Annotated in this window: 52 protein-coding genes, 2 tRNA genes and 1 riboswitch (1 of these 55 cut by a window edge); of the genes, 34 read left to right on the forward strand and 20 right to left on the reverse strand. The window is 62.5% G+C overall.

Annotation, left to right across the window (positions count from 1 at the left end):
- Window positions 1–61: 61 nt before the first annotated feature.
- Window positions 62–1876, reverse strand: a complete 1815-nt coding sequence (gene recQ, locus V6767_RS16790) for a DNA helicase RecQ (RefSeq protein ID WP_448474571.1) — start codon at window positions 1874–1876, stop codon at window positions 62–64.
- 133 nt (window positions 1877–2009) lie between these two features.
- On the opposite strand from recQ, the gene V6767_RS16795 reads away from it, so the two are divergent.
- The 3 genes from V6767_RS16795 to V6767_RS16805 all read left to right on the forward strand — a co-directional run bounded on the left by V6767_RS16795 (window position 2010) and on the right by V6767_RS16805 (window position 4909).
- Window positions 2010–2807, forward strand: coding sequence for an RNA methyltransferase (locus V6767_RS16795; RefSeq protein WP_448474517.1), 798 nt, complete (start codon window positions 2010–2012; stop codon window positions 2805–2807).
- A complete protein-coding gene (gene murI, locus V6767_RS16800; RefSeq protein ID WP_448474518.1) occupies window positions 2788–3606 on the forward strand; it encodes a glutamate racemase in 819 nt (272 codons plus the stop codon). The genes V6767_RS16795 and murI overlap by 20 nt, the downstream gene beginning before the upstream one ends.
- Window positions 3607–4345: 739 nt before the next feature.
- A complete protein-coding gene (locus V6767_RS16805; RefSeq protein ID WP_448474519.1) occupies window positions 4346–4909 on the forward strand; it encodes a TetR/AcrR family transcriptional regulator in 564 nt (187 codons plus the stop codon).
- A gap of 4 nt (window positions 4910–4913) precedes the next feature.
- On the opposite strand, the gene V6767_RS16810 is transcribed toward V6767_RS16805, so the two are convergent.
- A complete protein-coding gene (locus tag V6767_RS16810; RefSeq protein WP_448474520.1) occupies window positions 4914–6227 on the reverse strand; it encodes an Nramp family divalent metal transporter in 1314 nt (437 codons plus the stop codon).
- Window positions 6228–6422: 195 nt separating this feature from the next.
- Here V6767_RS16810 and mntR point away from each other — a divergent pair, with 195 nt between their 5' ends.
- Entirely contained in the window at window positions 6423–6875 is a 453-nt protein-coding gene (gene mntR, locus V6767_RS16815) for a manganese-binding transcriptional regulator MntR (protein WP_448474521.1), read from the forward strand.
- 15 nt (window positions 6876–6890) lie between these two features.
- Here the strand turns inward: mntR and V6767_RS16820 are convergent, their stop codons facing one another.
- Window positions 6891–7097: a DUF1127 domain-containing protein gene (locus V6767_RS16820; protein ID WP_448474522.1), complete on the reverse strand. Its 207-nt coding sequence runs from the start codon at window positions 7095–7097 to the stop codon at window positions 6891–6893.
- A gap of 113 nt (window positions 7098–7210) precedes the next feature.
- Between V6767_RS16820 and V6767_RS16825 the strand changes: the two genes are divergently transcribed.
- Together V6767_RS16825 and V6767_RS16830 are read left to right on the forward strand one after the other, a co-directional pair.
- On the forward strand, window positions 7211–7927 hold the full coding sequence (locus V6767_RS16825; RefSeq protein ID WP_448474523.1) for an ArsR/SmtB family transcription factor: 717 nt from the start codon (window positions 7211–7213) through the stop codon (window positions 7925–7927).
- Window positions 7928–8059: 132 nt separating this feature from the next.
- Window positions 8060–9574 (forward strand): helicase HerA domain-containing protein, encoded by a 1515-nt coding sequence (locus V6767_RS16830; RefSeq protein ID WP_448474524.1) that lies wholly within the window; start codon window positions 8060–8062, stop codon window positions 9572–9574.
- Between the two features lie 230 nt (window positions 9575–9804).
- Here the strand turns inward: V6767_RS16830 and recG are convergent, their stop codons facing one another.
- Complete coding sequence (recG, locus tag V6767_RS16835; RefSeq protein WP_448474525.1) at window positions 9805–11904, reverse strand: ATP-dependent DNA helicase RecG; 2100 nt, start codon at window positions 11902–11904, stop codon at window positions 9805–9807.
- A 92-nt stretch (window positions 11905–11996) separates the two neighbouring features.
- Between recG and V6767_RS16840 the strand changes: the two genes are divergently transcribed.
- Window positions 11997–12299: an FAD assembly factor SdhE gene (locus V6767_RS16840; RefSeq protein WP_448474526.1), complete on the forward strand. Its 303-nt coding sequence runs from the start codon at window positions 11997–11999 to the stop codon at window positions 12297–12299.
- A 13-nt stretch (window positions 12300–12312) separates the two neighbouring features.
- Window positions 12313–15804 (forward strand): transcription-repair coupling factor, encoded by a 3492-nt coding sequence (mfd, locus tag V6767_RS16845; protein WP_448474527.1) that lies wholly within the window; start codon window positions 12313–12315, stop codon window positions 15802–15804.
- On the opposite strand, the gene V6767_RS16850 is transcribed toward mfd, so the two are convergent.
- The 4 genes from V6767_RS16850 to uvrB form a co-directional block, all read right to left on the reverse strand.
- Window positions 15770–16642 carry a class I SAM-dependent methyltransferase gene (locus V6767_RS16850; RefSeq protein WP_448474528.1) on the reverse strand — a complete coding sequence of 291 codons (873 nt, stop codon included), beginning with the start codon at window positions 16640–16642 and terminating at the stop codon, window positions 15770–15772. The genes mfd and V6767_RS16850 overlap by 35 nt on opposite strands.
- Window positions 16643–16670: 28 nt before the next feature.
- Window positions 16671–17315 (reverse strand): DsbA family oxidoreductase, encoded by a 645-nt coding sequence (locus V6767_RS16855; protein WP_448474529.1) that lies wholly within the window; start codon window positions 17313–17315, stop codon window positions 16671–16673.
- A 67-nt stretch (window positions 17316–17382) separates the two neighbouring features.
- Complete coding sequence (locus tag V6767_RS16860) at window positions 17383–18045, reverse strand: 2OG-Fe(II) oxygenase (protein ID WP_448474530.1); 663 nt, start codon at window positions 18043–18045, stop codon at window positions 17383–17385.
- A 78-nt stretch (window positions 18046–18123) separates the two neighbouring features.
- Window positions 18124–20880 (reverse strand): excinuclease ABC subunit UvrB, encoded by a 2757-nt coding sequence (gene uvrB / locus V6767_RS16865; protein ID WP_448474531.1) that lies wholly within the window; start codon window positions 20878–20880, stop codon window positions 18124–18126.
- Window positions 20881–21055: 175 nt separating this feature from the next.
- Between uvrB and V6767_RS16870 the strand changes: the two genes are divergently transcribed.
- On the forward strand, window positions 21056–21409 hold the full coding sequence (locus V6767_RS16870; protein WP_448465585.1) for a DMT family protein: 354 nt from the start codon (window positions 21056–21058) through the stop codon (window positions 21407–21409).
- 3 nt (window positions 21410–21412) lie between these two features.
- On the opposite strand, the gene V6767_RS16875 is transcribed toward V6767_RS16870, so the two are convergent.
- The gene (locus tag V6767_RS16875) at window positions 21413–21802 is read right to left on the reverse strand and encodes an acyl-CoA thioesterase (RefSeq protein ID WP_448474532.1); all 390 of its coding nucleotides are present in this window, start codon (window positions 21800–21802) and stop codon (window positions 21413–21415) included.
- A gap of 271 nt (window positions 21803–22073) precedes the next feature.
- Here V6767_RS16875 and V6767_RS16880 point away from each other — a divergent pair, with 271 nt between their 5' ends.
- The 3 genes from V6767_RS16880 (at window position 22074) to clpA (ending at window position 26091) form a co-directional block, all read left to right on the forward strand.
- Window positions 22074–23033, forward strand: a complete 960-nt coding sequence (locus V6767_RS16880; protein ID WP_448474533.1) for an extensin-like domain-containing protein — start codon at window positions 22074–22076, stop codon at window positions 23031–23033.
- A gap of 315 nt (window positions 23034–23348) precedes the next feature.
- Entirely contained in the window at window positions 23349–23702 is a 354-nt protein-coding gene (clpS, locus tag V6767_RS16885) for an ATP-dependent Clp protease adapter ClpS (protein WP_018063049.1), read from the forward strand.
- Between the two features lie 10 nt (window positions 23703–23712).
- Entirely contained in the window at window positions 23713–26091 is a 2379-nt protein-coding gene (gene clpA, locus V6767_RS16890) for an ATP-dependent Clp protease ATP-binding subunit ClpA (protein WP_448474534.1), read from the forward strand.
- A gap of 212 nt (window positions 26092–26303) precedes the next feature.
- Here the strand turns inward: clpA and V6767_RS16895 are convergent, their stop codons facing one another.
- Window positions 26304–27773, reverse strand: a complete 1470-nt coding sequence (locus tag V6767_RS16895; protein WP_448474535.1) for a diguanylate cyclase domain-containing protein — start codon at window positions 27771–27773, stop codon at window positions 26304–26306.
- Between the two features lie 503 nt (window positions 27774–28276).
- Here V6767_RS16895 and V6767_RS16900 point away from each other — a divergent pair.
- The gene (locus V6767_RS16900; protein ID WP_018067707.1) at window positions 28277–28582 is read left to right on the forward strand and encodes an ETC complex I subunit; all 306 of its coding nucleotides are present in this window, start codon (window positions 28277–28279) and stop codon (window positions 28580–28582) included.
- Window positions 28583–28669: 87 nt separating this feature from the next.
- Window positions 28670–28746: transfer RNA gene (locus tag V6767_RS16905), tRNA-Arg, on the forward strand.
- Window positions 28747–28919: 173 nt separating this feature from the next.
- Here V6767_RS16905 and V6767_RS16910 read toward each other — a convergent pair.
- Window positions 28920–29009: transfer RNA gene (locus V6767_RS16910), tRNA-Ser, on the reverse strand.
- Between the two features lie 290 nt (window positions 29010–29299).
- Between V6767_RS16910 and V6767_RS16915 the strand changes: the two genes are divergently transcribed.
- The 12 genes from V6767_RS16915 (at window position 29300) to V6767_RS16970 (ending at window position 41455) form a co-directional block, all read left to right on the forward strand.
- Window positions 29300–30163: a septal ring lytic transglycosylase RlpA family protein gene (locus tag V6767_RS16915; RefSeq protein ID WP_448474536.1), complete on the forward strand. Its 864-nt coding sequence runs from the start codon at window positions 29300–29302 to the stop codon at window positions 30161–30163.
- Between the two features lie 74 nt (window positions 30164–30237).
- Window positions 30238–30897: a dTMP kinase gene (gene tmk / locus V6767_RS16920; protein ID WP_448474537.1), complete on the forward strand. Its 660-nt coding sequence runs from the start codon at window positions 30238–30240 to the stop codon at window positions 30895–30897.
- Complete coding sequence (locus V6767_RS16925) at window positions 30890–31918, forward strand: DNA polymerase III subunit delta' (RefSeq protein ID WP_448474538.1); 1029 nt, start codon at window positions 30890–30892, stop codon at window positions 31916–31918. The genes tmk and V6767_RS16925 overlap by 8 nt, the downstream gene beginning before the upstream one ends.
- A 125-nt stretch (window positions 31919–32043) precedes the next feature.
- The gene (gene metG, locus V6767_RS16930; RefSeq protein ID WP_448474539.1) at window positions 32044–33591 is read left to right on the forward strand and encodes a methionine--tRNA ligase; all 1548 of its coding nucleotides are present in this window, start codon (window positions 32044–32046) and stop codon (window positions 33589–33591) included.
- A 9-nt stretch (window positions 33592–33600) separates the two neighbouring features.
- A complete protein-coding gene (locus V6767_RS16935) occupies window positions 33601–34380 on the forward strand; it encodes a TatD family hydrolase (protein WP_448474540.1) in 780 nt (259 codons plus the stop codon).
- A gap of 3 nt (window positions 34381–34383) precedes the next feature.
- Window positions 34384–35199, forward strand: coding sequence for an MBL fold metallo-hydrolase (locus V6767_RS16940; protein WP_448474541.1), 816 nt, complete (start codon window positions 34384–34386; stop codon window positions 35197–35199).
- A 314-nt stretch (window positions 35200–35513) separates the two neighbouring features.
- Complete coding sequence (locus V6767_RS16945) at window positions 35514–36608, forward strand: ABC transporter ATP-binding protein (protein WP_448474542.1); 1095 nt, start codon at window positions 35514–35516, stop codon at window positions 36606–36608.
- An 80-nt stretch (window positions 36609–36688) separates the two neighbouring features.
- Window positions 36689–37789 (forward strand): extracellular solute-binding protein, encoded by a 1101-nt coding sequence (locus tag V6767_RS16950; RefSeq protein ID WP_448474543.1) that lies wholly within the window; start codon window positions 36689–36691, stop codon window positions 37787–37789.
- Between the two features lie 153 nt (window positions 37790–37942).
- On the forward strand, window positions 37943–39199 hold the full coding sequence (locus V6767_RS16955; RefSeq protein ID WP_448474544.1) for an ABC transporter permease: 1257 nt from the start codon (window positions 37943–37945) through the stop codon (window positions 39197–39199).
- A 10-nt stretch (window positions 39200–39209) separates the two neighbouring features.
- Entirely contained in the window at window positions 39210–40061 is an 852-nt protein-coding gene (locus V6767_RS16960) for an ABC transporter permease (RefSeq protein ID WP_230721938.1), read from the forward strand.
- A 63-nt stretch (window positions 40062–40124) separates the two neighbouring features.
- Window positions 40125–40922, forward strand: coding sequence for a DUF1295 domain-containing protein (locus V6767_RS16965; RefSeq protein WP_448474545.1), 798 nt, complete (start codon window positions 40125–40127; stop codon window positions 40920–40922).
- A complete protein-coding gene (locus V6767_RS16970) occupies window positions 40919–41455 on the forward strand; it encodes a hypothetical protein (RefSeq protein WP_448474546.1) in 537 nt (178 codons plus the stop codon). The genes V6767_RS16965 and V6767_RS16970 overlap by 4 nt, the downstream gene beginning before the upstream one ends.
- Here V6767_RS16970 and V6767_RS16975 read toward each other — a convergent pair.
- The 3 genes from V6767_RS16975 to V6767_RS16985 are packed head-to-tail and all read right to left on the reverse strand — an operon-like array spanning window position 41439 to window position 44795.
- Window positions 41439–42653: a class I SAM-dependent methyltransferase gene (locus V6767_RS16975; RefSeq protein WP_448474547.1), complete on the reverse strand. Its 1215-nt coding sequence runs from the start codon at window positions 42651–42653 to the stop codon at window positions 41439–41441. The two genes, V6767_RS16970 and V6767_RS16975, sit on opposite strands and share 17 nt — an antisense overlap.
- Window positions 42637–43440: a DUF1365 domain-containing protein gene (locus V6767_RS16980; protein ID WP_448474548.1), complete on the reverse strand. Its 804-nt coding sequence runs from the start codon at window positions 43438–43440 to the stop codon at window positions 42637–42639. Before V6767_RS16980 ends, V6767_RS16975 begins: the two co-directional genes overlap by 17 nt.
- Window positions 43437–44795, reverse strand: a complete 1359-nt coding sequence (locus V6767_RS16985; RefSeq protein WP_448474549.1) for an NAD(P)/FAD-dependent oxidoreductase — start codon at window positions 44793–44795, stop codon at window positions 43437–43439. The genes V6767_RS16980 and V6767_RS16985 overlap by 4 nt, the downstream gene beginning before the upstream one ends.
- Before the next feature lie 298 nt (window positions 44796–45093).
- On the opposite strand from V6767_RS16985, the gene V6767_RS16990 reads away from it, so the two are divergent.
- The 7 genes from V6767_RS16990 to V6767_RS17020 all read left to right on the forward strand — a co-directional run bounded on the left by V6767_RS16990 (window position 45094) and on the right by V6767_RS17020 (window position 50042).
- The gene (locus V6767_RS16990; protein ID WP_448474572.1) at window positions 45094–45588 is read left to right on the forward strand and encodes a sigma-70 family RNA polymerase sigma factor; all 495 of its coding nucleotides are present in this window, start codon (window positions 45094–45096) and stop codon (window positions 45586–45588) included.
- Complete coding sequence (locus tag V6767_RS16995) at window positions 45585–46259, forward strand: ChrR family anti-sigma-E factor (protein WP_448474550.1); 675 nt, start codon at window positions 45585–45587, stop codon at window positions 46257–46259. The genes V6767_RS16990 and V6767_RS16995 overlap by 4 nt, the downstream gene beginning before the upstream one ends.
- A 9-nt stretch (window positions 46260–46268) precedes the next feature.
- The gene (locus V6767_RS17000; RefSeq protein ID WP_448474551.1) at window positions 46269–46682 is read left to right on the forward strand and encodes a DUF2177 family protein; all 414 of its coding nucleotides are present in this window, start codon (window positions 46269–46271) and stop codon (window positions 46680–46682) included.
- Between the two features lie 45 nt (window positions 46683–46727).
- Window positions 46728–47318 (forward strand): IMPACT family protein, encoded by a 591-nt coding sequence (locus V6767_RS17005; RefSeq protein WP_448474552.1) that lies wholly within the window; start codon window positions 46728–46730, stop codon window positions 47316–47318.
- An 86-nt stretch (window positions 47319–47404) separates the two neighbouring features.
- Window positions 47405–47743 carry a hypothetical protein gene (locus V6767_RS17010; RefSeq protein WP_448474553.1) on the forward strand — a complete coding sequence of 113 codons (339 nt, stop codon included), beginning with the start codon at window positions 47405–47407 and terminating at the stop codon, window positions 47741–47743.
- 153 nt (window positions 47744–47896) lie between these two features.
- Window positions 47897–48988: an AbrB family transcriptional regulator gene (locus tag V6767_RS17015; RefSeq protein ID WP_448474554.1), complete on the forward strand. Its 1092-nt coding sequence runs from the start codon at window positions 47897–47899 to the stop codon at window positions 48986–48988.
- Between the two features lie 76 nt (window positions 48989–49064).
- On the forward strand, window positions 49065–50042 hold the full coding sequence (locus tag V6767_RS17020; protein WP_448474555.1) for a linear amide C-N hydrolase: 978 nt from the start codon (window positions 49065–49067) through the stop codon (window positions 50040–50042).
- A gap of 612 nt (window positions 50043–50654) precedes the next feature.
- On the opposite strand, the gene V6767_RS17025 is transcribed toward V6767_RS17020, so the two are convergent.
- From V6767_RS17025 to gcvT, 4 genes are all read right to left on the reverse strand, one after another.
- Window positions 50655–51110, reverse strand: a complete 456-nt coding sequence (locus V6767_RS17025; protein WP_448474556.1) for a hypothetical protein — start codon at window positions 51108–51110, stop codon at window positions 50655–50657.
- Between the two features lie 241 nt (window positions 51111–51351).
- Entirely contained in the window at window positions 51352–54216 is a 2865-nt protein-coding gene (gcvP, locus tag V6767_RS17030) for an aminomethyl-transferring glycine dehydrogenase (protein ID WP_448474557.1), read from the reverse strand.
- The gene (gene gcvH / locus V6767_RS17035) at window positions 54216–54581 is read right to left on the reverse strand and encodes a glycine cleavage system protein GcvH (protein ID WP_448474558.1); all 366 of its coding nucleotides are present in this window, start codon (window positions 54579–54581) and stop codon (window positions 54216–54218) included. The genes gcvP and gcvH overlap by 1 nt, the downstream gene beginning before the upstream one ends.
- A 17-nt stretch (window positions 54582–54598) precedes the next feature.
- Complete coding sequence (gene gcvT, locus V6767_RS17040) at window positions 54599–55741, reverse strand: glycine cleavage system aminomethyltransferase GcvT (RefSeq protein WP_448474559.1); 1143 nt, start codon at window positions 55739–55741, stop codon at window positions 54599–54601.
- A 160-nt stretch (window positions 55742–55901) separates the two neighbouring features.
- Window positions 55902–55988, reverse strand: a riboswitch (glycine riboswitch).
- 295 nt (window positions 55989–56283) lie between these two features.
- Here gcvT and V6767_RS17045 point away from each other — a divergent pair.
- Window positions 56284–56730: a type II toxin-antitoxin system RatA family toxin gene (locus V6767_RS17045; RefSeq protein WP_230721924.1), complete on the forward strand. Its 447-nt coding sequence runs from the start codon at window positions 56284–56286 to the stop codon at window positions 56728–56730.
- Here the strand turns inward: V6767_RS17045 and V6767_RS17050 are convergent.
- Window positions 56721–57215, reverse strand: a complete 495-nt coding sequence (locus V6767_RS17050) for a CinA family protein (protein WP_448474560.1) — start codon at window positions 57213–57215, stop codon at window positions 56721–56723. The two genes, V6767_RS17045 and V6767_RS17050, sit on opposite strands and share 10 nt — an antisense overlap.
- Window positions 57212–57277 carry the 3' portion of a bifunctional 2-C-methyl-D-erythritol 4-phosphate cytidylyltransferase/2-C-methyl-D-erythritol 2,4-cyclodiphosphate synthase gene (locus V6767_RS17055; protein ID WP_448474561.1) on the reverse strand. Its footprint extends 1146 nt past the window's final position, so the window shows 66 of its 1212 coding nt (coding positions 1147–1212); its start codon lies beyond the right edge, outside the window — the gene reads right to left on this strand; its stop codon occupies window positions 57212–57214. Before V6767_RS17055 ends, V6767_RS17050 begins: the two co-directional genes overlap by 4 nt.

Raw genomic sequence — 57277 nt, forward strand, 5'->3', positions numbered from 1 at the left:
TGGAACTACTTCAAATCAACAGCATGCGTTGCAGACTAATCGCCCGATGCTCTAGCGCGCTTCAGCCATGCGCGCGGATGACCGCTAGAAAGTCCTCGCCGTAACGCTGCAGCTTGCTCTGCCCGACGCCCGAGACCGAAAGCATGGCCTCCGGCGTGTCCGGCCGTTCGGCGGCGAGCGCGATCAGCGTGGTGTCGGGGAAGATGACATAGGGCGGGACGCCGCCTTCCTTGGCAAGCGCGGTGCGGGTTTCGCGCAGCGCCTCGAACAGCGCGCGATCCTGCTCGGGAACGGCGGCTCGTTTGTCGGCACTGCGTCTGGCCGAGCCGGGGGAGCCGCCGCGCGTGGGGCGGTCCTTGCGAAACCGCACGGCCCTTTCCTTGCGAAACACCGCGCGCGCCTCCGGCATCAGCTTCAGCGCGCCATAGGCCTCGTGGTCGACCGTGATCAGGCCGGCCGCCAGCAATTGCCGGTAGACCGACTGCCAGGTCTTGACCGGCAGATCGCTGCCGGCGCCGAAGACTGGCATCTGCGCATGACCGAAGCGTTCGGTGCGCTCGGTCTCCTTGCCGGTCAGCACATCGATCAGGTGCCCGGCGCCGAAGCGTTCGCCGGTACGGTAGATCGCGGCCATCGCCTTGATCGCGGCTTCCGTGCCGTCCCAGGTCTCGACCGGCTTCAGGCAGGTGTCGCAATTGCCGCAGCCGCCGGGATGGGCTTCGCCGAAATGGGCGAGAATCGCCTGCCTGCGGCAGCCCGAGGTTTCGCAGATGCCGAGCAGGGCGTTGAGCTTGGCGCGTTCGACCCGCTTGATCTCGTCGACCGCGTTGCCGCCATCGATCATCCGTCCGCGCTGCACCACATCGGCCATGCCGTAGACCATCCAGGCCTCCGACGGCAGCCCGTCGCGGCCCGCGCGGCCGGTCTCCTGATAATAGGCCTCGACCGAGCCTGGCAGGTCGAGATGGGCGACATAACGGACATTCGGCTTGTCGATGCCCATGCCGAAGGCGACGGTGGCGACAAGGCAAAGCTCCTCTTCCTTCAGGAAGGCATCCTGATTGGCGTCGCGTAACGCGCGATCCATGCCCGCGTGATAGGGGAGCGCGCGGATGCCCTGGCCGTTCAGCCATTCGGCGGTCTCCTCCACCTTGGCGCGCGACAGGCAATAGACAATGCCGCTATCGCCCTTGTGGCGGGTAAGAAAATCCAGCAATTGCCGGCGCGGCTGGTCGCGCTCGATGATTTCGTAGGTGATGTTCGGGCGGTCGAAGGAAGTGGTGAAGACTTCCGCTTCCTGAAGCGCCAGCCGCTCGATGATATCGTCGCGGGTATGCGGATCGGCGGTCGCCGTCAGCGCCATGCGCGGTACACCGGGAAAGACGTCCTTCAGCGCATCGAGCGCGCGGTATTCCGGGCGGAAATCATGGCCCCATTGCGAGACGCAATGCGCCTCGTCAATGGCGATCAGCGCGATCTTCACATGCGCCATCATCTCGCGGAAACCGGCCGTCGCCATTCGCTCGGGCGTCACGTAGAGAAGGTCGAGCTCGGCATTGTCGAGCCCGCGGCGGATCGCGCCATATTCCTCGCGCGAAAGCGTCGAGTTCAGCGCCGCGGCTCTGACGCCAAGCTGTTTCAGCGCCTCCACCTGGTCGCGCATCAGCGCAATCAGCGGCGAGACAACCAGCGCCACGCCCGGCCGGCAGAGCGCCGGCACCTGATAGCAAAGCGATTTGCCGGCGCCCGTTGGAAACAGCACCACCGCATCGCCGCCGTCGACCACCTGTTCGACGACGGCCTGCTGCTTGCCGCGAAAGGCGGAATAGCCATAGACGGATTTGAGGACGGAGAGCGGATCGGCGACGTTTGACATGTTGGAGCAATAGCGCGGCGAACGGCGCACGCCAAGACCGGGGCGGGAGAGGCTTGGGTGTTTGCCGCGTTTTTCTTGCATTCGGCGGCGGCGGGAGCGATAAGCCGGAGCAAGAGAGTAAGGCAGATAGCATATGGCAGGCACGAACAGCGAGCGTCCGCTTCTGGCGGAAGGCCCCGTGATCATTCTGGTCAATCCGCAACTCGGCGAGAATATCGGCATGGTGGCCCGCGCCATGGCGAATTTCGGCCTTGCCGAACTGCGCCTCGTCGAACCCCGCGACGGCTGGCCGAGCGACAGCGCGCGCTCTGCCGCCTCCAAGGCTGATCATGTGATCGATGGCGTAGAGGTGTTCGACCGGCTGGAGGACGCGATCGCCGACCTCAACTTCGTCTATGCCACCACCGCCCGCAGCCGCGACGGCTTCAAGCCGGTGCGCGGGCCGACGGTCGCCGCCGAAACGCTGCGCGCGCGCCACATGGCAGGGGAGCGCTCGGGCATTCTGTTCGGGCGTGAGCGCTGGGGGCTGAAGAACGAGGAGGTGGCGCTCGCCGACGAGATCGTGACCTTCCCGGTCAACCCCGCCTTCGCCTCGCTCAACATTGCCCAGGCCGTGCTGCTGATGTCGTACGAGTGGATGAAATCCGGCATGGAAGATGAAAACGCCACGCCGTTTCAGGCGCTCGAGCAGACGCCGGCCACCAAGGAAAATCTGTTCGGTCTGTTCGCCCATCTCGAGGAAGCGCTCGATGCGCGGGGATATTTCCGACCCGCCGACAAAAAGCCAAAAATGATCGACAATCTGCGCGCAGTCTTTACCCGCAGGGCGATGAGCGCGCAGGAAATTCATGTGGTGCGCGGGGTGATTTCCGCGCTCGATCGCTATACCCGCAAGAACCCGCGCGGCCAGGATGGCGGCGATGAGCGATGACGGCCCAGTTCTGATCTTCGATTCCGGCATTGGCGGGCTCACCGTGCTGCGCGAGGCGCGGATGCTGATGCCGGAGCGCCGCTTCGTCTATATCGCCGATAATGCCGCCTTTCCCTATGGCGATTGGGAGGAGGAGGCGCTGCTCGAGCATCTGCTGCGGCTCTTCGGGCAATTGCTGGAGGAAATCCGCCCGGCCTGCGTCATCATCGCCTGCAACACGGCCTTCACGCTTGCCGGTGCGGCACTGCGCGAGCGCTTCCCCGAAACCGATTTCGTGGGCACCGTGCCCGCCATCAAACCGGCTGCCGAACGCACCGCCTCCGGCCTGATCTCCGTGCTCGCAACGCCCGTGACGGTGAAGCGCGATTACACCAAGGGGCTGATCGAAAACTTCGCCACGCACTGCCACGCCCGCCTCGTCGGCTCGCGTTATCTGGCGGCCCTTGCCGAGGACTATATCTGCGGCATCACCGTTGCGGATTCGGCGCTCTGGGCCGAGATTGCACCCTGTTTCGTGGAGGAGGAGGGGAGGCGCACCGATATCGTGGTGCTGGCCTGCACCCATTATCCCTTCCTCGCCAACCGCTTCCGCAAGCTCGCCCCCTGGCCGGTGGACTGGCTGAACCCCGCCGAGGCGATCGCCATGCAGGCAAAGCGGGTGCTGGGGCCATCGACAGCCGCCGCCGATGGCGGCCCCAACCATGATTTCGTGATCTTCACCGGGGCGAACCTGCGCCCGGAAACCGTGCGGCTGATGCAGGGCTTCGGCCTCAAGATCGCCGCGCGCCGGGCGGGGTGAACGACGGCAACTCGGGTCAGTACGGTTCCTGTGTTGCGCGGTTTCCTGTCTGGAGCGGTGTTTTGCTGACTCGACACCCTAGGATGGGTCATGCTCGTGCTCGACACGAGCATCCAGCCCGCACGGAAAACGGTCTTTCGACCATCGCTCCCTCTCTTCAACTGTTTCAAGGCCCGGGTCTGACCCACGCGTCCGATCGTTTTTGCTGCGTTATCTGAGCGCTTCACCGCATGCTGCCGCAAGTAAGCCACCACAGCCGCCGAACCTGACGCACGCTGCCTGGATCCTCGGGTCGAGCCCGCGGATGCCGCCGGATAGGGCAGGGCTATCGCATAGGGCTTTTTCGCATAGCCCCCGAATCTTCTCGCCCCGGCGGGGAGAGATGTCGCGACAGCGACAGTGAGGGGGGGAGTCTTTCCTCTCGAACGCCCTCACGAATGGATACGCTGCTTTACCCTCACTGCCCCTTTCGGGGCAGCTCTCCCGCCAGCGGGAGAGAGTATTGGGAGCAAGCTGCCAAGCCATTGCGATAGCCCGCCGCGTAGGGGGAGAGGGCGGCCGAATCCGTTTGCTTCAATGGATGAGTGAGTTGACCAACTTATATAAGTTAGTTAAGCAACTCACTAATTGAGCCATCGCCGATTGGAACACATTCGGCTTGGCAGGCAGGGCGAGCGCCCATATGAGCCTGCGCGGAATCACTGCCGCAGGATGAGGCCGAAATGAACAGGGAAGACTTATGAGCAGGAAGGATATGGGAAAACGCGCGCGGCTGGTGGAGGCGGCGGTGAACCTTGCCTACCGGCAGGGATATACCCGCACGACGATCGCCGACATCGCGAAGGAATCCGGCGTGCCGCTCGGCAATGTCTACTATTACTTCAAAACGAAGGATGACATCGCGACCGCGATCCTCGACCACCACAAGGGTCAGTTCGCAAGCCTCATGGCGGAACTGGCGGAATTACCCTCGCCCAAGGCCCGGCTCGTCGCCTTCGTCAACAAGACCGTCGGCAATGCCGGGGAGATCGCCTTGAGAGGCTGCCCCGCGGGTTCGTTGAGCGCCGAACTCCTGAAGGCCGGCGACAAGGCGGCGGTGGAGGCTTTTCCGCTGCTCGCCGCGCCAATGGAATGGATGACCGAGCAGTTCGCCGAAATGGGCCATGGCGATGACGCCGAGGCGCTGGCGCTGCAATTGCAGTCATCGCTCCAGGGCGCGTCGCTGCTGGCGCAGAATGCCCGCAACCCCGAGCTTCTGGCGCGCGAAGGGGCAAGGCTGAAGATGTGGATCAACGGGCTTTAAGGCCTCAACCGGCCGCCAGCCCCGGGATCGGCACGCCGAAGGTCTGGGCGAGCAGCACGAAGTTGAGGCTGAGCACGGCGATCGCGGCGAGGATGGCGAGCGCGCCGATCAGCCGGCCATTGGCATACTCGCCCATGATCTTGCGGTTGCGGGTGAAGATAACCAGCGAAATCATCGGCACCGGCAGCGCGATAGACAGGATGATCTGGCTGACGACCAGCGCCTGGGTGGCGTTGACGCCGAGCGCGACGACCACGAAGGCCGGCAGCATGGTGATCAGCCGTCGCAGCCAGATCGGGATCCGGAAGCCGACGAAACCCTGCATGATCATCTGCCCCGCCATGGTGCCAACGACCGAGCTGGAGATGCCCGATGCGATCAGCGAGATCAGGAAAACGGCCGCCGCAGCGCCGCCGAGCAGGGGCGTCAGCATATGGTAGGCGGACTCGATTTCGGCGACCTCGCTGTGGCCCTTGTGAAACGCCCCCGCGGCCATCATCACCATCGCCATGTTGACCACGCCCGCCACCGCGAGCGCCGCCACCACTTCGATATTGGAGAACCGCAGCACACGGCGGCGCTCGGTCTCGTTCTTGACCGCGACCCGGTGCTGCGTGAGGCCAGAATGGAGATAGACGGCATGCGGCATGACGGTGGCGCCGATAATGCCGACCGCGATCGCGAGCGCCGTGGCATCTGGAATGTCCGGGCGGACAAGGCCCGTTGCCGCCTCGCCCCAGGCCACGGGCGCGATGAAGAGCTCGATGATGTAGCAAAGCCCGATCACGCCGATCATGGCACCGATGATCAGTTCCATCGGGCGAAACCCCCGGCGCTCAAAAAGCAGAATGCCGTATGTGACCACCGCAGTGACGCCCATGCCCGCCATCAGCGGCATGTTGAACAGTAGCGCGAGGCCGATCGCGCCGCCGAGAAATTCGGCAAGGTCGGTCGCCATCGCCGCAATCTCGCTGACGATCCAGAGCAGGATCACGACCGGTTTGGAAAATTCGTCGCGGCAGACTTCCGCCAGGTTGCGGCCGGTCACGATGCCGAGCTTGGCCGACAGCGCCTGAAACAGCATGGCGACCAGATTGGCGAACAGCACCACCCAGAGCAGCGTGTAGCCATAGCCGGCACCCGCCTGGATATTGGTCGCGTAATTGCCCGGATCGACATAGGCGATCGCGGCGATCACCGCCGGACCGACAAACAGCAATGCCGATTTCGGCCGCACCCGCCCGGAGGCGAGGGCCTGTTCGATGGCCGTATTGGTCTTGTCCGTGAGCGAGCGGCGCTTGGTTGTCAGGTCAGTCATGGGGCGAGGCATGTTGGACAGTTTGGAATTATTAAAAATATAGCCTAGGCTACATTTTTGTCAATCGTCGTTATCATGGCGCGATCAAGGCCGTTCGCCAAGGGCGATTTGCCTTGTCACCCGCCACCGGATACAAGAACAGGACGATAATTTACCCTCGGCTACAGATTGATCCTGCAATTCAGGGAGTGACCGGTGAGCGACGATCAAAAACCATCCGATTGCGACGCCGCCGACCGGTTTTCAAAGGCGCGGTCCGAGCGCGCGAGCGCGCTTCTGGAGGATTACACCGAGCTGATCGGTGACCTGATGGCCGAACACGGCGAGGCGCGGATCGCCGATATCGCCCGCTCCATGGGCGTCGCCCATCCGACGGCGACCAAGGCAGTCGCGCGGTTGAAGCGCGAGGGGCTCGCAACCTCGCGGCCCTATCGCGGCGTATTCCTGACGCCGGCGGGCGAAGCGATGGCGGAAAAAGCGCGGCAGCGCCACCGGATCGTGCACGATCTGCTGCTGGCCATCGGCGTGCCGGCCGAAGCGGCCGAACTCGACGCCGAGGGCATAGAACACCACGTCTCCGAAGAGACGTTGAAGGCTTTCGCGGCCTTCCTGGCCGGAAAACACGAGCGCGAGCCGCCGAAAGACTGAGGGCGTCGCGGCTGTTCAGTCCCAGAACGGCCGGCCGGCTTCCCTGCGGGCCTCCGACGGCGTGACGCCGATATCTCTCAGGTGGTCGTCCGATAGTTCGAGCAGATCCATCCGCTGACGCCGCCGCTGCGGCCAGCGGACGAACAGAGTGTGGAGCACAAGCCCGGCGGCGCGCCGAATGGCGCTGAAGCGGGCAGGGCTCCGGGCCGAGGAGTCGGTCATGGGGGTATCCTCTCATTTTCGAGGAGATTTATGCCGCCGTCTCGCCCTTTGTTTCGGTCTTGACCGAAGCGATCGGCGATGACGGTGTGTTTCCCCGGTGCTAGATTGGGCCCATGACAAACACGGTTTCCGCAAACACGCTCGCCTCCGTCGCCGCCCTGATCGGCGATGTCGCGCGGGCGAACATTCTTTCCGCGCTGCTTGGCGGCAAGGCGCTGACCGCCGGCGAGCTTGCCGGCGTCGCCGGCATCACGCCGCAGACCGCGAGCGGCCATCTGGCCCGTCTTGTGGATGGCGCGCTGGTGGCGGTCGAAAAACAGGGCCGGCACCGCTATTTCCGCTTGGCCTCCGCCGATGTCGCCGAGACGCTGGAGCATCTGAGCCTGCTTTCGGCGGCCGGGCCCGCCCGCTATCGCCCCACCGGCCCGAAGGACGAGGCGATGCGGGTGGCGCGCACCTGCTACGACCACATGGCCGGCGCCATCGCGGTCGGCATCACCGATTCGCTTGCGCGCGCGGGCTATCTGGAATTCGACGGAGCCGCGGGGCTGGTGACCGACAAGGGCCGGGCGTTTTTCTGCGATTTCGGCATATCGCTGGAAGAGGCCGGCAAAAGCCGTCGGGCGCTCTGCCGCACCTGCCTCGACTGGAGCGAGCGCCGCCACCATATCGGCGGCTGGCTGGGGGCGGCCATGCTTTCGCGCTGCCGCGAGCGCCACTGGCTGCGGCCGGCGAAAGAGGGCCGGGCGCTGACCCTGACGCGGGAAGGGCAGGCCGGCTTTGCCGCCACCTTCGCGATCGATCCGGCGGTGCTGCGCATCATCGCATGAGGCGGAAAGCTGTGGGTAACGCCCGCCGCCGCACGACCGCGCCGGCGCCGACCTGCTATAGCAGGCTATGCGACCCCGCTCATCTGCGACGCGTCCGCGACAAATCCATCCGAAACGAAGGTGAAGGCGAAAGTGCAAGTCGACATCGATATGGGAACGACATCGACCGGTGACGTGGCCAGTCTCGATATCGAGGAATTGCTGGCGACCCGGCTTCTGGTGCAGGGCAATTCCGGTTCCGGCAAGTCGCATCTGCTGCGCCGGCTGCTGGAACAGTCGGCAAAATGGGTGCAGCAGGTGGTGATTGACCCGGAGGGCGATTTCGTCACGCTTTCGGATGCTTTCGGCCATGTAGTGGTCGACGGCGAGCGCTCCGAGGGCGAGCTGATCGGGATTGCCAACCGCATCCGCCAGCATCGCGTTTCCTGCGTGCTGACGCTGGAAGGCCTCGAGATCGAGGACCAGATGCGCACCGCCGCCATCTTTCTCAACGCGCTGTTCGATGCCGATCGCGACCACTGGTATCCGGTGCTGACGGTGGTCGACGAGGCGCAGATGTTTGCGCCGTCCGGCGGCGGCGAGGTGGCCGAGGAGGTGCGCCGGCAATCGCTCGGCGCCATGACCAACCTGATGTGCCGGGGCAGAAAGCGCGGGCTTGCGGGCGTGATCGCCACCCAGAGACTTGCCAAACTGGCGAAGAACGTCGCCGCCGAGGCCTCCAACTTTCTTATGGGGCGGACCTTTCTCGATATCGACATGGCGCGCGCGGCCGATCTGCTCGGCATGGACCGCCGCCAGGCTGAACAGTTCCGCGATCTGAAGCGCGGCAATTTCGTGGCGCTTGGTCCGGCGCTGTCGCGCCGCCCGCTCAAGGTGATCATCGGGCCGGTGGAAACCTCGGCGCGGTCCTCCAGCCCCAAGCTGATGCCGCTGCCGGACAAGCCGGAGGATGTCGACGACCTGATCTTCACGCCCGATCCGGAAGACCTCGCCCGTCAGGCAGCCGCCCCGCGCCGGGTGACGCCACGTCCGCGACCGACCGTCGATATTATCGACCAGCTTTCCCAGTCTTCTGATGCTGCGCCGGAGCCGCGCGGCCCACGCGCGAGCGCGATGAGCGACGAGGAGCGGGAAGACTGGATTACCATGACCCTGGCCGAAATCGCGGATGGCAAGGAATCGGCTTTCCGTTCGGATTCAGAGCTTTATCAGGATTTTTTGATGCGCGGTCGCATGAAGCGGATTTCCGGCGCGCCGCTCTCCATGTCCGATTTCCGGCGCAGGCTCGCGATCGCCCGCTCCGGCGTCGATGAGGCGATGGCCGAGAGCGAGGGCTGGCAGATGGCGCTGTCGCTGACGCCGCATGTCACCGATGATCTTCAGGGCGTGTTCCTGATGCTGGCCAAGGCAGCACTCTCCGGCGAACCTTGCCCATCCGACGCCACGATTGCGCGCGCCTATGGCACCCACTCCGCCCGCCGCGCCCGCCGCTTTCTCGACTGGTTCGAGGAACAGGGCCTGATCGTGCTCCACACCGAGCCCGGCGGCAAACGCGTCGTCGCGTTTCCCGATCTGGATGCCAAGACCGAAGGCGGCGACCCCGACGCGCCGGCGGATGCGGGCGAGCGGCGGGATGCGGCGGAGTAGGGTGTCCGGTCCCGTTCGTCCGGCGCTGTTCAACGCTCCCCGAGAAGCCGTTATGGCGGTCGCGGTGAACCGCCCTCTCATGGGTCATGCTCGTGCTTTACCCGAGCATCCAGGCAACGCGGAGAACGCCGCCTGGACCCTCGGATCAAGTCCGAGGGTGACGCCTGATAGGGTAGAGTACCGTCGGAGAGGGGGCTATGGCGTCTCAGGTAAACAAACCGTCGGCCGCGCTACCCCGCATTCAGATAGCGGATCGCTTCATCGCGGCGGAACAGGTAGAGCAGGGTTCTGAGGGCCGTCCCGCGTTCGCTCTTGAGTTCCGGGTCCTTGCTGACGATATAGCCGGCATCCTTGCGGGCGATGGCGAGGATGTCGCCATGGGCTTCGAGGCTGGCGAAGCGAAAACCGGGTATACCGGACTGGCGCGTGCCGAGAAGCTCGCCCTCGCCGCGCAGCTTCAAATCCTCCTCGGCAATGCGGAAGCCGTCATTGCTCTCGCGCAGCACCGAAAGCCGGGCGTGGCCCATTTCCGAAAGCGGTCCCTTGTAAAGCAGGATGCAGGAGGAGGCCTCGTCGCCGCGACCGACGCGCCCGCGCAACTGGTGAAGCTGGGCCAGGCCGAAGCGCTCGGCATGCTCGATCACGATGATCGAGGCATCCGGCACATCGACGCCCACTTCCACGACTGTGGTGGCGACCAGAAGGCGGGTTTCACCGGTTCTGAAGGCCTCCATCGCAGCGTCCTTGTCGGCGGATGACATACGGCCATGAATCAGGCCGACCTTTTCCGGCCCGAGCGCTTTTGCCAGCGTTTCATAGCGTTCCTCGGCCGACATCAGCTCGACGGCCTCCGATTCCTCGACCAGCGGGCAGATCCAATAGGATTTTTTTCCTTGGGCCAGGGCATCGCGCAGCCGGCCGACGACATCGCCGATCCGTTCCAGCGGAATCGTGACGGTCTGGATCGGTTTTCGCCCGGCCGGTTTTTCGGTGAGGTTGGAAACATCCATGTCGCCGAAGGCGGCGAGCACCAGCGTGCGGGGGATCGGCGTTGCCGACATCACCAGAAGATGCGGCGCCATGCCCTTGGCCGTCAGCCGCAGGCGCTGATGGACGCCGAAACGGTGCTGCTCGTCGACAATGGCGAGCCGGAGATCGTGATAGGTGACATTGTCCTGAAACAATGCATGGGTGCCGATCACGATCCTTGCCTCGCCGCTGGCGATCTGAGCCTCGATCTCCTTGCGCTCGCGCGCCCTGGTCTTGCCGGTCAGCAGGCTGACGGTCACGCCGGCCTTTTCGGCAAGCGCTGCGATGCCCTCATAATGCTGGCGCGCCAGGATTTCGGTCGGGGCCATCAGCACCGCCTGACCGCCATCCTCGACCACGGCCAGCATCGCGAGCAGGCCGACAATGGTCTTGCCGGAGCCGACATCGCCCTGCAGCATGCGCAGCATCCGGGTCTCCTTCGACATGTCGTCGAGGATCGCCGTCACCGCCTGTTCCTGTCCGGCGGTCAGCGCGAAGGGCAGGGCGGCGCGCACCTTGTCCGAAAGCGCGCCGGTTGCCCGCACCGGCCGGCCCTTGGCCTTTCGCATGCGGCTTCTGACCAACGACAGCGAAAGCTGGCCGGCCAGAAACTCGTCATAGGCAAGCCTGCGCCGCGCCGGGGCCTGCGGCTCGATATCGGTTTCGTCGCGCGGGGCGTGGAGGGCGGCGAGCGCCTCGCCGGTCGTCGGAAAGCCCTCCCGCGCGACGATTGCGGGATCGATCCATTCGGGAAAGACCGGAACGCGCGCGAGCGCTGCCTCGATCGAGCGGCGCAGAATTTTCGCCGAAAGTCCCGCCGTTAACGGATAGACCGGTTCCACCGCCGGCAGCGTATCGGCTTTCTCGACCGGCACGATATAGTCGGGATGCACCATGGTCGGGCGACCGTTGAACCATTCGGCACGGCCGCTCACCACCACCGTCTCGCCAACCGGCAACTGCTTTTCCAGCCAGTCGGCCCTGGCGTGAAAGAAGGTCAGCGTCAGTTCGCCGGTCTCGTCATGAAGGTAGACGCGATAGGGCGTGTTGGAACGCGAGGGAGCCGGCTGGTGGCGGTCGACGCGGCCTTCCACCGTCACGATCGCGCCTTCGGGCAGGTGCGCGATTCCCGGCTTCAGCCGCCTGTCGATCACGGAGGTCGGCGCATGGAACACCAGATCGATGACGCGGGCCTCGTCCTTGCTGCCCGTCAGCTTCACCAGCAGCTTGGCAAGTTTGGGCCCGATCCCCGCAAGCGAGGAGGCCGGAGCGAACAGGGGATCGAGCAAAGCAGGTCGCATATTTTTGAAATGTACCCGCTGAGAGGCTTTGGCAAGGCTGACAAGCGCGAAACGAGCCGCTATAGAGGCCAATCAACAGAGAAGGTATCGAAATGACCGGTTTGAAGCGCACCAGCGCCGACCTCGACCCGCGGCGGCGGCGCATGCTGTTTCGCGCGTGGCACCGCGGCATTCGCGAGATGGACCTGATCCTCGGGCAATATGCCGAGGAAAATATCGCCGACATGGACGAAGCAACGCTCGACCAGTTCGAGACGATCATGGCGGAGGAGGACGCCGACCTGATCGCCTGGATCAACGGCGCTTCGCCCGTGCCGGAGCATCTGCGCATGCCGCTGTTTGAGAGCATTGCCGCCTATCGGCCGGATTTCGATCCGGTTGAAAAGAACGCCTGAGACGCCCCAAGCCATGATTTCCGGATTTAACCCGAAGAAACTCGAAGGCCTGAGCGGGGCCGTCACCATCGCCAATGCCGTGCCGGGCACGGAGCCGCTGGTGCTGGCCGAAATGGCGCGCGCCGGGCAATCGGTCGCCTATGTGCTCTCCGATGGCCAGCGGATTGCCGATTTCGAGCAGATGCTCGGTTTCGTGGCCCCGGAGATTCCGGTTCTCACGCTGCCAGCCTGGGATTGCCTGCCCTATGACCGGGTCTCGCCCGGCGCCGATACCGAGGCGCGCAGGCTGTCCGCGCTCGCCGGCCTCGTCGCCCATGCCAAGAAGCCGCATCCGGCGATCATCCTCGTCACCGTCAACGCGATGCTGCAGAAGCTGCCGCCGCGCGAAATCGTGGCCTCGCTCGGCTTTTCCGCCCGCGCCGGCCAGGTGATCGATATGGACGCAATCGTGCACCGCCTTGCCGATGCCGGTTTCGAACGCGTGCCAACCGTCCGCGCCGTCGGCGAATATGCGGTGCGCGGCGGCATTCTCGATGTGTTCGTCCCGGGCGCAGACAACGGCGTCCGCCTTGATTTCTTCGGCGATACGCTGGAAACCATCCGCGCCTTCGATGCGGCGAGCCAGCGCACCACCGGCACGGTCAAGTCGCTGGAACTCAACGCGATGAGCGAGGTGACGCTCGGCGATGACAATATCGCGCGGTTCCGCAAGAATTACCTGTCGATGTTCGGCGCTGCCACCCGCGACGACGCGCTCTATCAGGCGGTCTCCGAAGGCCGGCGCTATGCCGGCATGGAACACTGGATGCCGCTGTTTTACGAGCGGCTGGAAACCATGTTCGACTATCTCGGTGGCTTCAGCGTCGTCGTCGATCACACCGCCCGCGAGGCGGCAGCCGAACGCGCGGCGCTGATCGAGGATTATTATCAGGCGCGGCGCGCCAATATGGGCGAGGGGCGCGGCGGCGCGCCCTACAAGCCTGTACCGCCGGATACGCTCTATCTTGACGACAAGGCATTCTCGGCGGGGCTGGATGCCATCCGCGCCATCCGGCTGTCGCCGTTCAACGAGGCCTCCAGCCTCGGCAAGCCGGTGATCGCGATCGAGGCCCATGCCGGCCCGCGCTGGGCCGCCGAGGCCAAGGCGCGCGATGACGACGCCCGTACCAACGTGTTCGAACAGGCGGTGCGCCACATCGCAGACAAGCGCGCCGGCGGCGGCAAGGTGTTGATCACCGGCTGGTCGGAAGGCTCGCTCGACCGGCTGCTGCAGGTGCTGAAGGAGCACGGGCTTGAAAAGATCAAGCCGATCGGCGCATTGGCCGAGGTTGAAAAGCTCGGGCGAGGCGAAGCCGCCAGCGCGGTGATGAGCCTTGAAGGCGGGTTCGAGACAGGCAACCTTTTTGTCATCGGCGAGCAGGATATTCTCGGCGACCGCCTGATCCGCAAGAACCGCCGCCGCCGCAAGGCGAGCGATTTCATCTCGGAGGTTTCCGGCCTTGACGAGGGCTCGCTGGTCGTCCATGCCGAGCACGGCATCGGTCGCTTCATCGGGCTGAGAACGATCGAGGCGGCGGGCGCGCCGCGCGATTGTCTAGAACTGCAATATGCCGATGACGCCAAGCTGTTCCTGCCGGTCGAGAATATCGAGCTGCTGTCGCGCTACGGGTCGGATGCCGCCGAAGCGCCGCTCGATCGGCTCGGCGGCGGGGCGTGGCAGGCCAAGAAAGCGCGGCTGAAGAAGCGCCTGCTCGACATGGCCGACGAGCTGATCGCGATTGCCGCCAAGCGTGCCACCCGTTCAGCACCCGTGCTGCAGGCGGCCGAGGGGCTTTACGACGAGTTCGCCGCCCGCTTCCCCTATGAGGAGACCGAGGACCAGTTCAACGCCATCGAATCGGTGCGCGGCGATCTCGGCCTTGGTCGGCCGATGGACCGGCTGATTTGCGGCGATGTCGGTTTCGGCAAAACCGAAGTGGCGTTGCGCGCGGCCTTCCTTGCGGCCATGAACGGGGTTCAGGTCGCCGTCGTTGTGCCGACCACGCTTCTGGCGCGCCAGCACTACAAGACCTTTGCCGAGCGGTTCCGCGGCCTGCCGATCAAGGTGGCGCAGGCATCGCGCCTGGTGCCCGCCAAGGAACTGGCGCAGACCAAGAAGGATCTCGCCGAGGGCAAGCTCGATGTCGTGATCGGCACCCACGCGCTGCTCGGCGCCTCGATCAAGTTCGCCAATCTCGGCCTGCTGATCATCGACGAGGAACAGCATTTCGGGGTGAAGCACAAGGAACGGCTGAAGGAGCTAAAAAGCGACGTGCATGTGCTGACGCTGTCGGCAACGCCGATCCCGCGCACGCTGCAGCTCGCCATGACCGGCGTTCGCGAACTCTCGCTGATCACCACCCCGCCGGTCGACCGCATGGCGGTGCGCACCTTCATCTCGCCATTCGATCCGCTGGTGATCCGCGAGACGCTGATGCGCGAGCATTTCCGCGGCGGCCAGAGTTTCTATGTCTGCCCGCGCCTCTCCGATCTTTCGGAGGTCGAGGCCTTTCTTCAGGCGGAAGTGCCGGAACTGAAGGTAGCGGTTGCCCACGGGCAGATGGCGGCCGGCCAGCTCGAAGACATCATGAACGCCTTCTACGACGGCAAATACGACGTGCTGCTGTCGACCACGATCGTGGAATCCGGGCTCGACGTGCCGACCGCCAACACGCTGATCGTGCACCGCGCCGACATGTTCGGCCTCGCCCAGCTCTACCAGTTGCGCGGCCGCGTCGGGCGCTCCAAGACGCGGGCCTTCGCGGTGTTCACGCTGCCGGTCAACAAGCGGCTCACCGATACTGCCGATCGAAGGCTCAAGGTGCTGCAATCGCTCGATACGCTCGGCGCGGGCTTCCAGCTTGCAAGCCACGATCTGGATATTCGCGGAGCAGGGAACCTGCTCGGCGAGGAACAGTCAGGGCATATCAAGGAAGTCGGTTTTGAGCTCTACCAGCAGATGCTGGAAGAGGCGGTGGCCGAGGCCAAGGGCGACGAGGATGCTGGCGGCTCCGATTGGTCGCCGCAGATCGCGCTTGGCACATCGGTGATGATCCCGGAAAGCTATGTGCCCGATCTCAACCTGCGCATGGGGCTTTACCGCAGGCTGGGCGAACTGACCGACGCGACCGATATCGACGGCTTCGGCGCGGAGCTGATCGACCGCTTCGGACCGATGCCGGAAGAGGTGCAGTCGCTCTTGAAGATCGTCTTCATCAAATCGCTGTGCCGCATCGCCAATGTCGAGAAGCTCGATGCCGGGCCGAAGGGTATCGTGGTGCAGTTCCGCAACCGCGAATTCCCCAACCCTGCGGGGCTCGTGCAGTTCATCGCCGAAAACAGCGTTTCGGCAAAAATCCGCCCCGACCACAGCATCTATTTCAACCGCGACCTGCCGACGCCCAACAAACGCCTTGGCCAGGCGGCTGTGATCATGAGCAAGCTGTCGAAGCTCGCAGCAGCCTGAAGACGCCCGCCGTCACCGGTTGTCCGCCCGAGGCGAAATCGGTGACATCGTAGCGGGCTATAAGCGCGAGGTGCTGTTGCGGCAGATGGTCCCGGAAGGGATCGCCGATCAGAATATCCGCGCCCGTTTCGGCGAGCGTTCTGAGGGCGGCGAGCGTCTGATCGGCGGTTTCGGGGTCGTAAAAGACATCGCCGGCCAGAACGAGCGCCAGCTGCGTGTTCGCGGCAGGTGAATTGCATCGGTCGTCGCCGCTTGCACTCAATACTCTCTCCCGCTGGCGGGAGAGATGCCCCGAAAGGGGCAGTGAGGGTGGCGCGGCTTTTCGGTTCGTGAGAGCGTTCGCGGTGAAAGACTCCCCCCTCTCTGTCGCTTTCGCGACATCTCTCCCCTCCGGGGCGAGAAGATCTGGGGGCTGTGCGGAAGAGCCGTATGCGATTGCCTTGAGGTTCTCGGGGAGAATAGTGCCCTCCCGCTCCCGCTCAATAAGATGCGTAGCGATCTCCACGCCATTGAGCGCGGCGTTGAGCGAAGCAGCCTCCAGCGCCAGCGGATCGATATCGCAGGCGATCACCGCGCCCGCGCCGGCTTTCGCCGCTGCGATCGCGACCAGTCCGGAGCCGGTTCCGTAGTCGATGACGGTTCGGCCGCGCATGTAATCCGGCTCCGCTTCGATATGGCGGGCGAGCGCCAGCCCACCGGCCCAGACATGCGCCCAATAGGGTGAAAGCCCGCTGTTCAGTTCGGTAAGCAGACGCCCGACGCCGCTGTTCTCGTTTGCGAGCCGGAGCCTGAGCGAGGAAAGGCCCGGAACCGGGATTGCCGGCAGCCGGGCCTTCACGATTTCCCGAAACGCGCGCAAACGCGGGTCAGGCGGCGGCAAGCTGCGTCAGCGCCTGCTGCATCACCTCGACGGGCTGCGCGCCGCTGACGGCATATTTGCCGTTGAACACGAAGAAGGGTACGCCGGTGACGCCCATCTGCTGGGCGTTGGCGATCTCGCCGCGCACCATCTCCTTGTCGGCATCGCTTTCAAGCAGCTTGACCACCATTTCGCGATCCATGCCGGCCTCCGCCGCGATATCGGCCAGAACCTTGTGGTCGCCGATATTGCGACCTTCCTCGAAATTGGCGCGGTAGAGCCGGTCGACGACCTCGTTCTGCATGGCGATGCTCTCGGTATGCGCCCAGAGCAGCAACCGGTGCGCATCGAGCGTGTTGGGACGCACCAGAATCCGGTCGAAATGGAAGGTGATGCCGAGTTCCTTGCCGAGGGCCGTGATCTGCGCATGCATCTCGTCGCGCCGCTCCGCGCTGCCGAGCTTTTCGGCAAGCATGGCCTGATTGTCCACGCCTTGCGGCGGCACGGTCGGATCAAGCTCGAACGGACGCCACTGCACGGCAACCTCGACGTTTTCCGGCAGCGACTTGATCGCCTTGTCGAGACGCGCCTTGCCGAGATAGCACCACGGGCAGACAACATCGATAATGGCATCGACTGTGACGGTAGACATGCCGTTCCTTTCTTTAAAGTGCAGGCGCATTGCCGCCCAGGAGATCGTGAACTGAGCAGCTATGCCCCTACGCGATCTTGATCGGCTGGTCGGGGTAGGCGAGCTGTTCGCGGGCGCGCCATTCCGGCGTGACGTAGTTGATGATCAGCGATTTGCGCACGCCCTCGATCGGGCGCTTTTCAAAGCCGTGCCAGGTGTCGGTCGAGGGCACGAAGATCATCGCGTAGTTGGGCGCGAACGGCGAGCGGCCGACATGCTCTTCCTTCGAGGCGTAGATGTCGGTTCCGAGTTTTTCGTGGCCGGGACCGTCAGAGAGATAGATCAGCAGGGTGAACAGTTTCACGCCGATATCGGTGTGCGGCTCCAGCCAGAAACCGTCGATATCCTGCGCGAATTCGATGCGCAGGCTCGATCCCTCGATATTGGTGCCGAACGTGTCCTGGATCGTCGAAGCGACGGCGGGGTCCTGAAATGCCGCGGCAACGGCAGCGCAGCAATCATATTTGGCGATATTGGGCTGGTCGAAATAATGCCGGCTCTTGTTGTGCACCTCGCGCGTGCCCGAAACCCCGCCAAGATCCGGCTTGGGGAAGTCGAGCGCCTGGATGTCCTTCAACAGGTCCGTCGGAAACATGTCCGAAAGCAGCCAGTGGCGATAGGGCTCGGCATTGGAATCGGCATTCTTGAACGCCGATTTCACATGCTCCTGAACGTTTCCGTAATCTGTCATTTCTGAACCATATGCTTGTTTGATCAACGCTATCGTATCGCCATCGGCGGGCGGGCACAACCATTGTCGCCGCCCGTCCTATTTCCCCGGCTTGCCGGTCTTGCCGGTGCGGCGGCCGCGCCGTTTCTGCTCGCCGGGGTCTTCGTAGGAGCCGGCGCCGATCTTGCCGCGCTTGACCGGCTTGACGTCGCTGCCAAGCGGCTTTTCCGTACGGCCGACGGTCATTTCGTCGAGATCGTTCTTGCGGAACAGCGGGCGGGCGGTATCGGTGCCCGGGCCCATATCGTCGAGCGAAGGCTTGGCGAAATAGCCGGTTTTCCCTGAGCTCTCCGCCTGCCGCGATTCTTGCCGCTCCAGCTTGTCGTCCATGCCCTGAAGTTCGGCGGCCTTGAGGCGCTTGATCTCGTCGCGCACCCGGGCTGCGGTCTCGAAGTCGAGATCGGCGGCGGCATCGCGCATCTGCTTTTCGAGCGCGTCGAGATGGGCCTGCAGATTGTTGCCGACCAGATGGCCGTCCGCTGCAAAGCCCTTGCCGCCCTTGGTGCCGATATCGGCGCGGACATGGTCGCGTTCGTAGACCGAGTCGAGAATGTCGGAAATCTTGGCCTTGACCGATTCCGGGGTGATGCCGTGTTCCTCGTTGTAGGCGAGCTGTTTCTCGCGGCGGCGGCTGGTCTCGTCCATGGCGCGCTGCATCGAGCCGGTGATCTGGTCGGCATAAAGCACGACCTTGCCGTCGACATTGCGCGCCGCGCGGCCGATGGTCTGGATGAGGGAGGTTTCCGAACGCAGGAAACCCTCCTTGTCGGCGTCGAGGATCGCGACGAAGCCGCATTCGGGAATGTCCAGCCCCTCGCGCAGAAGGTTGATGCCGACAAGCACGTCGAACGCGCCGAGACGCAGGTCACGGATGATCTCGATGCGCTCCAGCGTGTCGATGTCGGAGTGCATGTAGCGCACGCGGATGCCCTGTTCGTGGAGGTATTCGGTCAGGTCCTCGGCCATCCGCTTGGTCAGTACCGTCACCAGCGTGCGGTAACCCTTCGCCGAAACCTCCCGGATTTCGGAGAGCACGTCGTCGACCTGGGACTTGGCGGAGCGGATCTCCACCGGCGGATCGATCAGCCCGGTCGGGCGGATCACCTGCTCGGCGAACACGCCGCCGGCCTGTTCCATCTCCCAGCCGCCGGGGGTCGCCGACACCGCGATCGTATCGGGCCGCATCGCGTCCCATTCCTCGAAGCGCAGCGGGCGGTTATCCATGCAGGAGGGCAGGCGGAAGCCGTATTCGGCCAGCGTCGCCTTACGCCGGAAGTCGCCGCGATACATGCCGCCGATCTGCGGCACGGTGACGTGGCTTTCATCGATGAAGATCAGCGCGTCGTCCGGGATATATTCGAACAGCGTCGGCGGCGGCTCGCCGGGGCGGCGGCCGGTCAGGTAGCGCGAATAGTTCTCGATGCCGGGGCAGGAGCCGGTGGCCTCCATCATCTCGATATCGAATTTGGTGCGCTGTTCAAGGCGCTGTGCTTCCAGAAGACGTCCAGCCTTTTCAAGCTCTTGCAGGCGCGCCTTCAACTCTTCCTTGATCGACTTTATCGCCGCGTTCAGCGTTGGGCGCGGGGTCACATAGTGCGAGTTGGCGTATATCTTCACCGACTTGAGGTCGCCGGTCTTCTGGCCGGTCAGCGGATCGAATTCGGTGATCGCGTCGATCTCGTCGCCGAACATCGAAATCCGCCATGCCGCATCCTCAAGGTGGGCAGGGAATATTTCGATCGTGTCGCCGCGCACGCGGAACGAGCCGCGCTGGAAATCCATGTCGCGGCGCTTGTATTGCTGGGCCACAAGGTCGGCGAGCAATTGCCGCTGGTCGAGCGTGTCGCCGACCGACATCTGGAAGGTCATCGCGGTATAGGTCTCGACCGAACCGATACCGTAAATGCAGGAGACCGAGGCGACGATGATGCAGTCGTCACGCTCCAGAATGGCGCGGGTAGCGGCGTGGCGCATCCGGTCGATCTGCTCGTTGATCGACGATTCCTTCTCGATATAGGTGTCGGAGCGCGGCACATAGGCTTCCGGCTGGTAGTAATCGTAATAGGAGACGAAATATTCGACCGCGTTATCAGGGAAGAAATTCTTGAACTCGGAGTAGAGCTGGGCGGCGAGCGTTTTGTTCGGGGCCAGAATGACCGCCGGGCGCTGGGTCTCCTCGATCACTTTGGCCATGGTGAAGGTCTTGCCCGAGCCGGTGACGCCGAGCAGCACCTGGCTGCGATCCCCGGATTTGAGGCCTTCGACGAGATCGGCGATCGCGGTCGGCTGGTCGCCGGAAGGCTTGTATTCCGTGACCATGCGGATCGGTATGCCGCCCTCGGATTTCTCCGGGCGTTCCGGCCGGTGCGGCGTCCATATCTTGCCATCCTTGAACAGCGGGTTGCCGCTTTCGATCAGGCTCGACAGCGCGTCGACCGTCGCGGTGACGCCGCCCTTGGCGAGGTTCTGGGCTTCTTCCAAAGAAACATCGACGCCGGCAACCGGGTTCAGGCCGGCGGCGGCGCGGGTCTTGGGATCGGACGATCCGCCTATGGAGACGCCGCGCGCGGTGCGGCTGGCTGTCGCGCCGCCACTTTCGGCGGCCTTGCGGCGATGCTTGCCGGCTTTCGAGGCTAGCTTGCGCTGCGAATCGATGGTCTCGGCTTCGGCCTCCTTCTCCAGCCCGGCAAGCCAGTCCGACATCGAGCCTTCATAGCTCTCGCCGTCGAACGGCGCCTGGGGCGCTTCTTCGAAACCGGAGGGTTTGTCGGAGGATTTCTTGGGTGATCTGGCCATGAGGCGAATATGGGGAACGAGCCTGAAAAAGAAAAGGGTGGAACGACAGAACAAAAATAGAACTTACGCCGCGATTCGGTCAAGTTTCGCGGCTCAAATTCCTGATGCCGTCCGCAGCGGTTTGCGCTAAGAACGCGCGAAGCTGCCGGGCTGGCAGCGTTTCCGGAGAAAATTCATGCCATTTTCGCTTTCGCCCGCGGCCCTGTGGCCGGTTCTAATGCTGGTCTGCTCGAATGTTTTCATGACCTTTGCCTGGTACGGCCATCTGAAGTTCAAAAGCGCGCCGCTGCTGCTGGTGATCATCACCGCATGGGGGATCGCGTTTTTCGAATACTGCCTCGCGGTTCCGGCCAACCGGATCGGCGCGTCGGTCTATTCGACCGCGCAGTTGAAGACGATCCAGGAAGTGATCACGCTGCTGGTGTTCTCGGGCTTTTCGGTGCTGTGGCTGAAGGAGGCGATCACCATCAATCACGTGATTGGCTTCGCGCTGATCGCGGTCGGCGCGGCGTTCATTTTCCGGGCCTGAGGCTCACGCCTCCTGCGGAACGACGGCCGGCTTGCCGGTTTCGTCCATCGCCACCATCACGAACTGGGCTTCGGTCACCTGTTCGCGGTGCGGCATGCGGTGGCGGTGCACCCAGGCCTCGACATGGATCGTCATCGAGGTGCGGCCGATCCGCTCGAACGAGGTGTAGACGCAGAGCGTGTCGCCGACCTTGACCGGCTGGGCAAAGGCCATCGAATTCACCGCTGCGGTGACGGTCCTGTTCTTGGCGCGCTCGGAGGAGGCGACATAGGCGGCGAGGTCCATCTGCGACATCACCCATCCGCCGAAAATATCGCCCGAGGGATTGGCATTGGCCGGCATGGCGACCGTGCGCATGGTCAGGTTGCCGGTGGGCGATTTCTCGTCGTTCATCAAGCTCTCCTGTGGCTTACGGGCGCTGCACCCTTGTCAGTTTCAGACAATATGCGACGGCTGCGGAATTGCAACTCGAGCCATCCGGCCAGCCGGCAACACAAGGTTGTCTTTTCATCACCGCCGCAAAAGCTTTTGTTTACTCTTGTCTGGTCTACTCGCGTCCGGAGTATCAACGCAGATCCGGTTCAGTATGACGTTTCCCTTGCGACGCGCGGTTTCATTGGCAGCTATTGCGGCAACGCTCACCGGTTGTTCCATCGGCGGTTTGATGACGTCGTTTTCGGTGGATACCAGCGACAAGGGCCCCCAGATCGTCACCCGCAGCGAAGAGGCCGCACAGAAGCCGCAGCCCCAGCCGACCGCCGTCGCTACGCCTGCACCGGCCGCCGCGCCAACGCCGCCGCCTTCCATCGAGCAACTGATCGCCAGCACTGAAACCGAGGCCGGCGTGCCGATCGACAGCTATCTCGGCGTTTCGACGAACGAGGAGGCCGCCGTTGTTGCGACCAATGCCGCAGCGCCCTTGACGCCCGCCATCCCGAAGGCCGAGAGCCCTGCATCCGATGTCGCGGCGCCTGATCCCGGTATCGACCCGATCCAGACCGCATCGCTTCTGCCGCTGAGCGAGCCCGGCGGCGTCGCCTCGCCGCAAAAGGGCCGGTTGCCCGGACTTATGCCGCTCGCCGAGCGGCAGTGCCGCAGTTCGCTCAGGGAAATGGGCGTGAGCTTTTCCGAGGTCGAGGCGATCGCGAACGGAAGCCAGTGCGGCATTGCCTATCCGGTCGAGCTGGAATCGCTGTCGGGCAATGTCGCGGTTTCGCCCAGCGTCACGGTCAATTGCCAGACGGCGCTTGCCTTCGCCGAATGGGTCCAGAACGATGTCGCGCCGGCCGCGCGCGTGCGCTATCTCACGGGGCTCAAATCGGTGAACACGATGGGCGGCTATTCCTGCCGGCGCGTGAACAACGGCACCAACTCCCGCACATGGTCCGAACATTCCAAGGGCAATGCCATCGATGTCGGCGGCTTCACGCTGAATACCGGGAAGACCATCGACGTTTCGCCCAAGGGCTTCTTCGCCTTCCGGGAGAAAGGCCTGCTGAAATCAGTTCGCGCCAGCGGTTGCGACTATTTCAACACCGTTCTGGGGCCGGGCTATCCCAAACATAACGACCACCTGCATTTCGACCTGAAGCAGCGCAATTCCGGCCGAAGCTACTGCAAGTAGGGCTCCCGCCGCACCGGCGTGGCCGCGATTTCCGCTTCGCGCTATCCTCACTTTATATTTATCGGCTTCACCCCGCATCGGTTTCGTTTGGGGAACCGCCTGTGGGCCGCACGCGCGCGTCCTCTGCGGGCAAATGCGGCGATCCTGCCACCATGAGATGCTTAAAAGCCGGTATTTTGTTAATGACAAGCCCGGAGCATCGGCATTAAGATCGGATCAGTCGAAGGGAGCTTGAAACGGACTCGGTAGATACAGATATGAACACCAACAAAAGACTTGGTGAACACGCCTGAGAGACTTACGGAGTTAGTGAGAATGATCGCGATGTCGATCCGGATGCAGAACGATCCCTCGAAAAACGGGGACAATCCGAGCCGCGGAACGGCGGTCATCGCGCGTACCAAGCCGAAAACAAAGAAACCCAGCCTGTACCGGGTTCTCCTGTTGAATGATGACTACACACCAATGGAATTTGTCATCCATATTCTGGAGCGTTTCTTCCAGAAGGATCGCGAAGCGGCGACCCGCATCATGCTCAATGTGCACAACAACGGCGTGGGCGAATGCGGGGTCTTTACCTTTGAAGTGGCCGAAACCAAGGTCACGCAGGTGATGGATTTCGCGCGCCAGCACCAACATCCATTGCAATGTGTCATGGAAAAGAAGTGAGGAACTGATCGTGCCAACTTTCTCCCCCAGTCTTGAAAAGGCGCTGCATCAAGCTCTGACCTATGCCAACGACCGTCACCACGAATATGCGACGCTGGAACACCTCCTGCTGGCGTTGATCGATGATGGTGATGCCGCCGCCGTCATGGGCGCCTGTAATGTCGATCTCGACGCATTGCGCAAGATTGTAACCGAATATGTCGATACCGAACTTGCCAACCTGATCACCGGCTATGACGAGGACTCCAAGCCTACCTCGGGCTTCCAGCGCGTCATCCAGCGTGCGGTGATCCATGTCCAATCTTCCGGTCGCGAGGAAGTGACCGGCGCCAACGTGCTCGTCGCCATATTCGCCGAGCGCGAGAGCCATGCCGCCTATTTCCTGCAACAGCAGGAGATGACGCGCTATGATGCCGTGAACTACATTTCCCACGGGATCGGCAAGCGGCCGGGCTCGTCTGAAACCCGCACGCCCCGCGGCGTCAACGAGCCGGAGGAAAGCGATGCCAGCGGCCAGCGCGAGAGCGAGGACAGCGCTCGCAAGCAGCCGGATGCGCTGAAGGCCTATTGCGTCAACCTCAACGAGAAGGCGATGAGCGGCAAGATCGACCCGCTGATCGGCCGCGACGCCGAGGTCAACCGCACCATCCAGGTGCTGTGCCGCCGTTCCAAGAACAATCCGCTCTATGTCGGCGATCCCGGCGTCGGCAAGACGGCGATCGCCGAGGGCCTTGCCAAGCGGATCGTCGAAGGCAAGGTGCCGGAAGCGCTGATCGATGCGACGATCTTCTCGCTCGACATGGGCACGCTGCTTGCCGGAACCCGCTATCGCGGTGATTTCGAGGAGCGGCTGAAGCAGGTCGTCAAAGAACTCGAGGAGTATGAAGGCGCGGTGCTTTTCATCGACGAGATTCATACCGTGATCGGGGCCGGCGCCACCTCGGGCGGGGCGATGGACGCCTCGAACCTGTTGAAGCCGGCGCTTTCCTCCGGTGCGATCCGCTGCATCGGCTCGACAACCTACAAGGAATACCGCCAGTTCTTCGAAAAGGACCGCGCGCTGGTGCGCCGGTTCCAGAAGATCGATGTCAACGAGCCCTCCGTGGACGATGCCATCGCGATCATGAAGGGCCTGAAGCCCTATTTCGAGGAGTACCACAACCTGCGCTACACCAACGACGCCATCAAGGCGGCGGTGGAACTGTCCGCGCGCTACATCACCGATCGCAAGCTGCCCGACAAGGCCATCGACGTGATCGATGAAAGCGGTGCGGCGCAGATGCTGGTGCCGGTCTCGCGCCGCCGCAAGATGATCACCGAGAGGGAGATCGAGGCGACGATCGCGACCATGGCGCGGATTCCGCCGAAGACCGTCTCCAAGGACGACGAGCAGGTGCTCGCCAATCTGGAGCGGGAGCTGCGCTCGGTGGTCTACGGCCAGGACAAGGCGATCGACGCGCTCGCGACCTCGATCAAGCTGGCCCGCGCGGGGCTCCGCGAACCCAACAAGCCGATCGGCTCCTACATCTTTTCCGGCCCCACGGGCGTCGGCAAGACCGAGGTGTCGAAGCAGCTTGCCTCCTCGCTCGGCGTCGAGCTTCTGCGCTTCGACATGTCGGAATACATGGAGCGGCACACGGTCTCGCGTCTGCTCGGCGCGCCTCCCGGCTATGTCGGCTTCGATCAGGGTGGTCTCCTGACCGACGGCGTCGACCAGCACCCGCATTGCGTCGTGCTGCTTGACGAGATCGAGAAGGCGCATCCGGACATCTACAACATCCTGTTGCAGGTGATGGACCATGGCTCGCTGACCGACCACAACGGCAAGAAGATCGACTTCCGCAACGTCATCCTGATCATGACGACCAATGCGGGGGCCGCCGAAATGTCGAAATCGGCGATCGGCTTCGGCTCGTCGCGGCGCACCGGCGAGGACGAGGAGGCGCTCAACCGCATCTTCACGCCGGAGTTCCGCAACCGTCTCGACGCGATCATCCCGTTCGCGCCGCTGCCGACCGAGGTCATTCATCAGGTCGTCCAGAAGTTCGTCATGCAGCTCGAAAGCCAGCTTTCGGAACGCAATGTCACCTTCGAGCTGGAAGACAAGGCTGTCGAATGGCTCGCCGAACGCGGCTACGACGAAAAGATGGGCGCGCGGCCGCTGTCGCGGGTCATCCAGGAGCACATCAAGAAGCCGCTCGCCAACGAGATCCTGTTCGGCAAGCTCAAGAAGGGCGGTGTCGTCCGCGTCGATGTGGCCGAGAAGGATGGCAAGCCGGAACTGACGCTGGAGGCGATCCCCGAGGCGACGCCGATCAAGCCCAGCGAGCTGAAGTCGGACGGCCCCAAGGGCAAGTCCGGCAAGACGGCTTCGGCCGCCGATACCTGATCATCAAGCGCGAAGGTCGGGTGCTCGATCCGACCGGTTCGTTTGGGAACCGCATGAAACGCCGGGGTTCTGCTCCGGCGTTTTGCATTTACAGGACAGGGCGTCCCCTCGCGTTTGCGCCGATGCAAAGGTTCGCGCTCGGCCAGACGTGCCAGGTTCAAAACCGGGAGAGGGCGGTCTCAGCATTGTACGCCGCGTGGCGGTGGCCCGCGTTACATGCGGCCGCGCCTGTCAAGCGCGGGCATCGAAGCGTAGTATTCCCGTTTCTGACGGTACATTTCCTTGTCCGCGCGCCGGACGGCCGATTCGACGGTTTCGCCCTTCTCGCAGATCGCCACCCCGACCGAGATGCTGATCGGCGCATCGGCGTAGAACTGATTGTTGATATTCAGAAGCTTGCCGATCTGTTCCACCATCACCTTGACGTCGTCTTCGCCTGCGCCGGGCATGAGCACGGCAAACTCGTCGCCGCCAATGCGGGCGGCGCAATGGGGCGTGCTGACGGCTTCGCTCAGCACTTCGCCAAGACGGCGCAACAGGCCATCGCCTGCGTCATGGCCAAGCGCGTCATTGGCTTCCTTCAAGCCATTGAGATCGATGATCAGCACGCCGATCGGCCGGAAGTCCTTGCGCTCGAGCCGGTTGATCTCCTCGGTATAGTAGGAGCGGTTGTAGAGCTTGGTCAGCACATCGTGACGGCCGAGATATTCGAGATAGGCCTCCGCCTTCTTGCGCGCCGTGATGTCGGTCAGCGAGACCAGCACCAGCGACCAGTCGTGCTCGTGGCCCGGCAGCACCGAGAAATGCAGCAGCACGTAGCGCTCGGAGCCGTCGAGGGCGTAATTCATCACCTCGTGGCTGTGAAAAAGCCGGCCTTCCCAGAGATCGATCAGCTGTTCGCGGAAATGCTCTTCGACATCATCGCGGAAAATCGCGTGCTGGTTCTGCAACAGCGTCTGCCGGTCGGCGGCGCGGAACATGTCGAGCGTGGCCTGGTTGACGTCGATCACCTTGATTTCGTTCAGGCATTGGCGCACGAAATCGGGATGTACGTCCATGAACACCCTGAGATCGACGATGTGGCGCGAACGCAGGTCCTCCAAGAGGTTGCGGATGCGCGAGAAGTCCTCGACCCACAGCGAGACCGGCGAATGCTCGAACAGGCCCTGCGCATAGAGCGCCTGCGCGCGTTCGCGCCGATGGGCCGCCTCGCGCAGGGAGACATCCTCGGTGGTAAGCAGGATCCGGTCCAGCGTGTCCTCATGGCCGGGCAGAACCTGGCCGCGAAGCTGGATGTCGAGCCGCTTGCCGGAGAGCGTGTAGTTGACGGTGTTGCTGGAAAAGGAATGCTGGCCCTCGAACAGCTGGACCAGTTCGTTGATATGGCTTTCCAGCATGTCGTCGCGAAACACCTGATCGATGCTGGAGACCAGCTGCTCCATGTCGCTGGCTTCAAACAGGTCAAGCGTCTTGCGGTTGACCTGCAGCACCCGGATCGCCCGCGAACAGGCGGCAACGCGCGACCGGTCGGCCCTGAGAAACGCCTCGATATCCGTCACGCTGGCGGAGCGCCATCGGTCGAAAAGGCATTTGACGCCGCTGAAATCCTCGACCCACATGGCAATGGGCGCGAGTTCAAACATCTGTTCAAAAGAGCTGTTTTCCAACTTAATGCTCATCATTCGTGCGTCCCGTCAGCGGAAAGTCAGACGACCGATACGGAACCGGAAGTGCAATGTCATGTAAGCGCAACCATCGGTTCACTCTTTTGCTTGTATCGCTGATCGCGACTCAGTATTCTCTTTTGCCGACTTGGAACTATAAGGCCATCTGCCGCAATTTGCCGCCCGCAATTTTTGGGTTCCGCCTCGTTCCCGGCGCGATGATGATCGGCCCGGTTCCGCACGCGGCTTGCCTCCCCGACACGCAGGGCGGGCGACAAATGCCATTCTCATGTCAGATGTATTTGACTTGCATAAAAACCACAACCCTTCGCACCCTGTTGCCTTGAGGCGTTTTACCGCGCTGGCGCGCGAGGCGGCGTTATTTCAGGCATTGTGGACATATTCGCATGCTGTCGTCGGTTTTTCGGCTTGATTTTTATTGCTCATGGGCAAAAATTGCGTAACAAGGGCACGGGCTGGCGCAGCGCCGCCGGCCGGACAATCAAAGCGGAGCAAAAGCGATGTCGGCGAAGATTTACCGCCCCGCCAGATCGGCGATGCAGCAGGGCAATGCCAAGACCCATGAATGGGTGCTCGAATTCGACCAGCAGGCGCCGCGCACGATCGATCCCTTGTTCGGTTATACCTCGTCCTCCGACACGCTGCAGCAGGTCAAGCTTCGCTTCGAGACGCAGCAGGATGCCGAGGACTATGCCCGCCGCAAGGGCATCGCCTACCGGGTCATCCCGCCGAAGGAAAAGACGGTAAAGGTGGTCTCCTATTCGGAGAACTTCAGCCCCAACCGCACCCAGCCCTGGACCCACTGATCGCGATCCGCCGCCGGCAACGCGGTGCAAGGACCGCCTCAGACTTGCCCTTTACGTCCTCATCAGGCATTGATGCGGCCGATACCCGGCCCCTTAGCTCAGCTGGATAGAGCACCGGCCTTCTAAGCCGACGGTCGCAGGTTCGAATCCTGCAGGGGTCGCCAAATTTTTCAGATGTGCCGAACTCGCGGCAAAGGGGCGCCATCTGCTCTCCTTCAAGCAGCCGGGCTATGAATTTGAGACGTTCGTCCTTTGGTCTTCACTCTTTCCAAGGCATTCGGGTTCTCCCAAATGCATGATGTGAAAACCATGTGACGAGAATGGACCCATAAGGGCATGGCGGAGGAGGTGGGATTCGAACCCACGGTACGCTTTCACGCACGCCGGTTTTCAAGACCGGTGCCTTAAACCGCTCGGCCACTCCTCCGGCTCGGGCGCATTCACGAAATATTCGTAGATGTCGCTTAGAGGATGGCCTTTAGCACCGTGTTCTCTTGTGGGTCAATCCCGGGATATGTGCCGGTTCGATGCGGACACGCGGGGGCGGTCAGAACGTGGCCGGGGCAATTTCGGGTTGCGCAATTTCGCCAATTTTGTTAACGCGCCACAAAGAGGCCATCAAGCATCCGCATAGGAGAGTTTGACACAGTTTCAAGGTCCAGGGGTTCCGGCAAGCAATCCTGACGGTACATCGACATAGACGGAAGAAATGTTGGCATGAAAGAAATCCGGTTTTCCACCTCGCTGGCAATGCTGGCTATGACTGCATTGATGGCTTCGTGCACGACCACGGGCGATACATCCAAAGACATCAAGGATGACGCGGCGGAAGTCGCCGATGCTGCCAAAAGCGGCATTTCCGAAGCGGATGCGCTTTCCTACCAGAAGATCGGCAAGCCCTATCAGGTGAAGGGCAAATGGTACACGCCGAAGTCGGACACCAAATATTCCAAGACCGGGCTCGCCTCTTGGTACGGGCCCAAATTCAACGGCGGCCAGACCGCGAGCGGCGAAATCTACGACATGAACCACCTGTCCGCGGCTCACAAGACGCTGCCGCTGCCAAGCTATGTCCGGGTGACCAATCTCGACAATGACAGTTCCGTCATCGTGCGCGTCAATGATCGCGGACCCTTCGTCTCCGGCCGGATCATCGACCTTTCCAAGAAGGCCGCCGAGATGCTCGACGTGACCAGCGCGGGCGTTGCCAATGTGAAGGTCGATTATGTCGGTCCCGCCTCGCGCAATGCCGACGACATGAACTATCTGATGGCATCCTACGAGAAGAAAGAGGTGCCGGAAGGCGTCGATCCGGGACGTTTCGGCGAAGTGCAGCTTGCCAAGGCTGAAGCGCCGGTTGCCGCCGAGGCAGCCAAGACCGAGACGCTCGTTGCCAAGACGGAGACCGCCGAAAAGCCCGTCGAGCTTGCCGAAACTTCGGTGAAGCCAGAAGCGGCGAGTGCGCAGCTTGCCCTGGTCGAGGAGGCAAAGCCCGTCGCGGCCAGCGACGCCAGTGCCGCGACCGAGACCATTCTGGCAGACAATACCGGCTACTCCGTTCCGATCCCGTTCAAAAGATAGCCCGGACAGGCCTTTTGCCCCGGCCCGAATTCGTCTAAACGACGACGAAGCAATGGCCGGAGGTATTTGAGAGCTTGAAACGCGGGGTCTTTATCAGCTTCGAGGGCGGCGAGGGCGCCGGCAAGTCGACGCAGATTCGTCTGCTGGCCGAACGCCTCACCACCCTCAGCCGCGCGGTGGTCGTCACCCGTGAGCCCGGCGGTTCCGCCGGCGCCGAAGCTGTGCGCCACGTGCTGCTTTCGGGCGCTGCCGAACCGTTCGGCGTCGGCATGGAAGTGCTGCTGTTTGCTGCGGCCCGCAACGATCATGTCGAGGAAATCATCAAGCCTGCGCTGGCAGAAGGCAGGATCGTGCTGTGTGACCGGTTCATGGATTCCTCGCGCGTCTATCAGGGCGCGGCAGGCGGGCTTGCGCCCGATTTCATCTCGACGGTGGAGCGGGTCGCGGTCGACGGCACAGTTCCGGACCTCACGCTCATCTTCGATCTCGATGCCCTTGAGGGATTGCAACGCGTGAAGGCGCGCTCGCCCGAACAGGCGCTTGCCGGCACGCCCGACCGGTTCGAGAAGGATGATATCGCGGTCCACGAGGCCCGGCGCCAGGCGTTCCTGAAGATCGCCGAGGCGGAGCCGGAAAGATGCCGCGTGATCCGCGCCGATGGCGCGCCCGAAACGGTTGCCGAGGCGGTGTGGCAGGCGGTCTCGTCTCTTCTGGAGGCGCGCGGCGATGGCTGACGATATGGTTCTGGAAGGCGCGATCCATCCTGCTGCCAATCCCAATCTGTTCGGCCATGAGGAGGCGGAGGCCTATCTGGCGACGGCCTATCGCTCCGGCAAGGGGCATCACGCGATCCTGCTGGAAGGCGGCGAGGGGATCGGCAAGGCGACGCTCGCCTTCCGGTTTGCAAACCACGTGTTGCACTACCCCGAGCCCCATACAGCGCCCGATCATATCATAGCGCCCGATCATGCAGCGCCGCTGACGCGCCAGATCATTGCCGGCGCCTCCCACGACCTGCTCCATCTGGAACGACCCGTCGACGTGAAGACCGGCAAGCGACGGACGGCCATCACGGTGGACGAGGTCCGCCGGGCGGGGCACTTCCTGTCGCAGACATCGGGTACCGGCAACTGGCGGATCGTCATCGTCGATGCTGCCGACGACCTCAACCGTTCCGCCGCCAATGCCATCCTGAAAATCCTGGAGGAACCGCCGAGACACGCGATGTTCCTGCTGATTTCGCATACGCCCGGCCGACTGCTGCCGACGATCCGGTCGCGTTGCCTGCCGCTGCGGCTGCGCCCGCTGGAATCCAATGACCTCCTGAAGGCGCTCGGCGCTCTTAGCGTTGATGCGGGCGGCGAGGATGCGGCGCGGCTTGCGGCGCTTGCCAATGGCAGCGTCTCGGAAGCGCTGAAGCTGGTGAATTACGGCGGCGGCGAGATCATCGATGCCTATCATGACACGCTCGCCGGTTTGGAGGCCGAGGCGAGGGCGCTGATGCACCGGCTCGCCGATACCCTTGCCAAGCGCGACAACGAGACGGTCTTCGCCTTCCTGCTCGCCCATGTCGAGGAGGATATCCGGGCTCGGGCGCGCGAGGCAGCAGGGGCAGGCGAGATCGCGCGGGCCGAACGGCTGGCAGCGCTCTCCTCCGAACTCGGCAATGACGTGGCGGTGGCCGATGCCTATAATCTCGACCGCAAGCAGCTGGTGCTCGACCTCCTCACCCGAATCCGCGCCGCCGTCAATTGAACGAAGCGCGCCGGTCGGTTTGACTTGATGCATTGCGGCACTGGCGTTAAGACCGGCGGAACGATCGAGGCCGGCGCCGCTTTTGTGGCGGCCGGCAGCAGCAGTCAAGCGGACGGGTTTCGGACATGAGCGACAAGGCCAATAATTTCTACATCACGACGCCGATCTTCTATCCGAACGGATCGCCCCATATCGGCCACGCCTACACGATGATCGCGACCGATGTGCTGGCCCGTTTTGCCCGCCTCGACGGCAGGAATGTGCGGTTTCTCTCCGGCACGGACGAGCACGGCCAGAAGATGCAGCAGACCGCCGAGAAGGAGGGCGTCGCGCCGATTGAGCTTGCGACCCGCAACTCGGCGGTGTTCCGCGACCTTCTGGCGCGGCTGAACTGCTCCAATGACGATTATATCCGCACCACCGAGGAGCGCCATCGCGTCTCCGTCCAGGCGCTGTGGAAGCGTATGGAGGAAAACGGAGACATCTACCTCGGCAAATATGGCGGCTGGTATTCGGTGCGGCAGGAAGCCTATTTCGACGAGAGCGAGACCACGCTGGGCGAGGATGGCGTACGCCGCGAGCCGCTCGGCTCTCCGGTGGAATGGGTCGAGGAGGAAAGCTATTTCTTCAAGCTTTCCGCCTATGACGACAGACTGCTTGAGTATTACGAGGCGCACCCGGATTTCATCGGCCCCAATGAGCGTCGCAACGAGGTCGTGTCCTTCGTCAAATCCGGCCTAAAGGATCTGTCGATCTCGCGCACCACCTTCGACTGGGGCATTCCCGTGCCGGGCAATCCCGATCATGTGATGTATGTCTGGGTGGATGCACTGACCAACTATATCACCGCGCTCGGCTTTCCGGATGAAACCAATGAACTTTGGGATTTCTGGCCCGGCATTCACATCATCGGCAAGGACATCATCCGTTTCCATGCCGTCTACTGGCCGGCCTTCCTGATGTCCGCCGGTCTGCCGCTGCCGAAACGCGTCTATGCCCATGGCTTCCTGCTCAACAAGGGCGAGAAAATGTCGAAATCGGTCGGCAATGTCGTCGATCCGTTCAATCTGGTCGAGCATTTCGGGCTCGATCCGATCCGTTACTTCTTCCTGCGCGAGGTCTCCTTCGGCCAGGACGGCAGCTATAGCGACGAGGGGATCGGCATGCGGATCAATTCAGATCTCGCCAACGGGATCGGCAATCTCGCCAGCCGCTCGCTGTCGATGATCGTCAAGAACTGCGACGGCCAGGTGCCGGAATGCGGCCCGCTGAGCGACGAGGACAAGGCCATGCTCGCCACCGCCGACGGCGTGATCGCGACGGTGCGCGCCGATATGGACAAGCTTGCGATCCATCGCGCGCTTGCCGCGATCATCGGCGTGGTCTCCGATGCCGACCGCTATTTTGCGGGTCAGGAGCCCTGGGCGCTGAAGAAGACCGACCCGGAACGCATGGCGACCGTGCTTTACGTCACGGCCGAGGTGGTGCGCCAGATCGCGATCCTGCTGCAGCCGGCCATGCCGGAATCGGCGGCGAAATTGCTCGATCTGGTCGCCGTGCCGGAAACAGAACGCACATTCGCGCATTTGGGAGAGGCGGGCCGTCTGAAACCGGGCACGCCGCTGGAAAAACCCGCGCCGGTTTTCCCGCGTTATGTCGCGCCAGAGGAATAGAGAGAATTCATGCTGATCGATAGCCATTGCCATCTGGACTTTCCGGATTTCGATGCCGAGCGCGACGAACTGGTGGCGCGCGCGAAAGGGGCGGGCGTCGCACAGATGGTGACGATCTCAACCCGCGTGAAGAAGTTTCAGCAGATCATTGATATCGCTGAGAAATACGACAACGTCTTCTGCTCCGTCGGTACCCACCCGGCTAACGCCGACGAGGAACTGGATATCACCGCGGAAGACCTGATCGCGCTCACGGCGCATCCGAAGGTGGTGGCGATCGGGGAAGCCGGGCTCGACTATCACTACGAGCCGGAAAAGGCCGAGGCGCAGAAGACCGGGCTTCGCCGCCATATCGATGCCGCGCGCCGCACCGGCCTGCCGCTGGTGATCCACAGCCGCGACGCGGATGACGACATGGCCGCGATCCTGACGGCGGAGAGCGAGGCCGGGGCGTTTCCGTTCATCCTGCATTGCTTTTCGTCGGGCAGGGGGCTTGCCGAAACCGGCGTGGCGCTTGGCGGCTATGTGTCGTTCTCGGGCATTCTGACCTTCAAGAATTCTCAGGACATCCGGGACATCGCGGCCGATGTGCCGATGGACCGGCTGTTGGTGGAAACCGACGCACCGTATTTGGCGCCGACGCCCTTTCGCGGCAAGCGCAACGAGCCTTCCTATGTGGTCAACACCGCCCGGATTCTGGCCGAGGTGAAGGGCGTCAGCGAGGACGAGATCGCTGCAATCACCACCGAAAACGCGTTTCGCTGCTTTTCCAAGATGACGCGGGTGTGACCCTTGGGATACCGGCGACGTTTTACGATACTCGGCTGCTCGTCTTCGCCCGGCGTGCCCCGGATCAACGGGGACTGGGGCGCGTGCGATCCGGCCAATCCGAAGAACCGGCGCACCCGCGCCTCGCTGATGGTGGAGCAGATCGGGCCGGATGGCGGGGTGACGACCGTGGTGATCGATACCGGTCCGGATTTCCGCGAACAGATGATTCGCGCCGGCATATCCCGGCTCGACGCGGTGCTCTTCACCCATGCCCATGCCGACCATCTGCACGGCATCGATGATATTCGCGGCTATTTCCATGCCCAGCGCCGCCGCATTCCGGTCTATGCGGAGCCGGTAACCATGGGCCGGATCCTCGACGGCTTTTCCTACTGCCTGCGGGTTCCCGAAGGCAGCAATTATCCGGCGATCGCTGAGCCGTATCTTATCGAGGATCTCGACACGCCCGTGCGAATCGAGGGGCCGGGCGGGGCCGTCGAATTCCAGGCCTTCCCGCAGCAGCATGGGGATATCATGTCGCTCGGATTCAGGATCGGCGACGTCGCCTACTGCACCGATGTCAGTGATTTTCCGCCCGAGGCGATCGCGAAGCTTCGGGACCTGGACCTGATCATCATTGATGCGCTGCAATATCACGGCCACCCCAGCCATTTGTCGCTGTCGCAGGCGCTCGGCTGGATTGAAAGCTTCGCCGCCCGCCGCGCTGTGCTGACCCATATGCACACCCCGCTCGATTACGACACGGTGATGGCCGAAACGCCGGACCACGTCGAGCCCGGCTATGACGGTCTGACGATCGAATTCGATTCGATTTAGCCTCGGCCTTCCGCCGCAGGCAGCGTCATCCAGCGTCGCAAACAGGCGCGGAATGCGTTGGTGGCCGCGCTATCCTCGACATTGACTTTTCGCCGGTTCAACGGCGGAGCGCCGGCAGTTTGACGTTATGCAAAACCATTATACCAAAGTCTTAAATGCCCGGCGCTTCGCGTGAGCTTCAAGGCAAAATCGACCGTTCCTTCGGCGAGAGCTGAAATTTGAGGTTGATTTGACGCGCGTGAATTGCAGTATTGGGTACGGCCTGCCTAAAAATCGCGCATGAGAAAGCGATGGGCAAAACAGATGGGGACAATATGGCGAATAACCGTGGCGCATCGGTTAAGTACGAAAATGTTCAAAAAAGCTATGATGGCGAAAGCCTGGTCGTCAAAAAGCTGAACCTCGATATTCCTCCAGGCGAATTTCTGACAATGCTGGGACCCTCCGGGTCCGGCAAGACCACCTGCCTCATGATGCTCGCCGGCTTCGAGCCCGCGACCGGCGGCGAAATCTACCTCAACGAGCGACCGATCAACAACGTGCCGCCGCACAAGCGCGGCATCGGCATGGTATTCCAGAACTATGCGCTGTTTCCGCATATGACGGTCGCGGAGAACCTCGCCTTTCCGCTGCAGCTGCGAAAGATGAGCAAGTCCGAGCAGGAAGAGAAGGTCAAGCGCGCGCTCGACATGGTCCAGCTCGGCAAGTTCGGCAATCGCCGGCCCGGCCAGCTATCCGGCGGCCAGCAGCAGCGCGTGGCCGTGGCTCGCGCGCTGGTGTTCGATCCCGAACTGGTGCTGATGGACGAGCCGCTCGGCGCGCTCGACAAGCAGCTGCGCGAGCAGATGCAGTATGAGATCAAGCACATCCACGACAATCTCGGCGTCACCTTCGTCTACGTCACCCACGACCAGACCGAGGCGTTGACCATGTCGGACCGGGTGGCCGTGTTCAACGACGGCATCGTCCAGCAGCTTTCGGCGCCCGACGTGCTTTACGAAAGCCCCGGCAATTCCTTCGTCGCCCAGTTTATCGGCGAGAACAACACGCTGAACGGGATCGTGACCTCCATCGAGGGCAATGAATGCAGGGTGCGCGTCGAGGACGGCACCACGCTGGTCGCCGAAAAGGTGAATGTCGCCAGCGAAGGCGACCGCACCACGCTGTCGCTCCGGCCCGAAAGGGTGGAGCTGATTGCTGCCGACACGGTCGAGAACAAGGTGACCGGCCGGGTCGAGGAACTGATCTATCTCGGCGACCATATCCGCGTGCGCATGAACGTGTGCGGCAATGACGAATTCATCGTCAAGGTCAGGAATCGCGGCGAACGTTGGGATCTCGAGGTTGGCCAGACGCGCACGGTCGGTTTTGCCGCCCGCGACTGCAAGGCCCTCGATTACGCCGCCTGACTTGCGGTGAAACGTGGCGGCCGCCAGGGCGGCCGTTCAGATAAACGTAACCAGTGAAATCTGTGAAAAGGGGAACTGACATGAAACTCCGTACTATCATCCTGGCCTCCGCCGCCACCGTGGCGATGGGCAATGCGGCGCTCGCCGAGGACCTGACGATCGTGTCCTGGGGCGGCGCCTATTCGGCCTCGCAGGACAACGCCTATCACCAGCCGTTCATGGCCGAGCATCCCGATGTCACGATCATCAACGACGAATCCTCCAACGAGGCCGTCGCCAAGCTGCGCGCCATGTCCGAAACCGGCAATGTCACCTGGGATATCGTCGACGTCGAAGGCCCTGACAGCCAGCGTCTCTGCGACGAGGGCCTGGCCATGGAAATCGACCTCAACGAGTGGACCAAGGCAGCACCCGACGGCACGCCGGCGGTGGAAGATTTCGGCGACGCCGTGATCAACGACTGCTTCATTCCGCAGATCGTGTTCTCGACCACCTTCGGCTACCGCACCGATGTCTCCGCCTGGAACGGCAACGAGCCGACCGAGCTCTGCGATATCTTCGACACCGAAACCTTCCCGGGCAAGCGCGCGCTTGAAAAGCGTCCGAAGAAGAACCTGGAGTGGGCGCTGATCTGCGACGGCGTTGCCAAGGAAGACCTCTACGACGTGCTGTCAACGCCTGAAGGCGTGGACCGTGCGCTCGCCAAGCTCGACACTATCAAGGACGACATCATCTGGTGGTCGGCCGGCGCCGAAACGCCGCAGCTTCTTGCCGATGGCGAAATCGTCATGGGCTCGACCTATAACGGCCGCCTTTTCAGCGTGATCGCTGAGCAGGACCAGCCGGTGAAGATGCTGTGGGACTGGCAGGTGTTCGACTATGACGGCTGGATCATCCCCGCCGGCCTGCCGGACGACAAGCTGGCTCTGGTGAAGGAATATATCATGTTCGCCACCGACACCCAGCGCCTTGCCGACCAGGCCAAGTACATCTCCTACGGTCCGGCCCGTGCGTCGTCTCAGCCGCTCGTTGGTGACCATGCCGAGCTCGGCATTCCGATGGGCCCGCACATGCCGACCAACCCGGACAATATGGGCAACTACCTGGTCAACAACATCCTGTGGTGGGCCGACAACCAGGACGACGTGGAGCAGAAGTTCCAGGCCTGGCTGGCCCAGTAATCTCCGGAGAGCGTCCGGCCGGGCCGGGCGCATTCCCACTCGCGAAAACCCTGTCCCGGTATGCCGGGGCAGGGAGCCGATTGCGCAAATCGGTGATCCGGCCCTTTTGCGCAATCCGCTTCAGACCGAATAAAAACAGGGGAACCGACCGGCGTGGCTGAGCAACAAATTCTGACCAGCGAGGGAAAGCCGCTCAAACAGGCATTGCGGAAGGCTTTGAGGCGCGAGAAAATGCGCTCGCTTCTGCTGATAGCGCCTCTGCTTGCCTTTGTACTCGTCGCCTTTATCGCGCCGATCGGCGACATGCTGTTCCGCTCGGTAGAGAACAACATTGTCTCCGACACACTGCCGAAGACGACCGCGGCGCTGCAGGACTGGGACCCTTCAACGGGCGAACTGCCGGACGAGGCGGCCTATGAGGCGCTTTACGACGACCTGACGGTCGCGGTGGAGAAGAAGATCCACACGCGTCTCGGCTCGCGCCTCAATTACGAACAGGCCGGCATGTCCAGCCTGTTCCGCAAGGCAGGCCGCACGGTGCGCAACATCGAGCCCGGTTCGCCGGACATCAAGGCGCAGCTGATCGAATCCGACAAGGATTGGGGCAATCTCGATACCTGGGCGATCCTCAAGATGTATTCGCCGGCCTATACGCCGGGCTATTTCCTCAACGCCGTCGATGCCGAAATGGGTCCGGATGGCATCGGCATGAAGCCGGAGAACGAGCGCATCTATCTGTTCCTGTTCGGCCGCACGCTGATGCTGTCGATCATCATCACCTGTTCCTGCCTCGTGCTCGGCTATCCGATCTCCTATCTGCTGTCGCATCTGCCGCTCAGCCGCGCCAACCTGTTGATGGTGCTGGTGTTGCTGCCGTTTTGGACCTCGCTTCTGGTGCGCACCTCGGCCTGGAAGGTGCTGTTGCAGCAGCAGGGCGTCATCAATGATCTGCTGGTGTGGAGCGGGATCGTCGACAATGCGGGCCGTCTGGTGATGATCAACAACGCCACCGGCACGATCATCGCCATGACCCACATCCTGCTGCCGTTCATGATCCTGCCGCTCTATTCGGTGATGAAGACCATTTCTCCCACTTACGTTCGCGCCGCCCGCAGCCTTGGCGCCACGAGCTGGACGGCGTTTTGGCGGATCTATTTCCCGCAGTCGGTTCCCGGCATCGGCGCCGGCGCGGTGCTCGTCTTCATCCTGTCGATCGGCTACTACATCACGCCGGAACTGGTCGGCGGCACCTCGGGGATCTTCATCTCGAACCGCATCGCCTACCACATTTCCAGTTCGCTTAACTGGGGGCTCGCGGCGGCGCTTGGCACGCTGCTTCTGGTGGTCGTGATGTTCATGTTCGTGCTCTACGACAAGATCGTCGGCATCGACAATGTGAAGCTCGGATAGGAGAGGGACCATGGCCATTCAGCCCTATGATTCGCCGCTCGAGAAAATCTGGCATTATGCCTTCCTCGTCATCTGCGGCCTGATCTTCTTCTTCCTGATCTTTCCGATCCTGGTGATCATTCCTTTGAGCTTCAACGCGGAGGATTTCTTCACCTTCACGCCGAAAATGCTGGCGCTCGATCCGGAAGGCTACTCGTTCAAGCACTATCAGGATTTCTTCCACAATCCCGACTGGCAGCAGGCGCTGAGGAACTCGGTGATGATCGCGCCGGCGGCAACGCTGCTGGCCACCGGTTTCGGCACGCTGGCCGCGATCGGCCTTGCTCGCAGCCATGTGCCGTTCCGTGGCGCGATCATGGCGATCCTGATCTCGCCGATGATCGTGCCGCTGATCATCTCGGCGGCGGGCATGTATTTCTTCTATTCGCGCATCGGCCTGCAGGGCACCTATTGGGGCGTGGTGCTGGCGCATGCCGTGCTTGGCACGCCGTTCGTGATCATCACCGTCACCGCCACCCTTGTCGGCTTCGACCGATCGCTGGAGCGGGCGGCAGCGAGCCTCGGGGCCAATCCGGTCACGACCTTCTTCAAGGTGCAGATGCCGCTCATTCTGCCGGGCGTGATTTCCGGCGCGCTGTTTGCCTTCATCACCTCGTTCGATGAGGTGGTGGTCGTGCTGTTCCTTGGCTCCGCCTCGCAGAAAACCCTGCCGTGGCAGATGTTTACCGGCCTGCGCGAGCAGATATCGCCGACCATCCTGGCGGTCGCCTCGATCCTCGTGGCGCTTTCGGTTGTCCTTCTGACCTTCCTCGAATTCATGCGGCGGCGGTCCGAACGCCAGCGCGGACTTTCCCCGGGCTGATCAAATCCGGTCCTCGTCATCCTCCGTAGTAATGCACAAAGCACACTTACCGCGGAGATGACGATGTTGATTACCCTTCTGATCCTGGTTCTGGCGGGCCTTTGCATCGGCATGACCGGGGCCTGGGCGGTTCAGCGGATAACCGGAAACAGCGGCTGGATCGACGCGATCTGGTCGGTTCTGACGGGCCTCGCCGGCCTTTCGGTGATCGTATTTTCCGTGGACGGCAACCCGGCGCGCAAATGGCTCGCCGGCGTGGTGGTCGGGTTATGGGCCGCGCGGCTCGCAACCCATATCACCACCCGCAGCGCCGGCAAGAAGGATGACCCGCGTTATGCCGCGCTGATCGAGGAATGGGGCTCGTCCGCAAGTTTCCGGCTCTGGTGGTTCCTGATGATCCAGGCTTTCGCGAGCTTCATTCTGGCGCTTTCGATTTATGCCGCGATCCTCAACCCCGCGCCGTTCCCCGGCATTCTCGATTTCGTCGGTCTCGCGATCGCGATCATCGCGATTGCGGGCGAGGGCACGGCAGACTGGCAGCTTTCCAAATTCAAAAAGGAAAAACCGGAAGGCAAGAAGGTCTGCGATATCGGCTTGTGGGGCTATTCGCGCCATCCGAATTACTTCTTCGAATGGCTGTGGTGGTGCGCATGGCCGTGCCTGGCGCTTTCCGGTTTTCAGGCGTTCTTCCCCTTCGCCGTCTCGCTGCTCGCGCCGATCATGATGTACTGGCTGCTCAACTACGTCTCCGGCATTCCCTATCTGGAAGAGCATATGGAAGCCTCCCGAGGGGATGCCTTCCGCGCCTACAAGAAGCGCGTCAGGGCTTTCTTCCCGATCCCGAAAAAGGCTGACGCATGACCAAGGCGCGCGATCCGCTGTCGGAGGCCTGCGGGTCTGTCGCCCTGGTTCTGGCCCTCAACAAGCCGGTCTATCCGCTCTATGTCTGGTTTCTCGCCGAAAGCGCCTTTGAGATCTCTCTCCTCACGGCGCTTTCGATGCCTTTCTACCTTGCGGTCTGGTGGTTTGCCCGTCGCGGCAGGTCGTTTGCGGCAAGGCTCGGCATGGTCGCGGTCGGAACCGTCGATACGGTCTTCATCGCCTTTGTCCTGGGCGGGGAGAGCGGAACGCTGATCTTTCTTTTTGCCTGTATCATGCTTGCCGGCATGGCCTTTCATGCCCGCGAGGTCTGGCTTTCACGCGTATTGATCGGCCTGATTTTCGTGCTGTTTGTCGCGCTCTACGGAAGGATCGGCGCACCGGCCCGGCCCGTTACGCCGGACGATATGAAGACCTTGAATTACCTCAACACGACCGGCGCGGCGGCGCTCGCAGCGTTTATAGCGCTGCGCTTCTTCAGAAGCCGTACGGAGACGGTCACACCGCCGGCTTGATCAGGTGGAACTGCGCCACGTCAATCCTCCCGGCATCGAAGCCGGTCGCGCAGTAATTGAGATAATAGCGCCACATCCGCTGAAACCGGTCGTCGAAACCGAGGGGCCGGATCGAATCCCACTCGGCCAGGAATCGACGTTCCCATTCGAGCAGCGTGCGGGCATAGTCCTTGCCGAAGGAGAAAAGATCTTTCACCGCAAGCCCGGCGCTGCCCGCGCCTTTTTTGAAGGTCTCGATCGAGGGTAGCATGCCGCCCGGGAAAATGAAGGCCTGGATAAAATCGGGGTTGCGGCGATAATCGTCGAGCCGGTGATGCTCGATCGCGATCGACTGGATAACGGCCGTGCCGCCGGGCGTCAGGCGCTCGTTGACGGTGTTGAAAAACACCGGCCAGTTTTCTTCGCCAACCGCCTCGAACATCTCGATCGAGACGATCTTGTCGAACGTGCCCTTGCAGTCCCGATAGTCTTCCAGCCGGATATCGGCCCTGTCGGAGAGCCCCTTGGCAGCGAGACGCTCCCGCGCATATTTGGCCTGCTCCTTTGAAAGCGTAAGGCCGGTGACATGACAGCCCGTGCGGGCGGCGGCGTGCTCGGCAAATCCGCCCCAACCACAGCCGATCTCCAGCACCCGGTCTTCCGGTCCGATCTGCAGCCTTGCGATGATCCGGTCGTATTTGGCGGTCTGGGCCTCAGACAGCGAGCGATCGCGGCCCTCGTAGAGCGCGCTCGAATAGGTCATCGTCTCGTCCAGCCAGAGCTTGTAGAAGGCGTTGCCGAGATCATAGTGGAAGGCGATGTTGCGGCGGCTGCCGGACTTGCTGTTGCGCCGCAGCTTATGCCTGACAAGGCTGATTTTGCGGAACAGGAAGGATGAGGAAAGCGCGCTTGAAAGTTCGCTCTCATTGGCCATGGCAAGGTCGAGCACGGCGGCAAGATCCGGCGTATCCCAGTGGCCATCGATATAGGCCCGGGCAAAACCGAGATCGCCGTCCTTCAGGAGCTCCAGCAGGGGCCGGGCATTCTTCAAGCGGATCGCTGCCTCGGGCCCGTCGCGGCGGCCTTCCGCCCTGTAGACCCGGCCGTTGGGGAAGGTGAGCGTAAGCGCGCCGGCGCTAATCCGGTCGGCCATGCCGGCGATCAGCCGCTGCCAGAGATTGAGACCGCGATGGCTGTGATGTTCAGGCTTCTCGCTCATGATATTCCTTGTCCCCTGTCGCACCGCCCGTAACCGCGCTTTGAACGCGATGGGCCGAAGGCCGGTGTCTGAATACCGGCATGCCTTTCAATATCAACCTCAATGCCTCGTAGTGAATACCGGCAATAATCTTGATGGTCATCAGCGGATAGGAAAAAAATGCCCGCGCCAGAGCGCGGTCTCCAAGCGCCATGCGCTGGCCGTTGAAACAGGCATAGAGCAAGGGTCCTTCAGCATCCGTTTCGTTGATGGCGATCTTCACCTTGTCGTCCGGCGGCTGGATGGTGAAATGGTAAGTACATTCCATCGGAATGAAGGGCGAGACATAGAGCTGCTTGTCCGCCGTCTGGCGAATGGGCCGGGCCACGTCATCCACCGGAATGATATAGGTGAAGCGTTCCTTGAACGTGTTGCAGACCTCGTAGAGGATGGCCGTCAGCCGGTCATCCTCCCGGTAGCAGAAATAGACGGTGAGCGGATTGAACACGTAGCCGAGAATGCGCGGATAGCAGAGCATTTCCACACGTGCGGCGCTGCGACCGGTCTTTTGCAGTTCGCCGAGCGCCCAGGTCTTGAGATCGCCGCCGGAAAGCGCGCCGTGATCGCGATCGTGCACGCTGAAGAGCGAAAAGCCGTTATGGGCGAAGAGTTTCAGCTTTTTCCCGAGGGCTGGCAGTTCATCCAGATCGATCAGCAGCGAAAAGACCCGGTAATCAAGCGCATGCTTCTTCGGCCGGTGGCGCCGGTGGACGACCTTGCCCCTGAAGATTGCGGAACGAAAACTCATTCGGCGGCCACGCGCTGCGGTTTTAGGAATATCCTGCCGGATTCGTCCTCGACGTTCCAGGGACGTCTGACGCCGGCGATCGCCTCGGCGGCGGCGAGACCGGATTGCAGCCCGTCCTCGTGAAACCCGCTGCCGAAATGCGCGCCGCAATACCAGACATTGCCCTTGCCCTGAATGCGCCAGAGATCGCGCTGCGCATCGATCGCCGCCTTGTCGAACAGCGGATGCATGTAGGTGAAGCGCTGATGCACAAGTTCGGGCCGGATCTCCTCGCAAGGATTGAGCGTGACGAACAGCGGAACGCGCTCATCGATGTTCTGCAGCCGGTTCATCCAGTAGGTGACGCAGAGGTTCGGCGAACCGCCATCCCGACGCTCGATATAGTTCCAGCTCGACCAGACCTTGCGGTGGGCCGGCATCAGTCGTTCGTCGCTGTGGAGCCAGGCTTCATTCGTGGTGTAGCGGAAGGCGGAAAGCAGGCTTCGCTCTTCCGCTGCGGGATTGTCGAGCAGTTTCAGCGCCTGGTCGCCATGGGTCGCGACAACCACGGCATCGAATCGCTCCTCCGCGCCGCCGGCAAGCAGTCTGACGCCGCCGTCCTCCCGGATGATGCGTTCCACCGGCGTATTGAGCCGCACCGGCCCGCTGATCTGATCCAGCATACGGGTCACGTAGGAACGGCTGCCGCCCGTGACCGTGCGCCATTGCGGCCGGTCCACCAGCGTCAAAAGACCATGGCTTTCGAAGAAGCGGGTGAAGGCGGCGAGCGGATAGGCGCGCATCTGCTCCGGCGTCGTCGACCAGATCGCAGCGCCCATAGGCAGGATATGGTCGCGCACGAACCGCTTGGAATAGCCGCGCGCATCGAGATAATCCCCAAGGGTCAGGTCCTGATCGGTTTCCGATTTGGCCATAGCGGGGGCATGGCGGTAGAACCGGAAGATATCATAGACCATGCGCCAGAAGCTGAAGCGCAATATGTTCGACTTCTGCGCCAGAAGCGTCGCGATATTGCTGCCGCCATATTCGAACGCGCCATTGTCCAATGAGGCCGAAAACGACATCTCGGAGGCCTCGGTCTCGACGCCGAGATAGGAGAACATCGCCGTCAGATTCGGATAGTTGCGCTCGTTATATACAATAAAGCCGGTATCGACCGGGATCGTGCGATCGCCCGCGACCACATCTGCCGTATTCGAGTGTCCGCCCGGCCGGCCGTCAGCCTCGAACAGCGTGACATGGCAGGACCGGCTCAACAGCCAGGCGGCGGAGAGCCCGGAAATGCCGGAGCCGATGACTGCGACCTTCCTGTCGGCGCGAAGCTTTCTGTAAGCGTTTTCCTGGGGGTGGTGCATCTTGTTGTTTCCGCCTTGTTGTTCACCATGAATTACGCGACCACCCGCGTGATGGATTGAAAAGGCGCAAAATTTATCGGAACCTGCAATCCGGACGGAAATCGCGGCCGTAATAGCCGGTATGCTTGAAAGCGCTCGCCCCATGCCGGTCACCGGTCCGATCCCTGCAGCGCCCCAAAAAGGGGCGGCAGGCCGCGCCATGCGAAAACGGATGCGCACCGGGAAGGTGAGGAGTTTGCCCGATCTATCGGTAGAGGAAATGTCGCACTGCCTGGTCAGCGTCGGACGGACGCGGGACATGGAGGCGTATGAGCGCCTGTTCCGCCATTTCGGTCCGCGCATCCGCAGCTACATGATGAAGCGCGCATCGGACCCGGCGCTTGCCGAGGAACTGATGCAGGAGACCATGATGATGGTCTGGCGCAAGGCGGAGCTGTTCGATCCCGCCCGCGGCAATGCCTCGGCATGGATATTCACCGTCGCGCGAAACGTCAGGGTCGACAGTCTCAGAAAGGCGCGGCGGCCGGAGTTCGACCCGGAGGACCCGGCCCTGGTGCCGGACGGACCGGAGGCGCCGGACGTCCAGTTCGAGCAGGACGAGAATGCCGCGCGGATGCGCACAGCGCTTTCCGGTCTCCCGGAGGAACAGGCCGAGCTTCTGCGCATGTCGTTTTTCGAGGAAGTCTCCCACAGCATCATCGCCGAACGCCTGGACCTTCCGCTGGGCACGGTCAAATCACGAATAAGAGCAGCATTTTCCAGGCTACGAGCCGCGCTTGGGGAAAATCAATGAAGACAGGCACCATTCATCACCATATCAGCGAACCGCTTCTGCTTGAGTATGCCTCTGGCAGTCTCGAAGAAAGCTGGTCGCTTGCAGTTGCAACCCATCTGGCGCTGTGCCCGCATTGTCGCGCCAAGCTTCGAATGATGGAGGCCGCCGGCGGCGCGCTGATGGAACAGGCGGCGCCGGAAAAGGCCGCGACGTCCGAGGACGCCTCGTGGGCGGCGCTTCAAGCGCGGCTACAGGCAACAGAGATCCAGCCCAGGGCCGAGCGGGTGAAACCCGCGTCGAAGACAGCCGTGATACCCGAGCCGCTGCGCTCCTATGTCGGCGCGACGTTTGACGATGCGCCGTGGCGGCGGCTGGGGCTCTATGCCCATCAGGCGCTTCTGGAGACCGAAGACAAGGGCATCCAGGTGCGGCTGCTGCGGGTCGACGCCGGAAAGCCGCTGCCCGAACACAGCCATGGCGGCCGCGAGCTGACGCTGGTGCTGCACGGCAGCTTCACCTCGGAAGGCCAGGTCTTCGGGCCCGGCGATTTCGAGGAGGAGGACGAGGATACGCTCCACCAGCCGGTGGTCGGGCCGGAGTCCGAGTGCATATGCCTTGCCGTCACCGATGCGCCGCTGAAATTCCAGAGCCGGTTCATGCGCGTGTTGCAACCGCTTCTCGATATCTGAGGTGACCCCATGAAACGCGCCCTCACGGCTCTCGTGGCCACGGCCATCTGCTTTTCCCTGCTGGATTTCATCTGGCTCGGCACGATCGCCTTCCCGTTCTACCAGTCCGAGATCGGGCCGCTGCTGCTGCCGTCGCCCAACTGGACCGCGGGCCTGAGCTTCTATTTCATGTATTTGATCGGCATCTTCTATTTCGCCGTTCTGCCGGGCGTGAGGGCCGGATCGGCGCTGAAGGGACTGATGAACGGCGCGATTTTCGGGCTGATGGCCTATGGCACCTACGATCTCACCAATATGGCGACCCTTGCCGGCTGGTCGTGGACCGTTGTTTTCGTCGACATGGCCTGGGGCGCATTCGCCACCGGGCTGACCGGGTTCGTCGCTTCCTTCGCCACGCTGAGGCTGACCCGCAGCCCGGCTTGACTTCGCCCTTGCCGTGCCGTTTGAAAGGCGCGGAAGGGTGACATCATGTTCAAGCTCAAAGGTCCCGCGACATCGGAGCGGGAGATCAAGAAAAGCCGCTTTGCCACGATCGCCGCCCCGGTGGAAGACGAGGCGGCGGCGAAGGCCTTCATCACCGAGAACAGTTTTGCCGATGCAACCCACAATTGCTGGGCCTGGCGCATTGGCGCCGACTATCGCTTTTCCGACGATGGCGAGCCCGGCGGGACGGCCGGAAAGCCGATCCTGCAGGCGATCGAGGGCCAGGAGACCGATTGCGTCGCCGTTGTCGTATCGCGCTGGTTCGGCGGCGTGAAGCTCGGCACGGGCGGGCTGGCGCGGGCCTATGGCGGCAGTGCGGCGGAATGTCTGCGGCTTGCGGACAAGCTGCCGATCGTGGCGATGGCGACGGGCACGCTGCCGGTCGCATTCTCCGATCTGGCGCTGGTCGAGGCAAGGCTTCAGGATGTCGAGGGCCTTGTGATCGCCAACCGCGATTTCACCGAAACCGGCGCCAATTTTCATCTGCGCGTGCCCGAGGCGGAGGCCATGGCGCTCGCGGACCTTGTGCGCGAACTCACGAATGGCCGCAGCGGCGTGAAATTCGATGACGACTGAGCGGATTTATCCGCTATGGTGCGGAACCTGCCTCATGCGGCGGCGTTGATACGCTGTCGCCCCTCTCTTTCGCAAAGGTCACGTCCATGCGCTCTGCTCTCACCGTCATCGCCCTTGCCGCCACGCTTGCCGCCTGCACCCAGCGCGCCGATTCGATCGGCGCCATTCCGGTTTCCCCCGAGGAATTCGCAGGCGCGAGCTGCGAAACACTGCTGAGCCAGTATGAGGACGAGAACGCCAAGCTGAAGGACCTTGCGCAGGAGCAGGACAGCGAGATCGTCGGCGATGTGCGCATGTTCGGCGCAAGCCTCGGCAGCATGTCCGAAGAGCAGAACATCAAGAACCAGGAAACCGCGATCGCCTATGCCAAGGGCCGGGTGAACGCGCTCGATATCGCGATGCGCCGGCAGAACTGCCCGCGGTGACGCGATTGCATGCGTCCCGCGCTAGCGGATATAGAAGCGGACAAGCCGATTCCCGGCTGACGGGATAGCGCGTGGAGCCGGTTGGCTGGCCCATGCCGGCGAGTGAGGGCGTCCGCCGGTGCGGGCGATCCGCGTTACAGGATTGTCCGTAAGATGAATTCCGCAGAAGAACCGGAAGAACCGGCATCCGCCGCAGGCGGCAAAAGGCAGCTTCTGCGCGTCTGGCTTCCGCTTCTGGCACTTTCCGTCCTTCTCGTGGTCCTCATGCAGCTCGTGGCGCTGCCGGCCTCGCTGCTCTTGGGCCCGATGCTGGCGTCGATCCTGATCGTGTTTTCCGGCCGGCGGATCACCATGCCGCGCCTGCCGTTCAACCTGGCGCAGGGCGTGCTCGGCTGCCTGATCGCGCAGACCATGACATGGCCGGTGTTGCAGGAGATCGCCGCCGACTGGATGATCTTCGTCGCCGGCGTGCTCTCCGTGGTGTTCGCCAGCATCGCGATCGGCTGGATGCTGGCGCGCTATCAGGTTCTGCCCGGCACCACCGCGATCTGGGGCGCGTTTCCCGGCGCGGCGAGCGTGATGACGCTGATGTCCGCTTCGTTCGGGGCCGACATGCGCCTCGTCGCCTTCATGCAATATACCCGCGTCGTGATCGTCACGCTGGTCGCCGCCACATTCGCGCGGTTCTATACCGGGGGCGCAGCGGAAACGGCCGTGCCAGTCACCTGGTTTGCGGAGCCGGAATGGGGGCCGCTTGCCCAGACGCTCGCCCTCATCCTTGTCGGCGTGTTCTTCGGCCGGTGGCTGAAGCTTCCGGCCGGGCCGATGCTGTCGACGGTGATCGCCGGCTCGGTGTTGAACGTCACGGGCATGATCGCGATCGAACTCCCGCAGATCCTGCTCGCCATCGCCTATGCCACGCTCGGCTGGGGCATCGGCGCGCGCTTCGATCGCGCCGTGATCGTCGATGCCGGCCGCGCCATGCCGCGCGTCATCGCCTCGATCGTCGCGCTGGTCGCAATCTGCGGCCTGCTCGCCGCGCTCCTCGTCTGGCTCACGGGCATCGATCCGCTGTCGGCCTATCTCGCGACCAGCCCCGGCGGGGCGGATTCGATCGCCGTCATCTCCGCCTCCACCGATGTCGACGTCGCCTTCGTGATGTCGATGCAGATCGCGCGGTTCTTCTTCGTCATGGCGCTGGGGCCGATCCTCGCCAAATTCGTGGCGGCGCGAAGCCGGTTCTGACGCAATTTTCGATTGTCCGCCGCCCGCCGCCGGGTTAGCCTTCGCCAACGATAACAGGTGCGACGGAGGACTGACCATGTGCACGCGGATTTTCTACGAGACCGGAACGTCAACCTATATCACCGGCCGCTCGATGGACTGGCGCGATGTGACCATGCAGTCCGACCTCTGGGTTTTTCCGCGCGGGCTTTCCCGCGATGGCGGGGTGGGCGAAGGGTCTGCCACATGGACCTCGAAATACGGCTCGGTGATCGTTGCGATCTACAATCTCGCCACCTCCGACGGCATGAACGAGGCGGGCCTTGCCGGCAACATGCTCTATCTGGTGGAATCGTCCTATGGCGATCCGGCCGCGCGCGGCAAGCCGCTGATCTCGGTCGGCGCCTGGCTGCAATACATGCTCGACAATTTCGCAACCGTCGCGGAAGCAGCCGACGCCATGGCCGACGACCCGCTGACGGTGATCACCGGCGAGGCGCCGAACGGCGCGCCGGCGACCGTGCATCTGGCGCTTTCCGATGCCTCCGGCGACAGCGCGATCTTCGAATTCGTCGGCGGAAAGCTCACCATCCATCACGGCCGCGACTACAAGGTGATGACCAATTCGCCGACCTATGACCAGCAGCTTGCGATCAACGGCTACTGGAACCTCGTCGGCGGCAAGAGCTTTCTGCCCGGCACGGTGAACGCCGCCGACCGCTTCGCCCGCGCCAGCTACAACCTGAAATCCGCCACACCGCTCAAGGACCGCCGCGCAGCACTCGCCTCCGTCTTCTCGCAGGTGCGCGCGATCTCCACCCCGCTCGGCATGTCCGACCCCGAAAAACCCAACATCGCCTCCACCCTCTGGCGCACCGTCGCCGAACACGACCACCGCCGCTACTATTTCGACTCCGTCATCAACCCGTCGGTGTTCTGGGTCGATCTTGCGGACTTCGATCTCTCCGAGGGGGCGCCGGCGAAGACGCTGGGGCTGAACGATCCGGCCCTGCCGGGCGGGGATGTCGCGGGGCTGATGCAGGCGGCGGCGCCGTTTGAGTTTTTGGTGCCGTGAGGGGCTCCGGCGGACGCGCAGCCAACCGATGACGTCCCGCCTTCCAAAAACCTCCCAGCCCACAATCTCTCCCCTTGAGGGAGAGATGCCCCGACAGGGGCAGAGAGGGGTGAACCCTATCCGAGAGCACGGCGTTTGCGGCTTATGCCCGATACCCCTCTCTGTCGCTCTCGCGACATCTCCCCCTCAAGGGGGGAGATTGGCGGCGGAGAAGCATTCAGAAAAATGAGTCAAGAGCGCCGTCCGACACAGTAGAGTCAATAAGACGCGAGGTTTGATTCGGACTTAATAAACTTGGAAATACGAAATTTATTATTTAATATAGTTTAGTTAATAAAAATTAAAATTATCGAACAATAAAAATATAATTTTATTATTAAATAAACTACATTTTTAGCTTATTTATCGTAATAATAAAAACAAGAGCGACTATGGCAACCGTGCCATTTGCAGTCGCCTCAAAACCCCATCCACTCAATTGTATCATTGATCTTCTCCATATTTCAAATGTAAACTTACTATAGAGAAGACTAAATTTTTCTTCGATAGAATATAATTCGTGGCTGTACGAGGATGAAACTGCTTCGATTAGAGATCCTTAAGCAGCGCCTTCTATCTCCGTGTATCAAGCTCCTTCCTCATTTTGTCTATCGCCTTTTTTCCGGCAGACACCTGTTTTTCAATGTGATTTAACTCACTATTCGGCGGTATTTCACCGTACTTTATCAATAGCTTAATGGTGTCCCTCTGGGACAGAGAAGTGCTATGGCTGTTCTCAAAAAACTCCTGCAACCTTCTGACCTGTAAGTAGAGTTGAACTGGTTTCAAGTCGCTTCTCAGCTTCTTGGGTCTTCCGATTTTGGTTTCAGTTTTGGCTCGCGTGTGTTCCGAGCGTTTTCGCGATGTCGCATTCATCGCCACCACTCCAAGAAGCCATACTAGGTCATCGACATCTTCGTTCAGGCGTTCTTCAATATACCACCCAAAGCCTAGTTCGCGGGCTGCTGCCAATATTTGAAACTTCCGATGGCTTTCATTTGTCGCCTCCTGCTGTTCTGAAGTTGTCATATGCCTGTTTGATCCCATAATTCTCCGCACAAAGCGGTCACATCCGTCAACCATAGCATGTTGCCTCATTGGGAGACGCAGTGCCATTCAACAGGCTGGTTGATTCTCCGAAGTAGAGCGCGCCAGATTCCTATCGCGATAGGTCTTTGTCGACGAGGGAAGCGAGGAGGGACATCCCCCAAAAACAAAAGCCGGCGTTTCCGCCGACCTTCGATCTAACAATAGTGATGCAGCCCGCCCGCTACTCCGCCGCCTCCGCATACTCACTCATCGGCGGGCAGGCGCAGACCAGATTCCGATCCCCATAGACATTGTCCACGCGGTTGACCGGCGGCCAGTATTTGTCGACGCGGAAGGCGCCGGGGGGGAAGCAGGCTTGTTCGCGGGAATAGGGGTGGGTCCATTCGCCGACGAGATCTTCCACCGTGTGCGGGGCGTTCTTCAGCGGGTTGTCGTCCCGGTCGGCGCGGCCTTCCTCGATATCGGTGATCTCGGCGCGGATCGCGATCAGGGCATCGCAGAAACGATCCAGCTCGGCCTTGGTCTCCGATTCCGTCGGCTCGATCATCAGCGTGCCGGGGACGGGGAAACTCATCGTCGGCGCATGGAAGCCGCAGTCGATCAGGCGCTTGGCGATATCGTCGACGGAGACGTCGGCGCTATCCTTCAGCGGGCGCGTGTCGATGATGCATTCATGCGCGACGCGGCCCTTGTCCGACTTGTAGAGCACCGCGTAGGAACCCTTCAGTCGCGCGGCGATGTAGTTGGCGTTGAGGATCGCCACGCGGGTTGCTTGCGTCAGCCCTTCGCCGCCCATCATCAGGCAGTAGCTCCAGGAGATCGGCAGGATCGAGGGTGAGCCGAACGGGGCGGCCGAGACCGCGCCGCCATCCGCATCCGTCGCGGGATTGCCGGGCAGATGCGGCGCCAGATGCGCCTTGACGCCGATCGGCCCCATGCCCGGCCCGCCGCCGCCATGCGGTATGCAGAAGGTCTTGTGCAGGTTCAGGTGGCTGACATCCGAACCGATATCGCCCGGCCGCGACAGGCCCACCATCGCGTTCATGTTGGCGCCGTCGAGATAGACCTGGCCGCCATGTTCGTGGGTGATGTCGCAGACTTGCGATACCGTCGCCTCGAACACGCCATGCGTCGAGGGGTAGGTGATCATGCAGGCTGCAAGCTCGGCGGAATATTGCTCGGCCTTGGCGCGGAAATCGTCGAGGTCGATATCGCCATTGTCGCGCGATTTCACCGGCACGACCTTCATGCCCGCAAGCTGGGCGGAGGCCGGGTTGGTGCCGTGCGCCGAGGTCGGGATCAGGCAGATGTTGCGGTGGCCCTCGCCATTCGCCCGGTGATAGCGGCGGATGGTCAGAAGCCCCGCATATTCGCCCTGCGCGCCCGAATTCGGCTGCATGGAGAAGGCATCATAACCGGTGATCTGGCAGAGTTTTTCGGACAGGTCGGCGATCATCTCGCGATAGCCGGCCGTCTGGCTTTCCGGCGCGAAGGGGTGAATGTCGGCGAATTCCGGCCAGGTGATCGGCAGCATCTCGACCGTGGCATTGAGCTTCATCGTGCACGAACCGAGCGGGATCATCGCCCGGTCGAGCGCCAGATCACGGTCGGCGAGGCGGCGCATATAGCGGGTCATCTCGCTTTCGGCGCGGTTCATGTGGAAGATCGGATGCGTCATGTAAGCGCTTGTCCGCAAAAGGTTTTGCGGCAGGCGGTAATCGGCCTCGAACTCCGCGATCGAGAATTTTCCGCCGAAGGCGTCCCAGACGGCTTCGACATGGGCCGGCCGCGTGCGCTCGTTGACGGAGATGCCAAGCTTGGTGTCGCCGACCTTGCGAAGATTGATACCGTTTTCGACGGCGTTCTTCATGATCAGGCTCTGGAACGCGCCGACCTCGACCGTGACGGTGTCGAAGAAGGTTTCCGGCTCCACCGTGAAGCCCAGCGCTTCGAGGCCCTTGGCCAAGAGCACGCCCTTGCGGTGCACCTGCTGGGCAATCGCCTTCAGCCCGTCCGGGCCGTGGAACACGCCGTACATCGAGGCCATGACGGCGAGCAGAACCTGCGCGGTGCAGATGTTCGAGGTCGCCTTTTCGCGGCGGATGTGCTGTTCGCGGGTCTGCAGCGCCAGACGATAGGCGCGGTTGCCGCGGCTGTCGACCGAGACGCCGACGAGACGGCCGGGCATGGAGCGCTTGTAGGCGTCCTTGACCGCCATATAGGCGGCATGCGGGCCGCCATAACCAAGCGGCACGCCGAAGCGCTGCGACGAGCCGATCGCGATATCGGCATCCATCTCGCCCGGCGATTTTAAGAGCGTCAGCGCCAGCGGATCGGCGGCGATGGTGGCAATGGCGTTTGCGGCATGCAGATCGGCGATCACGCCGGTGAAATCATGCACATGGCCATAGGTGCCGGGATACTGGAAGATCACACCGAAGACGGCGTCGGGTTTCAGATCCTCGAACGGATTGCCGACGACGATCTCCCAGCCGAGCGGTTCGGCGCGGGTCTTGATCAGGGCGATGGTCTGCGGATGGCAGTTTTCGTCGACGAAGAAGGCCGTGGCCTTGGATTTCGCCACGCGGTTCGCCATCGCCATGGCTTCGGCGGCGGCGGTCGCCTCGTCGAGCAGCGAGGCATTGGCGATGTCGAGGCCGGTGAGGTCGGCCATCATCGTCTGGAAGTTCAGAAGCGCTTCCAGCCGGCCCTGCGAGATTTCCGGCTGATAGGGCGTATAGGCCGTGTACCAGGCCGGGTTTTCCAGAATGTTGCGCTGGATGACGGGCGGCACGATGGTGGCGTTATAGCCCTGGCCGATCATCGAGACGAGCGGCTTGTTCTTGTTGGCGGTCTCGCGCAGTTTGTCGAGCGCCTCGCGCTCGGTCATGGCGGGGCCCCAGACGAGCGGCTCCTTCTGGCGGATTTCGGCGGGCACGGTGGCGTCGATCAGCGCGTCGAGACTGTCATATCCGATCACCTCCAGCATCGCCTCCATTTCGGCGGGCGAGGGGCCGATATGGCGGCGGTTGGCGAAGTCGTAGGGCTGGTAATCGGTGAACTGGAATTCCGAAGGCGTCGTCATCAGGCGATGAACTCCTTGTAGGCCGCTTCGTCCATCAGCGCGTCGGCATCGGAAGTGTTGGCGAGCTTCAGCTTGAAGAACCAGCCGTCGCCCATCGGCGCGGAGTTGACGAGCTCGGGATTGTCGACGATCGCCTGGTTGACCTCGGTGATCTCGCCATCGAGCGGACAAAAGACGTCGGAAGCGGCCTTGACCGATTCGACCGTCGCCGCGTCGTCATTCTTCGAGAAGGTCGCGCCCACCTCCGGCAGTTCGACGAAGACGAGGTCCCCGAGCTGTTCGGCGGCGTGCTGGGTGATGCCGACGGTGGCGACATCGCCCTCGATCTTCAGCCATTCATGTTCTTCGGTAAATTTGATGGTCATATTGCTGTTCCCGCTGATTAGCGCTTGTAGGTGGGTGTGACGAAAGGCATGTCGGCGATGGTGACGGGCAGGTATTTGCCCCGCACCTCGGCGAAAATGGTGGTGCCGGCGGCGGCGTGTTCGGCGGACACATAGCCCATGGCGACAGGGCTTTCGGCGGAAGGGCCGAAGCCGCCGGAGGTGACGTGGCCGAGTTCGTGCTCGCCGGCGTCATCGGCAAAGAGCTTCGCCGGCGCGCGCACCGGGGCGCGGCCCTCGGGCTTCAGGCCGACGCGTTTACGGCGCACGCCCTCCTCAAGCTGACGGAAGATGCGTGCCTGGCCGGGAAAGCCGCCGCCGCGAATACCGCCCGGCCTGCGGGCCTTCTGGATGCCCCAGACGAGCGCCGCCTCGACCGGCGTTGTGGTCTCGTCAATGTCGTTGCCATAAAGGCAGAGCCCGGCCTCGAGCCTGAGCGAATCGCGCGCGCCAAGGCCGATCGCCTCGCAATCCTCATGCGCCAGCAGCGCGCGGGCGAGGTCTTCCGCCTTCTCAGTCGGCACCGAGATCTCGAACCCGTCCTCGCCGGTATAGCCGGAGCGGGAGATAACGACGGTGACGCCGAGGACTTCGCAGGCGCGCACATCCATGAACTTCATCTCCGTCACCGCCGGGCAGAGCGGCGCGAGCACATCCTCCGCCTTCGGGCCCTGCAGCGCCAGCAGTGCCTTTTCCTCGAAGAAGGCCTCGACATTGCAGAGGTCGGAAAGATGCGCCTTCATATGGGCGAGATCGGCGTCCTTGCAGGCGGCGTTGACGATCACCAGCAGGTGGTCGCCGCGATTGGCGACCATCAGATCGTCGAGAATGCCGCCATCGTCATTGGTGAAGAAGGCATAGCGCTGACGGCCGGCGTTCAGTCCGGCGATATCCACCGGCACCAGTTTTTCCAGCGCAAGTGCCGCATCGGCGAGATTGCCGGAAATCGGCTTCAGCCAGACCTGTCCCATATGCGAGACATCGAAAAGGCCGGCCTTTTGTCGGGTGTGGAGATGTTCTTTGAGAACGCCCATCGGATATTGCACCGGCATGTCGTAGCCGGCAAACGGCACCATGCGGGCGCCAAGCTCCAGATGAAGCGCGTGAAGCGGGGTCTGTTTCAACGGTTCTTGCGAGACCACGAGATTGCCTCCGGATTGCGTCTTTCCCAGAAAAACGCCGGCTCAAGGGTCGACGTTCCAAAGAACGCCGAAGCGAATGAGCCCCCTCTGTCCCATGTGCCTGAGATTATTATCCCTTCGGCCAGCCACAGCGAACCGCGACCTCGTCTCCAGAGTTCAGAACCTCGCGCTGGTCCTTTTGCCTGAGAGTTTCCGGGGCGGTTGCTCCTTCGGCACCACGGATCGTGGCTTCTCCCAGCGCGATACGACATGGATTATCCGGTATGCGGCGCAATTTGCAAGGGGGAAGCGTGTTGCAGGTGCGAAATCCACTGCCAGGAAGCCTCGCTGATGAGTCATGCTCGTGCTTGACACGAGCATCCAGGCCATACGGAGAATGTCGCCTGGACCCTCGGGTCAAGCCCGAGGGAGACCCGAGTGGGGGTGAAAGGCGGCAAACCATCGCACGATTAGGCTCCGAACTCCTGTTGCAGCCTTCAAACTTCCGCCAACCCGAAATGAAAGACTTGCCATCCGCGTTTTGCCGCATTAGCTGAAACATCATGCCTGAGTTTAAGACAACCCGCCACGTCAGCCATTCCGCCGATCGCATGTTTGATCTGGTTGCAGACGTTGAACGCTATCCGGAATTCCTGCCGCTGTGCGAGGCGCTGACCGTGCGCTCCTCGCGCGAAAAGGACGGCAAGACGCTGCTGATCGCCGACATGACCGTCGGCTACAAGGGCATCCGCGAAAGCTTCACCACCCAGGTGCTGCTCAATCAGGCCGAGCGCAAGATCGATGTCAGCTATGTCGACGGGCCGTTCCGGTTTCTCGACAATCGCTGGCGGTTCGAGCCGGAAGGCGAGGGGGCCTGCGCCATCCAGTTCTACATCAATTACGAGTTCAAGAACCGAATCCTCGGCGCGATGATGGGCTCGATGTTCGAGCGGGCGTTCCGCAAATTCTCCGAAGCCTTCGAGGCGCGGGCGGACGAAATCTACGCCTGAATCAGACCTTCCAGCATGCCGAGCGCCGTCTGCACGGTCGCAAGCCTGATGCCGTGGCGGCCAATATCGCCATAGCGGCTTTCGATATGGTGCAGGTGGCCGCGGCGATCGCGCGCCGCCAGATGGACGAGGCCGACGGGCTTTTCGGCGCTGCCGCCCGAGGGGCCGGCGATGCCGGTGACCGCGACCGCCAGATCGGCGCCCGAACGCAGCAGCGCGCCCGCCGACATCTGCAGCGCGGTCTCGCGCGAGACGGCACCATGGGCCTCCAGCGTGCGGGCGCTGACGCCCAGCATCTCCATCTTCGCCTCGTTGGAATAAGTGATGTAGCCGCGATCGACCACGGCGGAGGAGCCGGCGATATCCGTGAGGGCTGCGACCACCAGCCCGCCGGTGCAGGATTCGGCGGTGGCGATGGTGAGGCCGGCCGCCTTGCAATGTTCGATCAGCGTGCGGGCGCGTTCGGCGATATCGGCGTTGATCATGTCACATTTCCATAGTTCACGCTGGCCGTGGCGATTGCCGCGATGCCTTCGCGCCGGCCGAC

This window comes from Martelella sp. FLE1502, assembly GCF_053484255.1.

Coding starts and splice junctions, on each gene's coding strand:
- recQ (WP_448474571.1), bottom strand. CDS start 1,876: ATGTCAAACGTCGCCGATCCGCTCTCCGTCCTCAAATCCGTCTATGGC.
- V6767_RS16795 (WP_448474517.1), top strand. CDS start 2,010: ATGGCAGGCACGAACAGCGAGCGTCCGCTTCTGGCGGAAGGCCCCGTG.
- murI (WP_448474518.1), top strand. CDS start 2,788: ATGGCGGCGATGAGCGATGACGGCCCAGTTCTGATCTTCGATTCCGGC.
- V6767_RS16805 (WP_448474519.1), top strand. CDS start 4,346: ATGAGCAGGAAGGATATGGGAAAACGCGCGCGGCTGGTGGAGGCGGCG.
- V6767_RS16810 (WP_448474520.1), bottom strand. CDS start 6,227: ATGACTGACCTGACAACCAAGCGCCGCTCGCTCACGGACAAGACCAAT.
- V6767_RS16820 (WP_448474522.1), bottom strand. CDS start 7,097: ATGACCGACTCCTCGGCCCGGAGCCCTGCCCGCTTCAGCGCCATTCGG.
- V6767_RS16825 (WP_448474523.1), top strand. CDS start 7,211: ATGACAAACACGGTTTCCGCAAACACGCTCGCCTCCGTCGCCGCCCTG.
- recG (WP_448474525.1), bottom strand. CDS start 11,904: ATGCGACCTGCTTTGCTCGATCCCCTGTTCGCTCCGGCCTCCTCGCTT.
- V6767_RS16840 (WP_448474526.1), top strand. CDS start 11,997: ATGACCGGTTTGAAGCGCACCAGCGCCGACCTCGACCCGCGGCGGCGG.
- mfd (WP_448474527.1), top strand. CDS start 12,313: ATGATTTCCGGATTTAACCCGAAGAAACTCGAAGGCCTGAGCGGGGCC.
- V6767_RS16855 (WP_448474529.1), bottom strand. CDS start 17,315: ATGTCTACCGTCACAGTCGATGCCATTATCGATGTTGTCTGCCCGTGG.
- V6767_RS16860 (WP_448474530.1), bottom strand. CDS start 18,045: ATGACAGATTACGGAAACGTTCAGGAGCATGTGAAATCGGCGTTCAAG.
- uvrB (WP_448474531.1), bottom strand. CDS start 20,880: ATGGCCAGATCACCCAAGAAATCCTCCGACAAACCCTCCGGTTTCGAA.
- V6767_RS16870 (WP_448465585.1), top strand. CDS start 21,056: ATGCCATTTTCGCTTTCGCCCGCGGCCCTGTGGCCGGTTCTAATGCTG.
- V6767_RS16875 (WP_448474532.1), bottom strand. CDS start 21,802: ATGAACGACGAGAAATCGCCCACCGGCAACCTGACCATGCGCACGGTC.
- V6767_RS16880 (WP_448474533.1), top strand. CDS start 22,074: ATGACGTCGTTTTCGGTGGATACCAGCGACAAGGGCCCCCAGATCGTC.
- clpS (WP_018063049.1), top strand. CDS start 23,349: ATGATCGCGATGTCGATCCGGATGCAGAACGATCCCTCGAAAAACGGG.
- V6767_RS16895 (WP_448474535.1), bottom strand. CDS start 27,773: ATGATGAGCATTAAGTTGGAAAACAGCTCTTTTGAACAGATGTTTGAA.
- V6767_RS16900 (WP_018067707.1), top strand. CDS start 28,277: ATGTCGGCGAAGATTTACCGCCCCGCCAGATCGGCGATGCAGCAGGGC.
- V6767_RS16915 (WP_448474536.1), top strand. CDS start 29,300: ATGAAAGAAATCCGGTTTTCCACCTCGCTGGCAATGCTGGCTATGACT.
- V6767_RS16925 (WP_448474538.1), top strand. CDS start 30,890: ATGGCTGACGATATGGTTCTGGAAGGCGCGATCCATCCTGCTGCCAAT.
- metG (WP_448474539.1), top strand. CDS start 32,044: ATGAGCGACAAGGCCAATAATTTCTACATCACGACGCCGATCTTCTAT.
- V6767_RS16935 (WP_448474540.1), top strand. CDS start 33,601: ATGCTGATCGATAGCCATTGCCATCTGGACTTTCCGGATTTCGATGCC.
- V6767_RS16945 (WP_448474542.1), top strand. CDS start 35,514: ATGGCGAATAACCGTGGCGCATCGGTTAAGTACGAAAATGTTCAAAAA.
- V6767_RS16950 (WP_448474543.1), top strand. CDS start 36,689: ATGAAACTCCGTACTATCATCCTGGCCTCCGCCGCCACCGTGGCGATG.
- V6767_RS16960 (WP_230721938.1), top strand. CDS start 39,210: ATGGCCATTCAGCCCTATGATTCGCCGCTCGAGAAAATCTGGCATTAT.
- V6767_RS16965 (WP_448474545.1), top strand. CDS start 40,125: ATGTTGATTACCCTTCTGATCCTGGTTCTGGCGGGCCTTTGCATCGGC.
- V6767_RS16970 (WP_448474546.1), top strand. CDS start 40,919: ATGACCAAGGCGCGCGATCCGCTGTCGGAGGCCTGCGGGTCTGTCGCC.
- V6767_RS16975 (WP_448474547.1), bottom strand. CDS start 42,653: ATGAGCGAGAAGCCTGAACATCACAGCCATCGCGGTCTCAATCTCTGG.
- V6767_RS16980 (WP_448474548.1), bottom strand. CDS start 43,440: ATGAGTTTTCGTTCCGCAATCTTCAGGGGCAAGGTCGTCCACCGGCGC.
- V6767_RS16985 (WP_448474549.1), bottom strand. CDS start 44,795: ATGCACCACCCCCAGGAAAACGCTTACAGAAAGCTTCGCGCCGACAGG.
- V6767_RS16990 (WP_448474572.1), top strand. CDS start 45,094: ATGGAGGCGTATGAGCGCCTGTTCCGCCATTTCGGTCCGCGCATCCGC.
- V6767_RS16995 (WP_448474550.1), top strand. CDS start 45,585: ATGAAGACAGGCACCATTCATCACCATATCAGCGAACCGCTTCTGCTT.
- V6767_RS17000 (WP_448474551.1), top strand. CDS start 46,269: ATGAAACGCGCCCTCACGGCTCTCGTGGCCACGGCCATCTGCTTTTCC.
- V6767_RS17005 (WP_448474552.1), top strand. CDS start 46,728: ATGTTCAAGCTCAAAGGTCCCGCGACATCGGAGCGGGAGATCAAGAAA.
- V6767_RS17010 (WP_448474553.1), top strand. CDS start 47,405: ATGCGCTCTGCTCTCACCGTCATCGCCCTTGCCGCCACGCTTGCCGCC.
- V6767_RS17015 (WP_448474554.1), top strand. CDS start 47,897: ATGAATTCCGCAGAAGAACCGGAAGAACCGGCATCCGCCGCAGGCGGC.
- V6767_RS17020 (WP_448474555.1), top strand. CDS start 49,065: ATGTGCACGCGGATTTTCTACGAGACCGGAACGTCAACCTATATCACC.
- V6767_RS17025 (WP_448474556.1), bottom strand. CDS start 51,110: ATGACAACTTCAGAACAGCAGGAGGCGACAAATGAAAGCCATCGGAAG.
- gcvP (WP_448474557.1), bottom strand. CDS start 54,216: ATGACGACGCCTTCGGAATTCCAGTTCACCGATTACCAGCCCTACGAC.
- gcvH (WP_448474558.1), bottom strand. CDS start 54,581: ATGACCATCAAATTTACCGAAGAACATGAATGGCTGAAGATCGAGGGC.
- V6767_RS17045 (WP_230721924.1), top strand. CDS start 56,284: ATGCCTGAGTTTAAGACAACCCGCCACGTCAGCCATTCCGCCGATCGC.
- V6767_RS17050 (WP_448474560.1), bottom strand. CDS start 57,215: ATGATCAACGCCGATATCGCCGAACGCGCCCGCACGCTGATCGAACAT.